The sequence below is a fragment of the Pseudomonas sp. BLCC-B112 genome (assembly GCF_028550695.1).
In the GTDB taxonomy this organism is placed as follows: Bacteria; Pseudomonadota; Gammaproteobacteria; order Pseudomonadales; family Pseudomonadaceae; genus Aquipseudomonas; species Aquipseudomonas danubii.
In genome coordinates, this window is sequence record NZ_JAQQGK010000018.1 from 1 (window position 1) to 56,386 (window position 56,386).

50 protein-coding genes and 1 riboswitch (1 of these 51 cut by a window edge) are annotated in these 56,386 nt (G+C 65.8%); of the genes, 25 read left to right on the forward strand and 25 right to left on the reverse strand.

Going from position 1 to position 56,386, the window contains the following annotated elements:
* Positions 1-277 precede the first annotated feature (277 nt).
* The 10 genes from PQT43_RS30085 to PQT43_RS30130 all read left to right on the forward strand — a co-directional run bounded on the left by PQT43_RS30085 (position 278) and on the right by PQT43_RS30130 (position 11,707).
* The gene (locus PQT43_RS30085) at positions 278-1,132 is read left to right on the forward strand and encodes a MurR/RpiR family transcriptional regulator (RefSeq protein WP_102861851.1); all 855 of its coding nucleotides are present in this window, start codon (positions 278-280) and stop codon (positions 1,130-1,132) included.
* A gap of 2 nt (positions 1,133-1,134) precedes the next feature.
* A complete protein-coding gene (locus tag PQT43_RS30090; RefSeq protein WP_102861852.1) occupies positions 1,135-1,779 on the forward strand; it encodes an isochorismatase family cysteine hydrolase in 645 nt (214 codons plus the stop codon).
* On the forward strand, positions 1,776-3,131 hold the full coding sequence (locus tag PQT43_RS30095; protein WP_272755456.1) for a glutamine synthetase family protein: 1,356 nt from the start codon (positions 1,776-1,778) through the stop codon (positions 3,129-3,131). Before PQT43_RS30090 ends, PQT43_RS30095 begins: the two co-directional genes overlap by 4 nt.
* Entirely contained in the window at positions 3,115-3,867 is a 753-nt protein-coding gene (locus tag PQT43_RS30100; RefSeq protein WP_265074568.1) for an N-formylglutamate amidohydrolase, read from the forward strand. The genes PQT43_RS30095 and PQT43_RS30100 overlap by 17 nt, the downstream gene beginning before the upstream one ends.
* Positions 3,868-4,051: 184 nt before the next feature.
* The gene (locus tag PQT43_RS30105) at positions 4,052-5,401 is read left to right on the forward strand and encodes an APC family permease (RefSeq protein WP_102880344.1); all 1,350 of its coding nucleotides are present in this window, start codon (positions 4,052-4,054) and stop codon (positions 5,399-5,401) included.
* A 175-nt stretch (positions 5,402-5,576) separates the two neighbouring features.
* Positions 5,577-6,593, forward strand: a complete 1,017-nt coding sequence (locus PQT43_RS30110; RefSeq protein ID WP_272755458.1) for an arginine N-succinyltransferase — start codon at positions 5,577-5,579, stop codon at positions 6,591-6,593.
* A 49-nt stretch (positions 6,594-6,642) separates the two neighbouring features.
* Complete coding sequence (locus tag PQT43_RS30115) at positions 6,643-7,716, forward strand: arginine N-succinyltransferase (RefSeq protein WP_272755459.1); 1,074 nt, start codon at positions 6,643-6,645, stop codon at positions 7,714-7,716.
* Positions 7,717-7,749: 33 nt separating this feature from the next.
* Positions 7,750-7,952, forward strand: a riboswitch (cobalamin riboswitch).
* Between the two features lie 98 nt (positions 7,953-8,050).
* Positions 8,051-10,027, forward strand: coding sequence for a TonB-dependent receptor plug domain-containing protein (locus tag PQT43_RS30120; protein WP_267269760.1), 1,977 nt, complete (start codon positions 8,051-8,053; stop codon positions 10,025-10,027).
* 11 nt (positions 10,028-10,038) lie between these two features.
* Positions 10,039-10,791: a (2Fe-2S) ferredoxin domain-containing protein gene (locus PQT43_RS30125; protein ID WP_123392901.1), complete on the forward strand. Its 753-nt coding sequence runs from the start codon at positions 10,039-10,041 to the stop codon at positions 10,789-10,791.
* Positions 10,784-11,707: an ABC transporter substrate-binding protein gene (locus PQT43_RS30130; RefSeq protein WP_267269759.1), complete on the forward strand. Its 924-nt coding sequence runs from the start codon at positions 10,784-10,786 to the stop codon at positions 11,705-11,707. The genes PQT43_RS30125 and PQT43_RS30130 overlap by 8 nt, the downstream gene beginning before the upstream one ends.
* 88 nt (positions 11,708-11,795) lie before the next feature.
* On the opposite strand, the gene PQT43_RS30135 is transcribed toward PQT43_RS30130, so the two are convergent.
* Positions 11,796-12,878 (reverse strand): diguanylate cyclase, encoded by a 1,083-nt coding sequence (locus PQT43_RS30135; RefSeq protein WP_253085786.1) that lies wholly within the window; start codon positions 12,876-12,878, stop codon positions 11,796-11,798.
* A 306-nt stretch (positions 12,879-13,184) separates the two neighbouring features.
* On the opposite strand from PQT43_RS30135, the gene hglS reads away from it, so the two are divergent.
* Both hglS and PQT43_RS30145 read left to right on the forward strand, forming a co-directional pair.
* The gene (gene hglS / locus PQT43_RS30140) at positions 13,185-14,579 is read left to right on the forward strand and encodes a 2-oxoadipate dioxygenase/decarboxylase HglS (protein WP_170004664.1); all 1,395 of its coding nucleotides are present in this window, start codon (positions 13,185-13,187) and stop codon (positions 14,577-14,579) included.
* Between the two features lie 146 nt (positions 14,580-14,725).
* Positions 14,726-16,132, forward strand: a complete 1,407-nt coding sequence (locus PQT43_RS30145) for an FAD-binding oxidoreductase (protein ID WP_272755460.1) — start codon at positions 14,726-14,728, stop codon at positions 16,130-16,132.
* Positions 16,133-16,147: 15 nt separating this feature from the next.
* On the opposite strand, the gene PQT43_RS30150 is transcribed toward PQT43_RS30145, so the two are convergent.
* Positions 16,148-16,504, reverse strand: coding sequence for a hypothetical protein (locus tag PQT43_RS30150; protein WP_272755462.1), 357 nt, complete (start codon positions 16,502-16,504; stop codon positions 16,148-16,150).
* A 202-nt stretch (positions 16,505-16,706) separates the two neighbouring features.
* Here PQT43_RS30150 and PQT43_RS30155 point away from each other — a divergent pair, with 202 nt between their 5' ends.
* Positions 16,707-17,093, forward strand: coding sequence for a hypothetical protein (locus PQT43_RS30155; protein WP_265074562.1), 387 nt, complete (start codon positions 16,707-16,709; stop codon positions 17,091-17,093).
* 358 nt (positions 17,094-17,451) lie between these two features.
* On the opposite strand, the gene PQT43_RS30160 is transcribed toward PQT43_RS30155, so the two are convergent.
* Genes PQT43_RS30160 through PQT43_RS30170 form a run of 3 tightly spaced genes read right to left on the reverse strand, consistent with a single transcriptional unit; the run spans position 17,452 to position 21,668 of the window.
* A complete protein-coding gene (locus PQT43_RS30160) occupies positions 17,452-18,528 on the reverse strand; it encodes a lipocalin-like domain-containing protein (RefSeq protein ID WP_272755463.1) in 1,077 nt (358 codons plus the stop codon).
* A complete protein-coding gene (locus tag PQT43_RS30165) occupies positions 18,518-20,998 on the reverse strand; it encodes an FtsX-like permease family protein (RefSeq protein ID WP_272755464.1) in 2,481 nt (826 codons plus the stop codon). The genes PQT43_RS30160 and PQT43_RS30165 overlap by 11 nt, the downstream gene beginning before the upstream one ends.
* A gap of 1 nt (position 20,999) precedes the next feature.
* Entirely contained in the window at positions 21,000-21,668 is a 669-nt protein-coding gene (locus PQT43_RS30170) for an ABC transporter ATP-binding protein (protein ID WP_102880331.1), read from the reverse strand.
* Between the two features lie 184 nt (positions 21,669-21,852).
* Here PQT43_RS30170 and PQT43_RS30175 point away from each other — a divergent pair, with 184 nt between their 5' ends.
* Positions 21,853-22,401, forward strand: coding sequence for a YniB family protein (locus PQT43_RS30175; protein ID WP_102880330.1), 549 nt, complete (start codon positions 21,853-21,855; stop codon positions 22,399-22,401).
* Here the strand turns inward: PQT43_RS30175 and PQT43_RS30180 are convergent.
* From PQT43_RS30180 to pedF, 11 genes are all read right to left on the reverse strand, one after another.
* Positions 22,375-23,226, reverse strand: a complete 852-nt coding sequence (locus PQT43_RS30180; RefSeq protein ID WP_102880329.1) for a VanW family protein — start codon at positions 23,224-23,226, stop codon at positions 22,375-22,377. The two genes, PQT43_RS30175 and PQT43_RS30180, sit on opposite strands and share 27 nt — an antisense overlap.
* A 151-nt stretch (positions 23,227-23,377) precedes the next feature.
* On the reverse strand, positions 23,378-25,105 hold the full coding sequence (locus PQT43_RS30185; protein WP_265074558.1) for a PAS domain-containing hybrid sensor histidine kinase/response regulator: 1,728 nt from the start codon (positions 25,103-25,105) through the stop codon (positions 23,378-23,380).
* Positions 25,089-26,252, reverse strand: a complete 1,164-nt coding sequence (ercA, locus tag PQT43_RS30190; protein WP_213666042.1) for an alcohol dehydrogenase-like regulatory protein ErcA — start codon at positions 26,250-26,252, stop codon at positions 25,089-25,091. The genes PQT43_RS30185 and ercA overlap by 17 nt, the downstream gene beginning before the upstream one ends.
* A gap of 125 nt (positions 26,253-26,377) precedes the next feature.
* A complete protein-coding gene (gene pqqB, locus PQT43_RS30195; protein ID WP_265074557.1) occupies positions 26,378-27,292 on the reverse strand; it encodes a pyrroloquinoline quinone biosynthesis protein PqqB in 915 nt (304 codons plus the stop codon).
* A gap of 61 nt (positions 27,293-27,353) precedes the next feature.
* The gene (pqqA, locus tag PQT43_RS30200) at positions 27,354-27,425 is read right to left on the reverse strand and encodes a pyrroloquinoline quinone precursor peptide PqqA (RefSeq protein WP_011060521.1); all 72 of its coding nucleotides are present in this window, start codon (positions 27,423-27,425) and stop codon (positions 27,354-27,356) included.
* A 388-nt stretch (positions 27,426-27,813) separates the two neighbouring features.
* Positions 27,814-29,334: an acetaldehyde dehydrogenase ExaC gene (gene exaC, locus PQT43_RS30205; protein WP_272755466.1), complete on the reverse strand. Its 1,521-nt coding sequence runs from the start codon at positions 29,332-29,334 to the stop codon at positions 27,814-27,816.
* A gap of 197 nt (positions 29,335-29,531) precedes the next feature.
* Positions 29,532-31,307: a PQQ-dependent alcohol dehydrogenase PedH gene (gene pedH, locus PQT43_RS30210; protein WP_102880324.1), complete on the reverse strand. Its 1,776-nt coding sequence runs from the start codon at positions 31,305-31,307 to the stop codon at positions 29,532-29,534.
* 227 nt (positions 31,308-31,534) lie between these two features.
* Positions 31,535-32,464: a quinoprotein relay system zinc metallohydrolase 1 gene (locus tag PQT43_RS30215; RefSeq protein WP_272755468.1), complete on the reverse strand. Its 930-nt coding sequence runs from the start codon at positions 32,462-32,464 to the stop codon at positions 31,535-31,537.
* 35 nt (positions 32,465-32,499) lie between these two features.
* On the reverse strand, positions 32,500-33,270 hold the full coding sequence (locus tag PQT43_RS30220; protein ID WP_272755469.1) for a quinoprotein dehydrogenase-associated SoxYZ-like carrier: 771 nt from the start codon (positions 33,268-33,270) through the stop codon (positions 32,500-32,502).
* Between the two features lie 8 nt (positions 33,271-33,278).
* The gene (locus PQT43_RS30225) at positions 33,279-34,154 is read right to left on the reverse strand and encodes a substrate-binding periplasmic protein (RefSeq protein WP_272755470.1); all 876 of its coding nucleotides are present in this window, start codon (positions 34,152-34,154) and stop codon (positions 33,279-33,281) included.
* Positions 34,155-34,159: 5 nt separating this feature from the next.
* On the reverse strand, positions 34,160-34,621 hold the full coding sequence (gene pedF / locus PQT43_RS30230) for a cytochrome c-550 PedF (RefSeq protein ID WP_102861878.1): 462 nt from the start codon (positions 34,619-34,621) through the stop codon (positions 34,160-34,162).
* Between the two features lie 253 nt (positions 34,622-34,874).
* On the opposite strand from pedF, the gene exaA reads away from it, so the two are divergent.
* Together exaA and PQT43_RS30240 are read left to right on the forward strand one after the other, a co-directional pair.
* Complete coding sequence (gene exaA, locus PQT43_RS30235; RefSeq protein WP_253085773.1) at positions 34,875-36,761, forward strand: quinoprotein ethanol dehydrogenase; 1,887 nt, start codon at positions 34,875-34,877, stop codon at positions 36,759-36,761.
* Positions 36,762-36,969: 208 nt separating this feature from the next.
* Positions 36,970-37,629, forward strand: coding sequence for a pentapeptide repeat-containing protein (locus PQT43_RS30240; RefSeq protein WP_110597212.1), 660 nt, complete (start codon positions 36,970-36,972; stop codon positions 37,627-37,629).
* Between the two features lie 81 nt (positions 37,630-37,710).
* On the opposite strand, the gene PQT43_RS30245 is transcribed toward PQT43_RS30240, so the two are convergent.
* The 5 genes from PQT43_RS30245 to PQT43_RS30265 form a co-directional block, all read right to left on the reverse strand.
* A complete protein-coding gene (locus PQT43_RS30245) occupies positions 37,711-38,973 on the reverse strand; it encodes a type II toxin-antitoxin system HipA family toxin (protein ID WP_272755472.1) in 1,263 nt (420 codons plus the stop codon).
* Positions 38,966-39,283, reverse strand: coding sequence for a helix-turn-helix domain-containing protein (locus tag PQT43_RS30250; RefSeq protein ID WP_016967320.1), 318 nt, complete (start codon positions 39,281-39,283; stop codon positions 38,966-38,968). The genes PQT43_RS30245 and PQT43_RS30250 overlap by 8 nt, the downstream gene beginning before the upstream one ends.
* 172 nt (positions 39,284-39,455) lie before the next feature.
* Positions 39,456-40,094: a response regulator gene (locus PQT43_RS30255; RefSeq protein ID WP_060838517.1), complete on the reverse strand. Its 639-nt coding sequence runs from the start codon at positions 40,092-40,094 to the stop codon at positions 39,456-39,458.
* Positions 40,094-41,365 (reverse strand): sensor histidine kinase, encoded by a 1,272-nt coding sequence (locus PQT43_RS30260; protein WP_265074551.1) that lies wholly within the window; start codon positions 41,363-41,365, stop codon positions 40,094-40,096. Before PQT43_RS30260 ends, PQT43_RS30255 begins: the two co-directional genes overlap by 1 nt.
* Before the next feature lie 2 nt (positions 41,366-41,367).
* A complete protein-coding gene (locus PQT43_RS30265; RefSeq protein WP_258010305.1) occupies positions 41,368-41,490 on the reverse strand; it encodes a hypothetical protein in 123 nt (40 codons plus the stop codon).
* 191 nt (positions 41,491-41,681) lie between these two features.
* Between PQT43_RS30265 and PQT43_RS30270 the strand changes: the two genes are divergently transcribed.
* The 6 genes from PQT43_RS30270 to PQT43_RS30295 all read left to right on the forward strand — a co-directional run bounded on the left by PQT43_RS30270 (position 41,682) and on the right by PQT43_RS30295 (position 47,253).
* Positions 41,682-42,866: an ABC transporter substrate-binding protein gene (locus tag PQT43_RS30270; RefSeq protein ID WP_267269745.1), complete on the forward strand. Its 1,185-nt coding sequence runs from the start codon at positions 41,682-41,684 to the stop codon at positions 42,864-42,866.
* A 30-nt stretch (positions 42,867-42,896) separates the two neighbouring features.
* Positions 42,897-43,871, forward strand: coding sequence for a YVTN family beta-propeller repeat protein (locus PQT43_RS30275; protein ID WP_015635007.1), 975 nt, complete (start codon positions 42,897-42,899; stop codon positions 43,869-43,871).
* Positions 43,868-44,626, forward strand: coding sequence for an ABC transporter ATP-binding protein (locus PQT43_RS30280; RefSeq protein ID WP_272755474.1), 759 nt, complete (start codon positions 43,868-43,870; stop codon positions 44,624-44,626). The genes PQT43_RS30275 and PQT43_RS30280 overlap by 4 nt, the downstream gene beginning before the upstream one ends.
* On the forward strand, positions 44,623-45,417 hold the full coding sequence (locus PQT43_RS30285; RefSeq protein ID WP_060838512.1) for an ABC transporter permease: 795 nt from the start codon (positions 44,623-44,625) through the stop codon (positions 45,415-45,417). Before PQT43_RS30280 ends, PQT43_RS30285 begins: the two co-directional genes overlap by 4 nt.
* Before the next feature lie 581 nt (positions 45,418-45,998).
* Entirely contained in the window at positions 45,999-46,541 is a 543-nt protein-coding gene (locus PQT43_RS30290) for a PQQ-dependent catabolism-associated CXXCW motif protein (RefSeq protein ID WP_272755476.1), read from the forward strand.
* Positions 46,542-46,587: 46 nt separating this feature from the next.
* On the forward strand, positions 46,588-47,253 hold the full coding sequence (locus PQT43_RS30295) for a response regulator transcription factor (protein ID WP_102880312.1): 666 nt from the start codon (positions 46,588-46,590) through the stop codon (positions 47,251-47,253).
* A 191-nt stretch (positions 47,254-47,444) separates the two neighbouring features.
* On the opposite strand, the gene nahK is transcribed toward PQT43_RS30295, so the two are convergent.
* The 4 genes from nahK to PQT43_RS30315 form a co-directional block, all read right to left on the reverse strand.
* Positions 47,445-50,081, reverse strand: a complete 2,637-nt coding sequence (nahK, locus tag PQT43_RS30300) for a hybrid sensor histidine kinase/response regulator NahK/ErcS' (RefSeq protein ID WP_267269744.1) — start codon at positions 50,079-50,081, stop codon at positions 47,445-47,447.
* The gene (nosP, locus tag PQT43_RS30305) at positions 50,011-51,174 is read right to left on the reverse strand and encodes a nitric oxide-sensing protein NosP (protein WP_267269743.1); all 1,164 of its coding nucleotides are present in this window, start codon (positions 51,172-51,174) and stop codon (positions 50,011-50,013) included. The genes nahK and nosP overlap by 71 nt, the downstream gene beginning before the upstream one ends.
* Positions 51,175-51,428: 254 nt before the next feature.
* Complete coding sequence (locus PQT43_RS30310) at positions 51,429-52,613, reverse strand: porin (RefSeq protein WP_272755478.1); 1,185 nt, start codon at positions 52,611-52,613, stop codon at positions 51,429-51,431.
* A gap of 208 nt (positions 52,614-52,821) precedes the next feature.
* Entirely contained in the window at positions 52,822-53,868 is a 1,047-nt protein-coding gene (locus tag PQT43_RS30315; RefSeq protein WP_272755479.1) for an Ldh family oxidoreductase, read from the reverse strand.
* A 132-nt stretch (positions 53,869-54,000) separates the two neighbouring features.
* Here PQT43_RS30315 and PQT43_RS30320 point away from each other — a divergent pair, with 132 nt between their 5' ends.
* From PQT43_RS30320 to PQT43_RS30330, 3 genes are all read left to right on the forward strand, one after another.
* A complete protein-coding gene (locus PQT43_RS30320) occupies positions 54,001-54,876 on the forward strand; it encodes a MurR/RpiR family transcriptional regulator (RefSeq protein WP_272755480.1) in 876 nt (291 codons plus the stop codon).
* A gap of 16 nt (positions 54,877-54,892) precedes the next feature.
* Complete coding sequence (locus PQT43_RS30325; protein WP_047285526.1) at positions 54,893-55,645, forward strand: transporter substrate-binding domain-containing protein; 753 nt, start codon at positions 54,893-54,895, stop codon at positions 55,643-55,645.
* Between the two features lie 86 nt (positions 55,646-55,731).
* On the forward strand, positions 55,732-56,386 hold the 5' portion of the coding sequence (locus PQT43_RS30330; protein ID WP_253085764.1) for an ABC transporter permease. Its footprint extends 65 nt past the window's final position; only the first 655 of its 720 coding nucleotides appear in the window; its start codon is at positions 55,732-55,734; the stop codon falls past the right edge of the window.

The window sequence follows — 56,386 nt, forward strand, 5'->3', positions numbered from 1 at the left end:
TGGTCAAAAAATGATCATGCTTTGGGGCTTTTTCCAAAGACCTTGAAAGGGATGGCTGTAAGAGCGAAACCATAAGTAGCCGTTACCGCAGCAACGGATATGTCCCCCCCCCACGCCTCAACTCCACCCCACCCCCGCCCCGCCCCGCCCCGCCCCGCCCCATTTCAGAGCATTTCACCACCCACGCAAATTTCACTAGACATGTAACGTCCATTACATAAATATCATTTAGCCATTTTATGAAACAAAAACGACATTCAGCTTCCAAGGCACCCCGATGCCCTCTCTCCGAGACCTGATCACCGACCCCGCCCTCGACCTGACGCCTTCAGAGCGCAAAGTCGTGCGCGCCCTGCTCGACCACTACCCGCGCAACGGATTGGGGCCGATGTCACGCCTGGCGGAACACGCCGGGGTCAGCGACCCGACCATCGTACGGTTGGTGAAGAAACTCGGCTTCAGCGGCTACGGCGAATTCCAGGAAGCCCTGCTCAGCGACATGGACGACCGCCTGCGCTCCCCCAGCACCCTGCTGCGCCCACGCTCACAAGTGGCCCAGGGCGATACCTGGAGCCGCTACCTGGCGGACAGCCAGCGCGCCCTGCACGACACCCAGTCCCTGACCCAGCCCGAAGACATCCGCGTACTCATGGACTGGCTGCTGGACAGCCGTCATCAGCTGTACTGCTTTGGCGGACGCTTCAGCAGCTTCCTCGCCCACTACCTGCTCAACCACCTGCGGTTGATGCGCCCGGGCTGTTTCTTTCTTGAAGACAACGCGCAACTGCCGGACCGCCTGTTCGATCTGCAGCGCCAGGACGTGGTGCTGCTGTTCGACTACCGCCGCTATCAGTCCCAGGCCCTGCGGGTGGCCAGCGCAGCCAAGGCGCGCAACGCCCGGGTGGTGCTGTTCACCGATATCTATGCCTCGCCGCTGCGGGAGCTGGCGGACCTGATCATCAGTGCCCCGGTGGAGTCCCTGTCGCCATTCGACACCCTGGTGCCGGCGCTGGCCCAGGTCGAGGCGCTGATCGCCTGCCTGACCCCGCGCAGCGCCGATCTTGATCAACGCCTGGAGGGCATCGACGCCCTGCGGGCGCAATTTGATACCCATGTGCTGGAGGAGAAATAAGGATGTTCAGCCTGCCCCACCGTTCGCCCCGGGACTTGCCCTTCGTCGTCGATCACACGGCCCTGCTGCTGGTGGACATGCAGCGCGCCTGGCTCGAACCGCAGTTCGACCCGCACCTGCAAGGCCCCGAGGGCGAGGCCTTTCTCAAGCGTGCCCGGGAGCAGGTGATCCCCAACCAGCAACGCCTGCTGGCCGCAGTGCGCGAAGCACGGCAGAACGTGCTGCACACCATTATCGAAAGCCTGACCGCCGACGGCCGTGACCGCTCCCTGGACCACAAGCTGTCGGACATGCACCTGCCCAAGGGCAGCCCCCAGGCGGCGATCATCGACGAACTGGCACCGGTGGAAAACGAGATCGTCCTGCCCAAGACCTCTTCCGGGGTGTTCAACTCCACCAACATCGACTACGTGCTGCGCAACCTGGAAACCCGGCACCTGATCGTCGCCGGGATCGTCACCGACCAGTGCGTGGACATGGCCGTGCGCGACGCCGCCGACCGCGGCTACCTGGTGACCCTGGTCGAGGACGCCTGCGCCACCTACAGCGATACTCGGCACCAGGCCTGCCTGAATGCGATCAAGGGCTACTGCTGGATCACCGATACCCAGACCGTGCTCGGCCGCCTGCGGGAGATCCGCGGATGAGCCGCGGCCAGGGCATCGAGGCCCTGACGCCACTGGCCATGACCAGCATCGTCACCACCGATTTGATCGGCGTCACCCGGGGCCGCTCCTTTCCCAGCGACGAGCTGGAGCGCTACCGGATCGGCGGCTGCGGCTGGGTGCCGGCCAACAGCGCCCTGACGCCCCAGGACCTGATCGCCGAGGACAACCCCTGGGGCGCCTATGGCGACCTGCGGCTGATACCCGACCTGGACAGCCGGGTCACTGTCGGCGCCGGTCCGGATGCCACGGCCGCGCCCCTGGACTACATTCACGCCGATATCTGCCAGACCGATGGCCAGCCCTGGGCCGCCTGCCCGCGCACCCTGCTGCGCAACGAGGTCGAGCGCTACCGTGAGCTGGGCATCCAGATCACCGCCGCCTTCGAGCACGAGTTCAACCTCGACAGCGGCGCCGCTCAGCGCGAGCACCTGGCCTTCTCCCTGGAGGCCCAGCGCCAGGGCGCGGCCTTCGGTGGCTGGCTGCTGGCGGCATTGCGGGCGGCCGGTGTCGAACCGGAAATGTTCCTCCCCGAATACGGCAAGCAGCAATACGAGATCACCTGCCGCCCGACCCAGGGCCTGGCCGCCGCCGACCGCGCGGTGAACGTGCGCGAGATCACCCGGGAGGTGGCCCGGCAGCTGGGGCAACGGGTCAGCTTCGCCCCCAAGACCGCGGCGGACGCCGTGTGCAACGGGGTGCACCTGCACCTGAGCCTGCAAGACCTGGACGGCACGCCACTGCTCTACGATCCCCTGGCGGTCCGCGGCGACGACCTGTCACGGCTGGGCCAGCACTGGGCCGCCGGGGTGCTCAAGCACCTGCCGGCACTGTGCGCCTTCACCGCGCCGACGCCGCTGTCCTACGAACGCCTGCAACCCCATCACTGGAGCGCCTCCTACGCCTGCCTGGGCCTGCGCAACCGCGAAGCGTCGCTGCGCATCTGCCCCACCGTGGACATCGGCGGCAAGCCCGTGGCGCCGCAGTACAACCTGGAATTCCGCGCCCTGGATGCCACCGCATCGCCACACCTGGCCATGGCCGTGATCCTGATCGCCGGACGCCTGGGCCTTGAACAGAAGCTGCCGCTCAACGCAATGACCGACAAGGTCCCCGATGAGCTGAGCATCGAACAGCGCCTGGCCAGCGGCATCGTGCCCCTGCCCGGCAACCTGACCCAGGCCCTGGACTGCCTGCGCAGCAACACGGAGTTGCTGCAGACCCTGCCGCCGGAGCTGCTGAGCACCTATTTCGCCGTCAAACAAAAGGAAGTGTCCCTGACCGAGCACCTGACCGCTGCCGATCTCTGTGAGCACTATGGACACCTGTACTAAATCAGCCGAGCACGGTTTCTATACCGAGCCGGCCTATCGCCTGTTCCGCGAAGACTCCACGCATCCGCTGATCCTGGTGTGCGAACACGCCAGCCACTACATTCCACCGGCCCTGCACGACCTGGGCCTGGACCCGGTGGCGGCCCGCGAGCATATCGCCTGGGACCCGGGCGCCCTGGAACTGGCCCAGAGCCTGTCCCAGGCCCTGGGCGCGACCCTGATCGCGGCCAACTATTCGCGCCTGCTGATCGACCTGAACCGGCCGCGCCACGCCCCCGACAGCATCCCGCTGCAAAGCGAGATCTATCAGGTGCCGGGCAACCAGCACCTGGACGAGGCCACCCGCGAGTACCGCCGCCAGCAGCTGTTCACGCCGTTCCACCAGCGTCTGCAGCGGATCATCGACCGGCGCCTGGCCGAGGGGCGCGAGGTACGAGTGGTGGGGATTCACAGCTTCACCCCGGTGTACTACAGCCAGCCACGCGCGCTGGAAGTCGGCGTGCTGTATGGCAACGCCACGGCCTACGCGGCGCGGATACTGGAAGGTTTGTGGACCCTGCCGATAAAGGTGGCGGGCAACCAGCCTTATGAAATCGACCCCTTGAGCGACATGACCGTGCCGGTGCACGGTGATGCCCGGGGCCTGGAGTCGGTACTGATCGAGGTGCGCAACGACCTGTTGCGCAGCCCTGAAGCGGTGCAGCACTGGAGCGACTGTCTGGCGCCACTGCTGTAACGGAGGTTGAAAGACGCTTGAACGCAACAAAGGCTGTTTGCAGGACAGGAACAACAACAAGAAAAACCGCTGTGGTGTGTCTTTAACCCTGCCAGGTTCAAACACAGACCGGCGCGCGAGGCGTCAATGACGACCCTCGCCGCCGGATGCGCCCACTTACATTGGCTACAAGGAGAACTGCTTCATGGAGATTGAAGAATTCGGCTACAAACAGGAACTCAAGCGCGGGCTGAGCCTGCGCGACCTGGTGGTCTACGGGATGATTTTCATGATCCCCATCGCCCCGTTCGGGGTCTATGGCTACGTCAACCAGGAAGCCCCGGGCATGGTGCCCCTGGCCTACATCATCGGCATGGTGGCGATGGTCTTCACCGCCCTGAGCTACGGCGCCATGGCCCGCGCCTTCCCCATCGCCGGCTCGGTCTACTCCTATGCCCAGCGCGGCCTCAATCCCCATGTCGGCTTTCTCGCCGGCTGGCTGATGCTCCTGGACTACCTGCTGATCCCACCGCTGCTCTACGTCTACGCGGCCATGGCCCTCAACCACCTGTACCCGGAAGTGCCCAAGGTCGGCTTTATCCTGGCGTTCCTGGTCAGCGCCACCTTCGTCAACCTGCGGGGCATCACCTTCACTGCGCGGATGAACATCCTGTTCCTGCTGGCGCAACTGGTGGTCCTGGGGATCTTCCTGTTCTACGCCTGGAACGCCCTGCACGGCGGCACCGGCAACGGCCAACTGACCCTGGCGCCGCTGTACAGCCCGGAACACTTCCACTTCGGCATGCTGATGCAGGGCGTCTCGATTGCGGTGCTGTCGTTCCTGGGCTTTGACGCCATCTCGACCCTGGCCGAAGAGGTCAAGGGCGACCCGGGCCGCAGCGTCGGTCGCGCCGCCCTGATCACGCTGGTGGTGATGGGGGCGATCTTCGTGGTGCAGACCTGGATCGCCACGGACCTGGCCGCCGGCATGGGCTTCAAGTCCGCCGACACCGCCTTCTACGAGATCGCCGAACTGGCCGCCGGCAGCTGGCTGGCGACCCTCACCGGGGTGGCCACGGCGCTGGCCTGGGGCGTGGCGGTGGCCATCACCTCGCAAGCCGCAGTGTCGCGCCTGCTGTTCGGCATGGCCCGGGACGGCAAGCTGCCCAAGGTGCTGGCCAAGGTCCACCCGAAACACAATACCCCGCACATCAGCATCTACCTGGTGGCGGTGCTGTCGCTGCTGATCTGCTACCTGTTCATCAACTCGGTGGACACCCTGACCTCACTGGTCAACTTCGGCGCCCTGAGCGGCTTCATGCTGCTGCACATCACCGTGATCAATTTCTACTGGCGCCGGCAGAAGTCCGGCCAGGTGATCCGCCACCTGATCTGCCCGGTGATCGGCTTCGTGATCGTCAGCGCCATCATGTACAACATGGGCGTGGATGCGCAGAAGCTCGGCGCCATCTGGATAGCCGCCGGGCTGGTCTACCTGTTCCTGCTGAACAAGCTGGGCAGCGGTGCCGCCCTGCCCGATCCGCTCAAACCCTAAGTGACTTACCTGCGGCGCCGGATGGCGTCGCGCTTCCCCCCCGAGGCAGCCGCCAAGAGCCGCCCGGGGACAGGCCGCCGGATGCCGCGGCCGTGGAACTGCGTGGTAACCGACAGTGATGTCTGGCCCATGTTCGCCCCCCGGGGCGAGCGGCCCTTGATACAGGAGTGCACCCATGCTGGCTTTGCGTCCCGTGGCGTTATTCGATCTGCCCCAACTGCTGCGCCTGGCCCGCGAACGCCTGCTGGGCGTAACGTCCCTGGTGGATGACGAAACCTACCTGCGGGAAAGGATCCTCGATTCCCTGGCGTCCTTTGCCAAGACCGAGGCCAGCCAGGGCCCGGAGAACTACTTTCTGGTGCTCGAGGACCCAGACAGCGGCCTGCTCCACGGCTGTTCCGACATTCTTGCCACGGCGGGCTTTGCCGCGCCGTTCTACAGCCTGCGCAACCGTCCCTTCATCAGCAGCTCCCGGGAGCTGAACATCGAACACGGCGTGCAGACCCTGTCCCTGTGCCAAGACCTCAGCGAGCAGACCCTGCTGCGCAGCTTCCACGTGGACCCGGCGTTGTCGGGCACGCCCCTGGCGCAACTGACGTCCCGGGCGCGGCTGCTGTTCATGGCCGCTCACCCCCAGCGCTTTGCCGAGAGCACCATCAGCGAGATCGTCGGCTACAGCAACGCCGCCGGCGAGTCGCCGTTCTGGGAGGCGGTGGGCCAGCACTTCTTCGACCTGCCCTACATCGAGGCCGAACGCCTGTGCGCCCTTCAGGGCCGGGGCTTTCTGGCCGAACTCATGCCCCAGTACCCGTTGTACATCCCGATGCTGCCGCCGTCGGCCCAGGACTGCATCGGACGGATTCACCCCGATGCGCGGGAGGCCTGCGACATCCTGATCGACGAGGGCTTCGCGCCTACCCAGTATGTGGACCTGTTCGATGCCGGGCCGACCCTGCAGGCCCGCAATAACCAGCTACGCTCGATCGTTCAGAGCCGGGTCGCGACCAGCTACCTCAGCCCCCAGAGTGGCCAGGGTCGCCACTGGTTGCTGAGCAATGACCGACTGCAGGGATTTCGCGCCATTGTCGCGCCCCTGGATGAAGCCCCGGGCGATGTGGTCGGGCTCGACCCTTCGATGCTCCAGGCCCTGCAAGTGACACCGGGCGAACCGGTGCGGGGAATCGCGTTATGAGTGGCCCGCCGCTTCTGCGCTGCCCGGGACTGTTGCAAGGAGTGCACCGATGATCGTCCGTCCGATCCGCGTCACCGATCTGCCCGGCGTGCTGGCTTTGCTGGAGGGCAGCTGTCGCGAGTTGAACAACCTCTCCACCGACCCCGAGCGCCTGGCCCATCGCTTGCGCTGGGCCCAGCGCACCTTCGCCAGCCGGGTGGAACGGGCCGATGCCGACTACCTGTTCGTGCTGGAGGACGACGACCAGCAAATCATCGGCATCTGCGGCCTGAGCGGCGCCATCGGCCTGCGCGAGCCTTGCTACAACTACCGGGTCGGCATCACCCGTGGCAGAGCCCCGGGGCTGGGTATCGACAAAGAGATCCCGACCCTGTTCCTGTGCAACGAGATGACCGGGCAATCCCAGCTGTGTTCGCTGTTCCTGCGCCGCGACCAGCGCCAGGGCTACACCGGCCGCCTGCTGTCCACTGCACGCTTGCTGTTCGTCGCCGAGCACCCGACGCTGTTCGGCGACAAGCTGGTGGCCGAATTGCGTGGCCAGCTCGACAGCCAGGGCTGCTCGCCGTTCTGGGACAGCCTGGGCCGACACTTTTTCAAGATGGACTTCCAGCAGGCCAATCGCCTGTCCAGCCATGGCAGCAAATCCTTCATCGCCGAACTGATGCCGCGCCAGCCGCTGTACACCTGCCTGCTCAGCCCACAGGCCCAGGCGGCCATCGGCCAGGCCCACCAGAGCACCGAGCAGGCGGTGAACATCCTGCGCGACGAAGGCTTCAGCCATCAGGGCTGCATCGATATCTTCGACGGCGGGCCGCTGATCGAGGCCGAAGTGGCGAAGATCCGCAGCGTGCGCGAAAGCCAGACCCTGCCCTTGCTGGTGGGCCGCCCGGACGAACAGGCGCCGGTGTGGCTGATTCACAACCGCCGCCTGGAAAACTGCCGCATCACCGCCGCCCCCGGGCGCCTGGTTTCAGGCTGCCTGCTGGTGGACCGCCTGACCGCCAAGCGCCTGCAACTGCAGCCAGGGGACTCGGTACGCGCCGTGCCACTGTTGGCCTGCCCGGCGCGGCCTCAGGGCCAATCCGGGACCGCCCTCGCGCCGGACGCCGCCCTGCCCCTGTAGCCACGAGATTGACGAACGCCGGGGCGAATGTTCATATGCCGCCCAGTTTCAGGTGCCTCATGCCGCCGTGCATGAGGTGAAACGGGAAACCGGTGCGCCCTTTCAGGGCCAGTCCGGTGCTGCCCCCGCAACGGTAAGCGAGTGCTGCATTCAACACGCCACTGTACCCACGGTATGGGAAGGCGAATGCCGCCAGACTCGCAAGCCCGGAGACCGGCCTGAAACGTCTGTTTGGCAATCCTGCGGTGGGCGGGCATGGGCCGGTATGGTCGCGTGCCTGTGGCCGATACCTTCTCCTGCGTGCTTCCCGAAGTCACTTTCGAGAAGACCAAGAATGACAACAACTGACACCTTCCTTGCATGCGACTGGCGTGCACCTCGGCGCCCCCTGAGCGGTGCCCTGCTCGGCTGCCTGTTCAGCCCCCTGCTGCTGGCGGATGACACTCCCCTGACACTGGAACGACAATGGGTTTCCGCCCCTTCGGTGGAGTCCACCACGGTGGCCGAAATGGCCCGGTACGGCAGCAAGGTGGAGATCATCGACCGCCAGCAGATCGAACGCGCCGGCCCCAGCAGCGACATCACCCGAGTGCTGCAGATGTACGTACCCGGCCTCTACGTCGCGCCGAAAAACGGCCCCTTCGACTACGGCACCTATTCCCTGCTGGGGGGCCGCAACGACGACACCCTGATCCTGCTGGACGGCGTACGCCTGAACAACCGTCTGTACGGCGGCCTGTACCTGGACACCTTGCCGGCCAATGCCATCGAACGCATCGAAGTGCTCAAGGGCGGCCAGAGCCTGCTGTTCGGCACCCAGGCGGTGTCCGGGGTGATCAACATCGTCACCCGCAGCCCCCAGACCCGCGACACCTCCGGCGAGGTCAACCTGGGCCTGGACAGCTTCATGGGGCAAAGCGGCGATGCCCGGGTGGAGCGCATCCTCAGCAATGGCTTGGGCGATCTGGGCCTGCTGGCCTATGTCAGCCACAACGTCTCCGATGGCTACCAGCCCTATCGCAACAGCGCCTACAGCGCCAGCACCCGGGACAAGAAACGCGGCTATGAAGTGACCACCTTCGGCGCCAAGGCGATCCAGGGCTTCGCCGACGATTCGCGCCTGGAACTGTTCTACCAGTACAGCGATGCCAACCTGGATTTCGCCCGCCCGGTGAACAACCAGAAGACCACCAACGACCGCGTCCAGCAGATCGCCACCGCGACCTTCGAGCAGCGCCTGAGCGAGCGTTTCAGCTACTTCGTCAAGGGCCATGTCAACGACTGGGACACGCGCTACACCAAGATCGACAGCCTGAAAGACGGCAGCCTGGTGAGCAAAAACCGCAACGACTACTGGGGCTTCACCGACTGGGGCGTGCAAGCCGAAGGCAAGGCCGAGCTGGACGGCGGCCATGTGCTGGTGTTCGGCACCGACAACCAGTGGTTCAAGGGCCAGGACGATGTGCTCAAGATCGACAATAACCAGGCCCAGGCCAATGCCCTGTACACCCAGTTGCGCCCGGTGTTCGCGGCGCTGCCCGACTGGCACCCGAGCCTGGGCATCCGCCACGAGAAGATGAGCGGCGGCGAGAGCGCCACCGTGGGCATGCTCACCTCCCTGTACGACCTCAATGCCCATTGGCAACTGCGCGGCCAGTACGGCAGCGCCTTCAAGCTGCCCAACGCCGAGCAGTTGTTCGTCAACGAGGACTACGAACAAGGCAACCGCAACCTCAAGCCGGAAAAGAGCCTGAATGCCGAGCTCGGCCTGGACTACAAGGGCAGCCTGCTGGCCGGCGAGTTCAACGCCAGCGTCACGGCCTTCCAGCGCAAGATCGACGACCTGATTGCCCTCGATGGCATCCACTGGGTCAATGGCCAGGGGCGGATCAAGGTGCGCGGCATGGAGGTCGACGGCCGCTGGCAGTTCAGCCCGCGATGGAACCTCTCGGCGGACCTGACCCGCAATCTGCTGGCGTCGCGCAACGGCGTAACCCTGAGCAACATTCCCGGCTTCTTCGCCCGCTCGCGACTGGGCTACGAGTCCGAGGATGGTCAGTGGGGGGTGGGAGGCGCGATCCGCTACATCGGCCAGATCGACAGCGCAAAGAAGGTCGACTACGGCCACTACTCGGTGGTGGACGCCGATGCCTATCGCTACCTCGACAGGGCCCAGCAACATCGCCTGAGCCTGCTGGTGGAGAACCTGTTCGACCGCGACTACACCACCAGCATGACCAGCAGCGCGCCGGCGGTGGACAACCTCGGCCGGCCCTTTACCAGCGAAGTGCGCTACACCTACCGCTTCTGAGGCCCAACGACATGCACAAGGACTATCAACGGGTGCTGTTCGTCGGCCCCGGCCTGCACGGCGGCACCCTGGGCGAAGCCTTTCGCCGCGAGCTCAAGGCGCTGCGCAACGAGGACGCCGGCACCCGGGTGATCGACACCCTGGACGGCTTCGACAGCCTCTGGGCCGCCCTGGAGGAGCCCTTGCCCGAGGACGGCGCGGCGCTGCTGGTGGTGGACCTGGAGCCCAGCTCCGACAGCGCTTACCTGGACTGGCTGCGCGATGAACTGGGACGCCTGGCCCGGGCCCATCCCCAGGCGCCGCAGCTGTGGATCACCGCCCAGGCCCTGGGCCGTCGCGGGCTGGATGCAGCGCTGGCCTGCGCCAGCATCGCCCAGCACGAGCGGCACCTGCCCTGCGATCAGGTCAACGCCGTGGCCAGCGACCCGGACTGGTCGCGGGTGCCACCCCATGCCCGGCAGGTGTTCCTGTGCACCGGCCCGCGCTGCGTGCGCCGCGGTGCCCTGGCGCTGTGGAAGACCCTGCGCCGTGAACTGCTGCGCCTTGAGCACATGGAAACCCCCGGCGGCGTGCTGCTGACCCGCACCGCCTGCCAGTTCCCCTGCAACCTGGGGCCGGTGCTGACCGTGCACCCCGATGGCTGCTGGTACCGGGTCAGCGACGACAGCCAGGTCGTGCGTCTGGTGCAGGGGCATCTGCTGGCAGGTGAGCCGGTGCAGGATCTGCTGATCCCTTCGCCGTATGCGGGGGTGGCGGATGCCTAGGAAGATCCTCGGCCTCCTGCTATGGCTGGCGACCGTCCCGGCCCTGGCGGCCAGCTACGACAACTGCGCCAAGACCTGGACCGTCGAGGACCCTCCCCGGCGCATCGTGGCCCTCAACCAGCACAGCGCCGACCTGCTGCTGGCCCTGGGCGCCGGGCCGTCGATGATCGGCGTCGCCTACCTGGATGACGACAGTCAGGCCCAGGCCCAGGCCCAGGGGCAGTACCACGGCGTGCCGGTGATCGCCCGGCAATACCCGTCGGCGGAGGTGCTCTACAGCCTGAAGCCCGACTTGGTGGTGGGCGGCTTCGCTTCGGCGTTTCCCGATAACTTCAGCTCCCGGGAGCGTCTGGGGCGCATCGGCATCGCCAGCTACCTGCTGGAGTCGGCCTGCGCCGGGCATGATGAGGACTACTTCGGGCATATCCGTCGCGACCTGCGGACCCTGGGCCGGCTGTTGCAGCAGCCAGCCCGGGCCGAGCAACTGATCGCGGCCATGGAGGCTGACCTTGCCGCGGCAGCAGCCTTGTACCGGGGCCGCGACACGCCCGCGGTGTTCTACCTGGACAGCGAGGTCAACGGCCTCGCCAGCCAGGGCCAGCGCGGTTTTGTCGGGGTACTGCTGCAAGCCGCCGGCGCCCGCAACAGCTTCGCCGCCATCGACCGCCCGCGCCTGACGGTCGACAGCGAAACCCTGCTGAGCAACGACCCGGACGTGCTGCTCCTGGCAGACGCCCTGTGGTCACCGGCCACGCGCAAACGCCAGTTGCTGCAGCGTGACCCGGTGCTGTCGCGGTTGCGGGCGGTGCGCGAGGAGCGGCTGATCGACATCCCCTTCGCCCAACTGGTGCCGGGCATCGCCAGCGGCCGCACCGCGCTGGAACTGGCGCGGCGCCTGCACCCTGCTCCCCCGTAGGCGAAGGCTTGCCGGCGAAGCGAGCACCGCCAACCGCCGCGACGCGCCACCCGACGCCTTCACGGGCAAGCCCGACAAGAGGCAGGTACTACAGAGGATTCAACACCCGGCGCGAAGGCCGCTCCGGTGGATGGCAGGTGACGTTGTTGCGACCAGCGGTCTTGGCGGCATACAGGGCCTGATCGGCATCGTTCAACCAATCCATGGCGTCCTCGTGCATGGGGTTGAACGCCGCCAGGCCAATGCTCAGGCTCACCTGCAACGCCGGATTCTGTTCGTAGCCCAGGGCCGCGAAGCGCCCGCGCAGCGCCTCCATCAGATCGGCGGCGTGCTCCAGCGGCACGTCCGGCAGGATCACGCAGAACTCATCACCGCCATAACGCCCGGCCTGATCGCTGGCCCGCAGGTTCTGCCGGAGGAGCTTGCTCAACTGGCGCAGCACCACATCCCCGGCCACATGGCCGTAGGTGTCGTTGATGGCCTTGAAGTGATCGATGTCGATCAGGGCGATGGCGCCACCATGGGCCTGGCGCTGGCAACGCTGGAACTCGATCTCCAACTGGTCCTTCCAGGCCCCGTGGTTGAGCAGCCCGGTCAGGCTGTCGGTGCGACTCAGGGCCAGCAGCTCGCGCTTGTGCCGGCCCAGGGTCGCCGCTTGCTGGTAACAGATGTAGCCCAGCGCCATCGGGTACAGAGTCAGCATCGGCAGGCAGGCATACAACTGCTGCGGCGTGGTCAGGGGAGTGAACGACAGCCCGAACACCCCCAGGCCGACGCCAATGCCCAGAACCTGGGCCCCACAGCCGGCAAGAAAAAAACGCACCCCGCCCAGGGCGATGTTGTTCATCGCCATCATCCCCAGGGTGGTGACCAGCGGCAGCGGATTGAACTGCATGGCCGCGACCCAGAACCCGCCCAGCAAGGAGTCCACCAACAGGTTGCGGTACTCGGCGCGAAACGGCACCTGGGACCATCGGGCCCACTGATAGGCCAGGTGCGGCCAGACAAAGGCGTTGAACAGCATCAAGCCCCAGACCCAGGGCGCCGGTTGCAGCGGCGACATGCCCGTGGCGACGCAGAAAAAGCCCAGGGCCAGGCCCAGGGTGCGCGAGGTGTAGAGCCTCCTGGCCAGTGACAGTCCCTTCCCTCTGGTGTACTGCGCAGGGGCCAAGTCGCCTCCGTCCAGCGATGGAAAAAGTGGATCGAGCGGCTAGCCATCAACCGGTGAACGTCTATCAGCATGAGCTCAACGCGCCATCAGTGTACACGCCCGGCCCGGGCCGGGCGGGCCCGCACGGCGGGAATCTGCGGCGGTCAACCTCCAGGCTTGCGCAAACCGGAGCAAGCCGCACGCCATGCATTCATTTGCAGAATGAAGTTCAGAGGAAACTTCGTTTGTCAGCCCCGGCAGGCCCCAGCAGAATCAGGACGCCCCGCCCTTTTCATGCCTCGATCCACTGCCACGGGAACCTTGTCCATGAGCAACCAGCACTTCGTCAGTCCTGATCTGATCCGCCAGGGATTTTCCCGGGCCATGTCGGATATGTACCGTGAGGAGGTGCCCCTCTACGGCGCCCTGATGGCGCTGGTGGCCCAGGTCAATGCCCAGGTCCTGGAACAGCAGCCGGCCATTGCCCGGCACTTGCAGCACAGCGGCGAACTGCAGCGCCTGGACCTGGAGCGCCACGGCGCCATCCGTGTCGGCAGCGCCGCCGAGCTGGCGACCCTGGCCCGGCTGTTCGCGGTCATGGGCATGCAGCCGGTGGGCTACTACGACCTGACCCCGGCCGGGGTGCCGGTGCACTCCACGGCCTTTCGCGCGGTGCACGAAGAGGCCCTGCACGTCAGCCCGTTCCGGGTCTTCACCTCGTTGCTGCGCCTGGAACTGATCGACAACCCCGAACTGCGGCGCTTTGCCGAACAGGTGCTGGCCCAACGCTCGATCTTCACCCCCAAGGTGCTGGAACTGATCGAACAGGCCCACGCCCAAGGCGGCCTGGATGAGCACGATGCCCAACGCTTCATTCAGGAAGCCCTGGAGACCTTCCGCTGGCACCACCACGCCACGGTGACCGCCGCCCAGTACGCCAGTCTCAGTGCCCAGCACCGGCTGATCGCCGACGTGGTGGCGTTCAAGGGCCCGCACATCAACCACCTGACCCCACGCACCCTGGACATCGATGAAGTGCAACGGCTGATGCCCGAGCACGGCATCACCCCCAAGGCGGTGATCGAGGGCCCGCCACGCCGGGCGTGCCCGATCCTGCTGCGCCAGACCAGCTTCAAGGCCCTGGAGGAACGGGTGGCCTTCACCGATCAGGACCTGCCCCAGGGCAGCCACAGCGCCCGCTTCGGCGAGATCGAGCAACGCGGCGCGGCACTGACACCCAAGGGCCGGGCCCTCTACGACCGCCTGCTGAATGCGGCCCGCGACGCCCTGGGCGACTTCCCCAGCGAGAGCAATGCCCAGCGCTACAACCAGCTGATGCAGGCGCATTTCGACGAGTTCCCCGACAACCACGACGCCATGCGTGAACAGGGCCTGGCCTACTTCCGCTACTTCGTCAGCGACGCCGGGCTGGCGGCGCGCCACCAGCCCCAGCGGCCCACCACCTTGTCAGCGTTGCTGGCCGCCGGGCACCTGCGGGCCGAACCCCTGGTGTATGAGGACTTCCTGCCGGTGAGCGCCGCCGGGATCTTCCAGTCCAACCTGGGGGACGACAGCCAGAGCCACTACGCCGCACACTCCAACCGCCAGGCCTTCGAAACGGCCCTGGGCCGCGCCACCCTGGATGAGTTGCAGCTCTACGCCCAGACCCAGCAGCGCTCCCTGGAGCAATGCGCAGCCAGCCTGGGCCTGCCAGCGCTCTAAGCCCTGTCCGGCATCGGCCTTGCGGGTCGGTGCCGGATTCCCCCCTCGTCGTTTTGCCCCATGGTCATGGCCTGGCCGGAACGCTATTCTGCCGGCACTTGCGCCCGAGCCCGCGGCGCGCCACCACCAAGGATGGACACGGCGACATGAGATTCGCGACCGGCCTGTTTTTATGCTGCGCCCTCGGCGCCACGCTGAGCACCCACGCAGCAGAAACCGTCAACGACATCACCCAGCTCAACCCCATCGTGGTGGATCAGGTGGCCCGGCCCACCACCCTGGAGCAGATCGTCAAACGGGTGGCCGAACACCCCGGCCCCATCGCCATCGGCGGCGGGCGCTACAGCATGGGCGGCCAGACTGCCACCGAGCATGCCTTGCAGATCGATATGCGCGGCTTCGACCGGGTGCTCGGTTTCTCCCGCGAGCACAAGGAAATCACCGTGCAGCCCGGCATCACCTGGCGCGCCCTGCAGAGTTTCATCGACCCCTACGATCTGTCCGTGAGCATCATGCAGAGCTACGCCAATTTCACCGTCGGCGGCGCCCTGAGCGTCAACGCCCATGGCCGCTATGTCGGCTATGGGCCGCTGGTGACCTCGGTCAAATCCATCAAGCTGGTGCTGGCCGACGGCCAAGTGGTCGAGGCCAGCCCGCACAGCAACGCCGACCTGTTCTACGGCGCCATCGGCGGCTACGGCGGCCTCGGGGTGATAGTCGAAGCCACCTTGCGCCTGAGTGACAACGTGCGCCTGCTGCGCAACTTCGAAGAAATGCCCCTGGGCGACTACCGCTCCTACTTCCTCGACCGGATCGAACACAACCCCAAGGTCATCCTGCATAACGCCGTGCTCTACCCCGACCAGTACCAGACCCTGCGCGCAGTGTCCTACAGCCAGACCGACCTGCCGCTAACGGTCAAGGAACGCCTCACGCCCCTGGACCAAAACTACTGGAAAGAACAGAAAGCCCTGAAAGTGGTGAGCCAATGGCCCGGGGGCAAGGCCCTGCGCCAGGAGGTGATCGACCCCCTAGTGCTGAAGAAACCCCAAGTCTCCTGGCGCAACCACGAGGCCAGCCTCGACGTGCGCGAACTGGAGCCCGACTCCCGGAGCAAGCGCACCTACGTGCTGCAGGAATACTTCGTGCCCACCGACCAGCTGGAGAGTTTCGTCCAGGAGATGGGCGCGACCCTGCGGGCGCACAGGGTCAACGTGATCAACCTGTCCATCCGCCACGCCAAGGCCGACCCCGGCACCTTACTGGCCTGGGCCAAGACTGACGTGTTCGCCCTGGTGCTGTATTACCAGCAGAGCACGGCAGTGGCGGAACGGGACGAAGTGCGGGAATGGACCCGGGCCCTGGTGGACAGCGCGATCAAGCGCGGCGGCAGCTATTACCTGCCGTATCAGATCCACGCCACCGCGCAGCAGTTTCGGGCGGCCTATCCGCGGGCCGGGGAATTTCTCGCACTCAAGGCGCGGGTCGATCCACACAACAAGTTTCGCAACAAGCTGTGGGACGCCTACGGCAGCGACAACCAGGGCAAATAGGTCACGCCCCGGGGCTCAACGGGCCCCGGACTTGTCGCCGGCCAGCACCTTGCGTTGCTGAAGGAAAATCACCCCGTCGCCGTCAAAGGCGATCACGTCGGCGGCGCTGAACGGAGCACCGTCGCCGTGCTCATGCCGCAGCCAGCCCTCGGACCACAAGCCGCCGCTTTCATAACGGACCTGGACGAAGTAGTAAGGCGCTTCGCTGCGGGTGACTTCAACGTAGTGCCCACCATCGACGCCGCCCTGCCACTGGGCCCGGGGATGTTCCGGCAATGTGTGCACGGCTTCTTTGAAAAGGCTCGTCCAGGCAATCCCGAGGGCAACCAGTATCAGCGTCAGTGCGCCGATCGACATGAGAAAACGCTTCAACCAGATCAATCCAGGATCTCCACTTCCATCCACCTCCGCGAGCGGTCCCGCGGAGCAGTCGGCCATTTTGTTGAAGGCCCCGCGACTGCGCAATGAAAAACCGCAGGCACTTGCCAGACGCCGGCAGAGCCTTCAGCCTTGCCCGGCGCGGCAACCGTGCAAGCGGCTTGGCGCCACTTCAACTCTATCGAGACACCCTGGCATGCGTATCACCCTGACGGACATCCGCCTCACTGCGGCGCAAGACCTCTGCGTCGGCTTCTGCTGTGCCTTCGGCGAGGGCCGCGGCCAATGGCTGGGCCCCTCGCCGAGGGTCGGGCACGACTACGAAGTGGAACTGAGCCTGGAGGACGAGTTCAGCTGGAATGACAACCTGGAGCCCTGTGCCCAGGGCCCGTTCCGCCTGCATTGGGACCAGGGTGCCTTGCAGGTCAACGGGCGCCTGGTTCAGGTCGATGAGGATGGCGTCGCAGCCCTGGCAGTAGGCCCCTCGATCATCCTCCTGTCCCTGCGGGGTGGCCCCGAGCGCCTGCCGCAGTGGGTCAGCCTGCGCGCCCGCCAGATCAACCTGCAGCCCATCGCGCTTTGAGCGCCCACGACGAACCACGGTGCAGCGCGGGAAACCCGCAGGGGGGTGTTTGAAGGGGTGGCTGAGCGCCTTTCAAGGGCTCGAACGTCGCCGGACGCGACAGTTACACAACCTGGCGTTCGCAGGACATTACTCCGGGAGGGTGTTCGCCCAGTGCTCTGGCCTTGGCAATCCATGCACCGGTAAAGAGCCCTTGCACCGGGCGAACGATTGGCATTCTAGTGCAACTGAAGGGGAAAATCCGTGGGTGGATTCTGAATAAAACTGGACACCAGGGTGATCCGTCACCCTCGCCGCCGGCTCGCCCCTCAGTTCAGCCCCATCGACCCTGGCCCGCGGGGCTGTCCTGCAGCCCCCCTCAATACCCGGTCATCTCCAGATAACCGCTGCCGGTGTGGCTGCCCTCCAGGGTGATCGGCCCCTCCCAATAGGGAATGCTCAGTTTCATCCACGACTGGGGATTCAAGGCCCGGGTTCTGATGTCCAGTTTCTTATCGGGGATTTTCAGTTGCCAGGCGATCGGCAGGCGCCGCCCCTCGACCTGGGCCTCCTCCAGCGCCGTCATCTGGATCTGCTCGCGCCCCAGGCTCTGGGTGCTGCCATCGAGATTGATCCAGGTGCCGGTGATGTAAGGCGCGCGATGGTTCTCCCGCACCCGGAACAGCATCAACCGCTCACCGCTGTCCAGGTGCAGGGAGAACCAGTCCCAACCAGTCTGATCGGCGGCCAGGGGTTGGCTGCTCCACTCCCGATCGAGCCAGGCCGGGCCGCTGACCTCATAGCGTTGGCCGTCGATCTGCAACTGCCCCGACGCCTGGAAGAACGGCTGGCTGTAGTAATAGGACGCCTGCCCCTGGTCCGACTTGCGGCTGTAACCGCCCGCGCCCTGCAGCACCAGCGGCTGGCTGCTGGACAGTTGCAACTGATAGGCGAACCCCGGCCCGCTGGCCTGCACCTGCATCCGTGCCAGGGGATTGTCCCCGCTGGACAGGCTGGTGAAGCGCCAGTCATCGATCCAGGCCTGGAACGGCTGCGCCGTGACCCCGGCCTGCCCCACCCCGCCCCGGGCATAACGCTCGGCGGCATGGTGACGGCTGGCCGAAGTGACCGCCGCGTGCCCCAGCCAGACCAGCGGTGCGCCCCAGCCGGGCTGCTCGGGCGCGGCCCGCAACGCACTGCGAAACAGCGTCCATTGCACACCGAATTGCCGACCTTGAGCGTCCTTCAGGTTGGCCGTCAGGTACCACCACTCGATGCGAAAACCGTCGTGTGGGCCATGATCGGCAGGAAAGCTGAAGGTGCGCCCCGGCACCACCGGGGCAAAGGCCGAGGCCTCGTTGCCCAGCCCGGCAAAACCCTGGGGCGCCGCGGCGTCCTGGTCGCAGCCGGCCAGGAGCAGAAACAGCAGCGACAGCCACCGGCAATCAATCTTCATGGGCAAAGGTCCTCAGCAAATCCGCCGGTTGTGCACGGTACAGCTTCAACAGCGGCCAGGCCGAGGCCGCCAGGGTGGCCAGCATGGCCAAGCCCAGCAGTTGCAGGATCTGCCCTGGAAACACCCGCAATGGCAGGCTCCAGCCAAAGGCCTGGACATTGATCACGCTGTTCAGGCACCCGGCCAGGACAATCCCCAGGGGCAACGCCAGTATCAGGGTGAGCACCGCCAGCAGCCAGGTCTGCCCGAGGTTCAGCAGCATCAACTGGCGTCGGCCCACCCCCAGGGCCCAGAGCGGCGCCAACTGGCCCAGGCGGCTCTGGCTCTGGGTCAGCAGGCTGATGAACAGTGCCACCCCGGACACCCCTAGGGTCAGGCTATTGAGGGCGGCGGTGGCGGCGAAGGTGCGCTCGAAGACCTGCAGCGACCACCCCTTGAGCCGGGCCTGATCGATGATCCGGCTGTCATCCAGCTGAAACTGCTGTTGCAAGGCGCCGATCAGCGGCGCAACCGCCTCCGGCGCAAGCCGCAGGTTGAAACGGTTCGGCGCCAACTGCGGCCAATGCGCCAGCAGGTGCTGCACATTCACCAGCAAGTGCCCCTTGGGATTGCCGTAGTCGGCATAGATCCCCACCACCTGGGGCGCCCAGTGCCCTGCCGGCACCGGCAGTTCCAGGCGATCCCCCAGGCGCACCTTGAGCCGACGGGCCAACTGTTCGCTGAGCATCACGCTGTCGTGCGCCGCCAACTGCGCCCAGGGATCGGCCCCCTGGGCCTCCAGCAACGGCCAATGCTGGCGATAGCTGGGATGGTCGATCACCCCGTACAGGTCCGCCGGCCAGCCCTGAACCTGCAACGCCACCTGCCAGCTGGGCAGCACCGCCGCCACCTGGGGCTGGCGCGGCAGCCAGTCCAGCAGTTGCCCGGCCTGTTTGGGGCTTTGCGGGTTGAGGTAGAGCTCGGCGCTCAGGCGCTGCTCCAGCCAGTCGTTGAAGGTCTGGCGAAAACCGGCAGTCATGCTGCCGGCGCCAATGTTCGCCGCCAGGGCCAGCAGCAGGGCCATCAAGGCCAGGCTCAGGGCCGGCAACTGCTGCCGACTATCGGCGAGAAACCATTGCCCCAGCACCCCGCGACTGTGCCCCAGCAAGCGGCCCAGCACGGCATTGAGCAGCACCGGCAAGCCCAGGGCTGCCGCCAGCAGCAAAGACGCCAGCAGCACGAAACCGCTGGCCAGGCTGTCGCCCCAGCGCCACGCCGCCAGGGCCACCAAAAGCGCCAGGCAAGCCATCCAGCCCTGGCGCCGCAACCAGTGGGCATGGGCCTGATGCCAGGCCTGGGGATTGGCCAGGGCCAGCAACGGCAGGCGCGCCGCCCGCAACAGACTGGCGCCACCGGCCAGCAAGGCCCCCAGCAGACTGAGGCCGATGCCGCTCAACCACCACCAGGGACTCAGGCTCAACTGCCCCGCCACTTGCGCGCCATACAAGCCCCGCAAGCTGGCGGCCACGTCCGGCAGCAACACCCCGGCCAGCAGGTAGCCGCTGACCACGCCAGCCACACCGCCCAACAGCGCCAGCCCTCCCAGCTCGACGATCAGGCAGGCAATCAGCAGCCGCGCGCTGACCCCACAGGCCCGCAGGGTGCGCAGCAAGCCGCGGCGCTGCTCCAGGGCCAGGCCAATGGCGGCGTGCACGATAAACAGCCCCACCACAAAGGACAGGAACCCCAAGGCATCCAGGTTCAGGTGAAAGCTTTCGGTCAGGCGCGCCAGATCGCCCTCTGCTTCCCCCTGGCGCAGCACCAGTTGCCCCGCCAGTTGCGCCGGCAGTGGCGGTGCCTGGGCGGCAAAGTCCCTGGGCAGCAACAAGCGGCTCAACTGCCCGGGCTGGCCGAGCACCTGCTGGGCAAAACCGATGTCCATCAACAGCAGCCCCGGGGCCATGTCCGCCTGCACCCGCAGCGGCGGCAAGCGCTGGCCATTGACTGCCTGGGGTTGCTCGCCCTCTTGCAAGCCCAGGCTGGCCAGGGTCTGCGGTGCAACCCAGGTGGTGCCCGGCGCACTGAAGAACTCGACCATCTGTTGCAGCGCCAGGGCCTGCCCGGCCACCGCGGAACCGGCGGGCAGCGATAACGGCTCGATGCCCATCACTTGCAGGGGCTGGTCGGGGTGATCCTTGAGCTGCACCCGCCCCTGGAGCACCGGCGACACCGGCCAGCCGGCACGGCGCAGCTCGACGAACCCCTGCTGGGAAAAACTCGCACCACTGGCGCTGCCCAGGCTGGCCTGGGGCTCGCCGCCGATCAACTGGCTGGCCCGGGCATAACTGTCCCGAGCCTGACTGTTGAGGGCCAGGACCCCAGTCAACAAGCTGGTGGCCAGCCAGAGTCCGGTGAGCACACTGAAAAACTGCACCGGATGCCGGCGCCAGTGGCTCAGCAGCGCCTGCATCGCTGTGACAAAGACCCCCATCTCAAGCCCCGACCGGGTCGGCCAGACGACCGCGTTGCAGCACCACCGTCTGTTGCAGGCGGCTGGCCACCCGCTGGCTATGGGTGACCATCAACAAGCTGGTGGGGCTGTCCGCCAGTAGCTCCAGCAACAGCTGCAACACCTCGTCGCTGGTGGCCTCGTCGAGGCTGCCGGTGGGTTCGTCCGCCAGCAGCAATCCGGGTTTCGCAGCCAGGGCCCGGCCCAGGGCGACCCGTTGCTGCTGACCGCCGGAGAGCTGCTCCGGGTAACGCCGCAGCAAATCCCCCAGGCCCAGGCGCTCCACCAGTTGCGCCTGCCACAGCGGATCGAAGCGCCCGGCCAGGCGCGCCTGAAAGCCCAGGTTGTCTTCTACCCGCAGGCTGCTGATCAGGTTGAACTGCTGGAACACCAGGCCCACTTCAGTGCGCCGCCAGTTGGCCAGCTGGTGTTCGTTCATCTGCTCCAGGCCGTACTCGCCAATGCGGATGCTGCCGCGATCGACCTTGTCCAGCCCCGCCACCAAATGCAGCAGGGTGCTCTTGCCGCTGCCCGACTCGCCCATCAGCGCCAGGCTGCTGCCCTGCCCCAGGTGCAGATCCACACCCTGCAGCACCGCCAGCGGGCCCTGGGGCGTGGGGTAGCTCTTGAACACTCCTTGTACTTGCAGCATGGGCTGATTCGTCCGACCTGAGAGGGGAACCAAGGATAACCCGTGCGCCCCGGGACCTGCGCAAAGCTTCACCGCTCTCCAGGCCGTCAGGCGCTCTGCGACCGCTGGGCGAGCACTGGCCCCTATCGTCCAGCCGTCACGAAATATAGTATTGCGCCCCTTTTGTTCATTGCAGGAAGCACCCATGACCTACACCAGGGCCCAATTGCAGTACCGGCTGTACATCGCCGCAGGCGCACTGTTGTTTACCGGTGCCTTGATCTCGACCTTTTTCTCGACCCTGAAAATGCTCTATTGGCGCCTGGACAGCTACACCGCCATGGCCTCGACCATCAATCGCCCGATCAAGTACTTCGTGTACCAGGTCAACGCCAATACCCAGCCGCTGAACTGGTTCTGGGACAACAGCCCGACGCCCAGCTTCATCGACCTGAGCTACTCCTCCCACTGGAAGTTCCTGGTGATCTACCTGCTGATCTTCGTCGGCGCGGCGCTGTTCGCCACAGGCCGGGGGATGATGCGCAAGGTCGAAGAGGTCGAGCCGCTGATCGAAGCCCAGCTCAAGGCCCCGGCCGAAGAAGGCGTGCCCGCCAAGACCCTGCAGGAGCTGGAGGACTCGACCCTGGTGGGCAAAGCGCCGTCGTTCTTCAGCCAGACCCGCCTGCTGGTGGCCTGGCCCCTGGGCGCTGCGGCGGTCTACCTGGGCCTACTGTGGATGCTGGGCATCATCTGAGCCCGGCGCCGGCGGATCGAGCAGCGCGTCTGCCACCGGGTACTTGACCACCACCCGGTTGCGATACAGGCATTCCTGGCGCAGCAGTTCGGCGTCCTGGCCTTTGGTGCGGATGTCGCGCCAGATCTGGTTCTCCCGGTACACCCGGGCGCCCTCGCGCACAAAGCGGTGGGCCCGCTGGTAAACGTGATAGCGATACTCGCGCGGCTGCTCGCAAAGCAGCTCGCCCTCCAGCTGTTGCGCGCCGACCTGCAGCTTGAGCTGCAAGGTCTGCGGCCCGGGGTTGTACAGCACCAGATCGATGTAGTTGTAAAAGATCGCCGCCCCGGAACCGAAGGGCAGCACCCGCCCCTCGTCGGGAAACGGGTCGAAACTGTGGTTGGCCCGTTCCACCACCTCCAGCGGCGAGTGCATGGCCATCCAGTGAATCAGGTTGCTCAGCTGGCAGATGCCACCGCCGATGCCGCTGCGGGCCTCGCCGAACGACAGCTCCATGCCCTCGACAAAACCGCGTTCGCGACTGGGCCGGCCCACCAGTTTGCAGAAAGAAAAATACTCCCCAGGGGCGATGCGCACGCCATCGATGCAGGCTACCGCCAGTTTGAGGTTGATCACCTTGTTGTGCTGCAGCGCCAGGTCGCAGTCGCCCAGGGTGCGGATCAGTTTCGAGGTGTGCTTGATCAGGCGATGGGGCAAGCGCGGGCTGCCGGGCTCGGGCCGGGCGTAACGGCGCCCGGAAAAGCGCCAGGCCAGATGACGCATCAGGCGCTTCTGGCGTACTCGCAGCCAGTACAGCAGCGGGTGATACGAGGACAAGGGTTTCATCGATGGTTAAACGGCGGCCCGGCGCGACGACGCAGGAGCCGGCTTCGTCCTTGAAAAAAAGAGCGGCATCTTAGCGGCAAGCCTGCGCCCATGCCAGAAGCCCTGCACCCGAGCGCCCCGTACTGGAATACACCGTAGAACAGGCCCAGCCCTAGCCCAGCAACTGGCTGAGCACGGCCCGCAGCTTGCCCGGTTTCACCGGTTTGTTGAGCAGCGGCGCCCCCAGTTGCTGCAAGGCCCGGCGACACTGGTCGCTGCGGTCGGCGGTGATGATCACCGCCGGCAGCGGCTGCTGGAAATGCTCGCGCAGTTGCTGCACGACCTCGCAGCCGGTGACCCCGTGATCCAGGTGAAAATCCGCCAGGATCAGTTCCGGCGCTCGGCCCTGAAGCACCGCCAGGGCCGCCGCCTGATCGGTGGCGGTGAGCACTTCACACCCCCACTGCCCGAGCAGCGCGGCCATGCTCTCAAGAATGCTCAACTCGTTGTCCAGCACCAGCAGGCGCCGCCCCGGCAGCGGATTGCCGGTGCCCGGCTGCGGTGCCTGCAAGCTGATGGGCAACGGCACCCGGGCCGCCAGGGGCACCTGGATGCTGAACCGCGAGCCGCGTCCCGGCCGCGACTCCACCTGCACCCGGTAGCCGAGGATCTTGGCGATGCGCTCGACAATCGCCAGCCCCAGGCCCACGCCTTTGCGGTCGGCGGCGCGGCCCACGTCCAGCTGATTGAATTCGAGGAAGATCGACTCCAGGCGGTCAGCGGCAATGCCGCGCCCGGTGTCCCACACCTCCAGCCGCAGTTGATCGCCGCGGCGCCGCGCCGCCAGCAAAATGCTGCCGCGCTCGGTGTAGCGGCAGGCATTGCTGAGAAAGTTGCGCAAAATGCGGGTCATCAGCCGCAGGTCGGTGAACAGGGCAAAGTCGCCGAAGCGCACCCGCAGCTCCAGACCGGCCGCCTCGGCCACCGACTGGAACTCCGACACCAGCGGCGCGAGCATTTCATCCAGGCGATACACCGCCAGGTCCGGCTTGACCGCCGCCTGGTCGAGCTTGGAGATGTCCAGCAGATCGGTGAGCAAATCCTCGGCGCCTTCCAGGGCCTGGTGGGTGCGTTCCACCAACAGTTGCTCGGCGGCCGGCAGGCGCCGCTCGCGCAAGGTGGAGATCAACAGCCGCGCGGCATTCAGCGGTTGCAGCAGGTCGTGGCTGGCGGCGGCCAGGTACTTGTCCTTGCTGCGGTTGGCCGCCTCGGCGGCGTCCCGGGCATCCCGCAGATCACACTCGATGCGTTCGCGCCGGGCGATCTGCTGCTGCAGGTTGCGGTTGGCTTCCAGCAGTTCATCGGTGCGCGCGGCGACCCGCTGCTCCAACTGGTCGTTGAGCTGTTCCAGATGCTGCTGGGCCAGCTTGCGTTCGGTGATGTCAGCGACAAACCCTTCCACCAGCCCATCCTGGTCGGGCTTGAGCAGCAGGTTCATCAGCACATCGATGCTGCTGCCGTCCTTGCGCCGCAGCTGGGTTTCATAGCCCAGCAGGCTGCGCTGGCTCTGCAACTGCTCGCCGATGGCCGCCAGTTCCGCGGCGCCGCCGACGAACAGATTGCCGGCCAGATCGGCCAGGGAGAACAGCACTTCCTGGGGGTCCTGATACCCCAGCATGCGCGCCAGGGCCGGGTTGGCCGCGCGCATGCCGGCCTGCAGGCTGGCCTGGAAGATGCCGTGCACCGCGTGCTCGAACAGCCACTTGTAGCGGTTGCGCTCGGTTTCCAGGTCTTCCAGGCGCGCCGCCAGTTCCGGGTAGTGGCTCTTGCGCGCCGAGTGGTTACCCAGCCCCAAGAGCCCGGCCAGGGCCCGTTGCTGTTCGTCAGAGGGCCTCGCCATACACCACCTCGACGTCACGCTGGCTGGATTCGCGCGGGTTGGTGAGGATGCACGGATCGTCCATCGCATGCTGGGACAGGAACGGAATATCGCTGCTGCTGACCCCATGCAGGCCCAGGGTTTCGTGGAAGCCGATGGCGCGCTTGAGGGCGATCAGGTGCTCCACCAGCCGCCCGCAGATCTGCCGCTGGTTGAGCCCGCGACAGTCGATGCCGAAGGTCTCGGCAATCACCTTGAAGCGCTCCGGTGCCGAGCTGTAGTTGAAGGCCACCACATGCTCCACCAGCACCGCGTTGCACAACCCGTGGGGCAGGTCGAGAAAGCCCCCCAGGCTGTGGGACATGGCATGCACCGCACCAAGAATCGCGTTGGAGAACGCCAGCCCGGCCTGCATGCTGCCGAGCATGATCTGCTCGCGCAGGGCGATGTCCGCCGGGTTGGCGATCATCTGCACCAGGTTGCCGTTGATCAGGCGCATGGCTTCCAGGGCATGGGGGTCGGTGAGCGGGCCGTGGCCGGTGGAAACAAAGGCCTCGATGGCATGCACCAGGGCGTCGATGCCGGTGCAGGCGGAGAGGAACGGGTCCATGCCCAGGGTGGTTTCCGGGTCGATCAGCGACACATCCGGGACCACCGCCTTGCTGACGATGGAGAACTTCATCCGCTCCTGCTGGTTGGAGATGATGACGAACTGCGAGACGTCCGCCGAGGTGCCGGCGGTGGTGGGAATCATGATCAAGGGCGGGCTCGGCACGCGGATCATGTCCACCCCTTCGAACTCAAGGATGCTGCGCCCGTGGGCCACCACAATGCCGATGCCCTTGCCGCAATCCATCGGGCTGCCACCGCCGACGGCGACGATCACATCGCAGGCATTTTCGCGGTAGACCTCGGCGCCCTGCATCACCTCCTCCACCCGCGGGTTGGGCGACACCTGGCTGTACAGGCAATAGTCCACGCCCTGGGCCTGGAGACTGGCCTCGACGTCGGCGACCCAACCGGCGGCGATCACCCCGGGGTCGCTGACCACCAGGACCTTGCGCGCGCCGAAGGTCTTCGCATAGTTGCCGACGTTATGCCGGCAACCGGCGCCAAAGATGATTTCCGGAGACACGAACTTGCGCAGCAGACTGAGATTCTGGCTCATGGGGGAAGCCTGTTTTCTTATTGTTCTGGAAGGAGAACGCCAGCCTAAAGCATCCGTTGCTGAAAGCAATCCGACCATCGGCGGACTTCGCAGCCTGCGGCAGCGGCTACAGGGACCGGGTGGCGTCAGAGATGGATGTCCATGCCGTCATGCGCCACTTCGATGCCGCGGCGGGTCAGTTCGGCGCGCTCGGCGGAGTCTTCGTCGAGGATCGGGTTGGTGTTGTTGATGTGGATCAGAACCTTGCGCGCCCGGGGAAAGCGCTCCAGCACATCAAGCATGCCGCCGGGGCCGCTTTGCGCCAGGTGGCCCATTTCGCTGCCCAGTTTGTCGCCGACGCCACAGACGCGCATTTCGTCGTCGCGCCACAAGGTGCCGTCCACCAGCAGGCAGTCGGCGCGGTCCATCCATTCCAGCAGGGCCTCATCCACCTGCCCCAGGCCCGGGGCGTAGAACAGGCTGGCGCCGCTGCGCCGATCCGCGATGAACAGGCCGATATTGTCCCCCGGGTGCGGGTTGCCGCGATGGGGCGAATATGGCGGCGCGCTGCTGCGCAGGGCAATGGCCCGCAAGGCGATGTCCGGGCAGGCCGGTAGGCTGAACTCGCGGCCATCGAGGTGGATAGGCTGCCACTGCAAGCCGCCGTTCCAGTGGCTGAGCATGTTGAACAGGGGGAAGCCGCTGCACAGGTCCTGATGGACCATCTCGGTGCACCAGACCTGATGCGGGCAGCCTTCGCGCAGGCTGAGCAGGCCGGTGCAGTGGTCGATCTGGCTGTCCAGCAGGATCACTCCGGCCAGGGCGGTGTCGCGCAGCTGTCGGGCCGGTTGCAGGGTCGGGAAGGATTCCAGCTGCTGGCGAATATCCGGCGAGGCGTTGCACAAGATCCACTCGCTGCCGTGGTCGCTCAGGGCGATGGACGATTGGGTACGGCGCTGGGCGCGCAGGCTGCCGTCGCGCACTCCGGCGCAGTTGCGGCAGTTGCAGTTCCACTGGGGAAAACCGCCACCCGCCGCGGAACCGAGAATGCGGATATGCATAGTGTGCTCCAAAGGGGCAGAAGACTCCGGCCGCCACCCGGGCCGGCCGGAGCGGGACGGCTCAGCGGTTGGCGAAGTACATGGTCACTTCAAAGCCGATACGCAGGTCGGTGTACGCGGGTTTATGCCACATGGGGTCAATCCTCTTGTTGTGCCGGGGATTCCGGTAGAGGCATTAATGCACGAGGGGCGCGGCGCCCGAATGCTACTTTGGGACGAGCCGGCGGGGTGCGTTGGTAGGGGCTTGGCGCGTGTGTAGCCGCTGCCGCAGGCTGCGCACGGCTTGGGCGGCATGCCGACGCAGGAGACACAGGGGGCATGAGAACCAGGCGGTTGACGGGAAACCGCCAAGCAAGGCCCTGCGGGCCTTTGCGCAGCCTCGCACGCTCGGCAGCGGCTACAGCAGCTGGAGGTTTGGCGGGCGGTCCCCAGGCAAAAAAACGGCGCGACGTCCACCCAAGACGTCGCGCCGTTGCCACACAAAGCGGGGCAGCACCCAACTACCCCGCTCTTTCTTGCCCTTAGAAGAAGCCCAGGGGGTTGATGTCGTAGCTCACCAGCAGGTTCTTGGTCTGCTGGTAGTGGTCGAGCATCATCTTGTGGGTCTCGCGGCCCACGCCGGACTTCTTGTAGCCACCAAACGCGGCGTGGGCCGGGTACAGGTGGTAGCAGTTGGTCCACACGCGCCCGGCCTGGATCGCCCGGCCCATGCGGTAGGCGCGGTTGATGTCGCGGGTCCACAGCCCGGCGCCCAGGCCGAACTCGCTGTCGTTGGCAATCGCCAGGGCTTCGGCTTCGTCCTTGAAGGTGGTCACGCCCACCACCGGGCCGAAGATCTCTTCCTGGAACACGCGCATCTTGTTGTGGCCCTTGAGCAGGGTCGGCTGGATGTAATAGCCGCTGGACAGGTCGCCCTCCAACAGTTCGGCGGCGCCACCGGTGAGCAGCTCGGCGCCCTCCTCCTGGGCGATCTGCAGGTAGGAGAGGATCTTTTCGTACTGCTGCTGGGATGCCTGGGCGCCGACCATGGTCTCGGTGTCCAGCGGGTTGCCGCGCTTGATCTTGACGATCTTCTTCATCACCTCGGCCATGAACGGCTCGTAGATCGACTCCTGCACCAGGGCCCGGGATGGGCAGGTGCAGACTTCACCCTGGTTGAAGAACGCCAGCACCAGGCCCTCGGCGGCCTTTTCGATGAACTTGGGCTCGGCCTGCATGATGTCTTCGAAGAAGATGTTCGGCGACTTGCCGCCCAGTTCCACGGTGGACGGAATGATGTTCTCGGCGGCGCATTTCATGATGTGCGAGCCCACCGGGGTCGAGCCGGTGAAGGCGATCTTGGCGATGCGCTTGCTGGTGGCCAGGGCCTCGCCGGCTTCGCGGCCAAAGCCCTGGACGATGTTCAGCACCCCGGCCGGCAGCAGGTCGGCGATCAACTCGGCGAAGATCATGATCGACAGCGGGGTCTGCTCGGCGGGCTTGAGCACCACGCAGTTGCCGGCGGCCAGGGCCGGGGCCAGCTTCCAGGCGGCCATCAGCAGCGGGAAGTTCCACGGGATAATCTGCCCGACCACGCCCAGGGGTTCGTGGAAATGGTAGGCGGTGGTCAGTTCGTTGATCTCCGCGGCGCCGCCTTCCTGGGCGCGGATGCAACCGGCGAAGTAGCGGAAGTGGTCAGCGGCCAGGGGCACGTCGGCGTTGAGGGTTTCGCGCACCGCCTTGCCGTTGTCCCAGGTCTCGCTGACCGCGAGGATCTCCAGGTTCTGCTCGATGCGGTCGGCGATCTTCAACAGCACCCGCGAGCGGTCCTGGACCGAGGTCTTGCCCCAGGCCTCGGCGGCGGCATGGGCGGCGTCCAGGGCCAGGTCGATATCGGCGGCGCTGGAACGGGGGAATTCGGCGATCACTTCACCGTTGACCGGCGAGGTGTTGGTGAAGTACTGGCCAGCCACCGGCGGCACGAACTGGCCGCCGATGAAATTGCCGTAGCGTGGCTTGAAGGACACGACGGCGCCTGGGGTTCCGGGTTGTGCGTAGATCATGCTGAGCCTCTGCTGGTCGAGGCCTGTCCGACGACAGGCGATGAACCGATGGTAGAGAGCCCCGCCTGCCGGACGAATGCATCGTTGGCAGGGGGGGCTCTCGTCATTTGGTCGTAGGTTGATTGCCCTGTGCGGGAGCCGGCTTGCCGATGAAGACGCTCTTGCGGGCCTCTTCGCCAGCAAGCTGGCTCCTACGATTAGCGTTTGCTCACCAGGTCCTTGGGCAGCTTGAAGGTCCAGAGCATGCCGCCCTGGTTGAAGTCCTTGACCCGCTTGGCCACTTCGCCGCCCCACAGCGGCACCGCGCCGCCCCAGCCGGAGAGCACCGAAACGTACTGCTCGCCGTCCATTTCCCAGGTCACGGGCGAGCCCAGCACCCCGGAGCCGGTCTGGAATTCCCAGACCTTCTCGCCGGTCTTGGCGTTGAAGGCCTGGAGGAAGCCCTCAGGCGTGCCGGTGAACACCAGGTTGCCCTTGGTGGTCAGTACCCCGCCCCACAGCGGCGCGAAGTTCTTGTGACGCCAGACTTCCTTGCCGCTGATGGGGTCGATGGCCCGCAGCACGCCGATGTAGTCCTCGTTCAGCGGCTTGATGGTGAAGCCCGCGCCAAGGAACGCCGCGCCCTTCTTGTAGGCGATGCCTTCGTTCCAGATGTCCATGCCCCATTCGTTGGACGGCACGTAGAACAGCCCGGTGTCGCGGTTGTAGGCCATGGGCATCCAGTTCTTGGCGCCGAGGAAGGCCGGGGCGACGAACACCGAGCTGCCCTTGGCCTCGCTGCCCGGGGCGCCAGGACGGCTGGCCTCGTTGTAGATCGGCCGGCCGTTCTTATCCAGGCCGGTGGCCCAGGTGATCTTGTCGACAAAGGGGAAGCCGCGGATGAACTTGCCGTTGGTGCGATCGAGCACGTAGAAGAAGCCGTTGCGGTCGGCGGTGGCGGCAGCCTTGATCTCCTTGCCGCCCTCCTTGTAGTTGAAGGAGATCAGCTCGTTGACGCCGTCGAAGTCCCAACCGTCGTGAGGGGTGCTCTGGAAGTGCCACTTGATGGTGCCGTCGTCCGGGTTCAGGGCCAGACGCGACGAGGAATACAGGTTGTCGCCAGGGCGCAGGTGGGAGTTCCACGGCGCCGGGTTGCCGGTGCCGAACAGCAGCAGGTTGGTTTCCGGGTCGTAGTAGCCGCCGAGCCACGGCGCGGCGCCGCCGGTCTTCCACAGGTCGCCCGGCCAGGTCTTGCCCGCCTCGCCACCGGAAATGCCATTCTCGATGGCCTTGCCGTCCTTGTACACGTAGCCCATGTGGCCTTCCACGGTGGGACGCATCCACAGCAACTCGCCGTTTTTCGGGTCGTAGGCCTGGATCTTGCCCACCACGCCGAACTCACCGCCGGCCACCCCGGTGATCAACTTGCCGTTGACCATCATCGGCGCGGCGCTGATGGAATAACCCTCTTTGTGGTCGGCGACCTTCTTGCTCCACACCACCTTGCCGGTGTCCTTGTTCAGGGCCACCAGCTTGGCGTCCAGGGTGCCGAAGAACACCAGATCGCCGTACAGCGCCACGCCGCGGTTGATCACGTCGCAGCACGGGCGGATGTCGTCCGGCAGGCGAGCGTCGTACTGCCAGAGCTTCTTGCCGGTGCGCGCATCCACCGCGAACACCCGGGAATAGGAACCGGTCATGTACATCACCCCGTCCTTGATCAGCGGCTGGGCCTGCTGGCCGCGCTGCTTCTCGCCGCCGAAGGAGAAGGCCCAGACCGGCCGCAGCTCCTTGACGTTATCGACGTTGAGCATATCCAGCGGGCTGTAGCGCTGGCCCTGGACACCCAGGCCGTTGGTGACGATCTGCTCAGGGTTCTTCGGGTCCTGGAGGATCTCTTCATCGGTGACGGCGGCCAGGGCCGCGCTGGACAGCAGCATGGCGCTGAGCACCAGGCTCACGGCGAAACAGGGGCGACGTGGGGGTTGGGTCATGACGGCTACCTCGGCGGTTATTGTTGTTCCCGGGAAATTTTCCCGGTCTGCCGGGAATTCTTGGTCCCGGCCTGCTTGCCAACAATTGCCCGCAGTGCGGAGTTTTCTAGTTCCTTGGTACAGGAGGGGCAGTGGCAAGCTTCAAGCAGGCGCCATGCCCCCGCACTGTAGGAGCTGGCTTGCCAGCGAAGGGGTCCGCAAGATCGCCTTCGCCGTCCAGCCGGCGCCTACAGGCCGTCGATACGCTGCAGGCGCTGGCGCTCGTAACGCGGGTACAGGTGGCTGACGCTGCGGATCAGCTCGTAGCGGGTCAGGCTGATGCCGGCAAAACGCTCGGGGATCGGGCGGCGGATCATCTCCGCCATGTCATCGCCCCGGGCTGCGCCGTCGCGCATCAGCCCATCGAGCCAACTCAGGTAGTCGCGCATCTGGGCAAAAGGCGCCGCATCGCTGGCAACCGGCCCGTGCCCGGGAACGATCAGCTTCCACGGCAGCGCCTGCAAGGTGTCCAGATCCTTGAGCCATACCTCCAGCCCCGGGCTGTTGGGGGTGGTCAGCGCGCGCTCGTAGAACACCAGGTCACCGGCAAACAGCACCCCGCTGTTCTCGTCGAGAATCGCCAGATCAGCGCCGGTGTGCCCACTCAGACTCAGCAGGCGCAAGCGATGCCCGCCCACCTCAAGAAGGCCGGGCTTCAGTTCCTGGGTCGGCAACACCACCTCGGTGCCGCGCATCCAGTCACCGACCATGCGGTACATGTTCTCGGCCATGGCCTCGCCCTGCTGGCGCAGCAGGTCGGCGGTGCCGGCCAGGGCGCCGATGGGCACATCGCCAAAGGCCTGGTTGCCCAGCACATGGTCGGGGTGATGGTGAGTCAGCAACAGCTGGATCACCGGCTTGTCGGTGGTGGCGGCAATGGCCCGGCGCAAGGCTTCGCCGTAGCGTTTCGACGGTCCGCTGTCGATCACCACCACCCCGTTGTCGGTGACGATGAAACCGGTGTTGACGATATTGCCGCCATTGGCCTTGGCGAAATTGTCGGTGCTGCCTTCCAGCAGCCAGATGCCCTCAGCGATCTGCCGGGGCTTGAGTTGATAGTCCAGGTCGGCTCGGGCCGGCAGACCCAGGCACAGCAGCAACAGCAGAATCCAACGCATGGCGCGCCTCGGCTCGGGTGGGTCAAAGGATGCGGTCAGGGCAGCTTGGCCTCGAACTGATTGCCGCTGTTGTCGCGCAACAGCAAGCGGGTCTGCCCCGGCCCCTGGATATCGAACCCCAGGTTGGGGTTTTCGCTGACCGCCGGGAACAGTTCGAGGCTGGCCAGGCGCTGGTCGTTCTGGTCGCGCAGTTCGGCGTGGTTGAGGAAGAACTCGGGGATGCCGCTGACCAGGCCGTTGTCCATCGGGTGGGAGACTTGCAGGCGCAGGCGGCTGGCATCACCCCGGGGATAGCGCCCGCCCAGCACCTCACCGATATGCTCTTCCCAACCCGGCTGGGTGCGCACCACGCTGGGGGCAGTGCAACCGCCACCGGCGGCATCGATCAGGGTCGAGCCCACGTGCCACAGGCCATCGCGGGTCAGCACCGCGGCGCGCAGCGGCGTGGCCTGCTCGATGCGGATGCGGATCGACAGCCAGGGCAGCACCCGCTCCCCCGGCTCGAAATCGACGATGCGCGGCAAGGGATTGAGCTCGGCCCAGGCGAGGATGCGCACCACCTCGCCGGTGAAGGCCCGGGCGTCGATCTCCAGCGGCACCTGCCGCGCATCCTCGGCAAAGGGCGGTGCCAGCAGCTTGACCCGGTCATCGAAGACGAACGCGGCATCGCCCAGCAGTTGCTTGTGGTAGAAGGCCCACATCACCGAGGGCACCGGGTCCACGCCCGGGCCTTGCGGATCGGTGGCCAGCGCCGGGGTCGCCAAGGGCAGCCAGCACGCCAGCAGACAGGTCGCTCGCCAGTTCATCGCAGCTCCTATTGATACATCTGTGGGACCTCGTAACGCAGGCCATAACGGGCATACAGCGCCTGCAGGCGACCGTCGCGGATCAGCCCTTCCAGAGCCTCCTCCACGGCATAGGCCAACTGGCGGTTGCTTTCATGCACCGCCATGCCGATCTCCCACACCTGCTTGCCCATGTTCGGGTAGGCGTTTTCCGCCAGGGCCAACTGCGGATCAGCGGCCTTATGCAACTGCCAGTCGATCTCGCCGCGCATGGCCATCACCGCGTCCACCTGCCCGGCCCTCAGGGCGCTGAAGGCCTGCTGCACGCTGGGGTAATGATGGGTCTTGGCACTGAGCATGCCGTTGAACACCGAGGTCAGGTAGAACGACGGCACGCTGTCCACTTCGACGCCAATGGGGTGCTGCTGGAACACCGCGACACTGGCCACCGCATCCAGCCGGCGGCGGTCGAATGCGACCTGCCAGCGCTCCTCCTGATAGGGGCCGAACATCACCACGTGGTCGTTGGTCAGCTCGCCCAGTTCGTTGCGCTTTTGCGCAAAGTCGTGGTCGTAGGGCACGCGCATCATCAGGTCGGCCAACTGCTGGTGGCGCAGCGGACTGCCGCGCCAGATGTAGTCCCGCAGGTCGTCGTCGAGCTTCTCCCCGGGGGGCGCCCAGATCAGTTGCAGGCTCACCCCCAGGGCCTCGGCCAGGGCTTGCGCCAGCTCCACATCGACACCCCGCGGCTGGCCCTGATCCTCGAAGCTGTAGGGGGCAAAATCCTGGTACACCGCCACCTTCAGTTCACCGGAGGCGATCATCGTGTCGTAGTTGCGCACCTCGGCCTGGGCCGTGGCGCAACACAGCAGCAGGCCACTGAGGAACACGCCGAGGCGGCCCATGGCGATCACTCCTCGACGCGCACGCTGTCCAGGTAGGTGCGCACCGCCCACAGGGCTTCCTGACTCAGGTAGTCGGCCATCTTCGGCATGTACACCCGGCCATCGCGCACCGCGCCGTGGCGCACCCGTTCGACGAACCATTCATCCCCGGCTTCGCCGGCATCGAGCATGCGCAGGTCCGGGGCGATACCGCCGGACTTGGCTTCCAGGCCATGGCAAGCGGCGCAGTTCTGGTTGTAGGCCGAAGCACCGATTTCCACTGCCTTGTCGCGCTCGGGCGAGGTGCGATAAGGGTTGACTGCGGCCCAGCCGTCGCCATCGAGGCTCACTCCAGCGTCCTTGATCGGCGTCAGGCCCTGGGTTTCCACCGCCTGGGGCACCACGTTGCCATGGGCCCATACAGCGCCGGTGGCCAAGGCACCGGTCAGCAGCCCTACCGCGAGCAAGGCGTTGCGTTTTGTTGTCATTGTTATGCCCTCAAGATTGCACGCAAGACCTCGCTACAGAGGCCATGGCGCCATCTTAGAAACAGCCGGCGGGCGGCCGTATGCTGCTTTGGTGGTCGCGTCCTACTCCCTTGGTAGTAGGGCTTGTGGCGCGGGCCTAAATCAGGTGCCGCCCGGGAACTTTTCCCGGCAAAGGCGGGACTTTTTCCGTATCTCAAAGCGCGTCCCGCGGCAGACCCTAGTCAGGCCAAAACCTCCACTGGGAACTGCAACCATGACAATAAGATCGCTACCCGCCCTTTCCCCCCTGAGCCTGGCCGTGCTGCTGGCCGCCAGCCTGTCCTTGAGCACGGCGGCCACAGCGGCCACCGCCCCGGCGACACCTGCCAGCAAGAACGTCACCTGGGAAGACATCGCCAACGACCACCTGACCACCAAGGACGTGCTGCAGTACGGCATGGGCACCAACGCCCAGCGCTGGAGCCCCCTGGCCCAGGTCAACGACAAGAACGTGTTCAAGCTGACCCCGGCCTGGTCCTACTCCTTCGGCGACGAGAAGCAGCGCGGCCAGGAATCCCAGGCCATCGTCCGCGACGGCGTGGTCTACGTCACCGGCTCCTACTCGCGGGTGTTCGCCCTGGACGCCAAGACCGGCAAACGCCTGTGGACCTACAACCACCGCCTGCCGGACAACATTCGCCCGTGCTGCGATGTGGTCAACCGCGGCGCGGCGATCTACGGCGACAAGATCTACTTCGGCACCCTCGACGCCCGGGTCATCGCCCTGGACAAGAACACCGGCAAGGTGGTGTGGAACAAGAAATTCGGCGACCACAGCGCCGGCTACACCATGACCGGCGCCCCGGTGCTGATCAAGGACAAGACCAGCGGTAAGGTGCTGCTGATCCACGGCAGCTCCGGCGACGAATTCGGCGTGGTCGGCCAGTTGTTCGCCCGCGACCCGGACACCGGCGAAGAGGTGTGGATGCGGCCCTTCGTCGAAGGCCACATGGGCCGCCTCAACGGCAAGGACAGCACCCCCACCGGCGACGTCAAGGCACCGTCCTGGCCCGACGACAAGACCACCGAAACCGGCAAGGTCGAAGCCTGGAGCCATGGCGGCGGTGCCCCTTGGCAGAGCGCCAGCTTCGATGCCGAAACCAACACCATCATCGTCGGCGCCGGCAACCCCGGCCCGTGGAACACCTGGGCACGGACCTCGAAAGACGGCAACCCCCACGACTACGACAGCCTCTACACCTCGGGCCAGGTCGGCGTCGACCCGAGCACCGGCGAAGTGAAATGGTTCTACCAGCACACGCCGAACGATGCCTGGGATTTCTCCGGCAACAACGAACTGGTGCTGTTCGACTACAAGGGCAAGGACGGCAAAGTGGTCAAGGCCACCGGCCACGCCGACCGCAACGGCTTCTTCTACGTGGTGGACCGCAACAACGGCAAATTGCAGAACGCCTTCCCCTTCGTCGACAACATCACCTGGGCCAGCCACATCGACCTCAAGACCGGCCGCCCCGTGGAAAACGAAGGCCAGCGTCCGGCCAAACCGCTGCCGGGTGAAACCAAGGGCAAACCGGTGGAAGTCTCACCGCCGTTCCTGGGTGGCAAGAACTGGAACCCCATGGCCTACAGCCAAGACACCGGGCTGTTCTACATCCCCGGCAACCAGTGGAAGGAGGAGTACTGGACCGAGGAAGTGAACTACAAGAAAGGCTCGGCCTACCTGGGGATGGGCTTCCGCATCAAGCGCATGTACGACGACCACGTCGGCACCCTGCGGGCCATGGACCCCACCACCGGCAAACTGGTGTGGGAACACAAGGAGCAGCTGCCACTGTGGGCCGGCGTCTTGGCGACCAAGGGCAACCTGGTGTTCACCGGCACCGGCGACGGCTTCTTCAAGGCCTTCGACGCCAAGACCGGCAAGGAACTGTGGAAATTCCAGACCGGAAGCGGCATCGTCTCGCCGCCCATCACCTGGGAACAGGATGGCGAGCAGTACATCGGCGTGACCGTGGGCTACGGCGGCGCGGTGCCGCTGTGGGGTGGCGACATGGCCGAGCTGACCAAGCCGGTGGCCCAAGGCGGTTCGTTCTGGGTGTTCAAGATCCCGAGTTGGGATAATAAGACCGCCCAGCGCTGACCTTCACCGCCCTATCTGTAGCGAGGGAGCTTGCTCCTGCTGGGCCGCGCTGGCGCATCAGCGCACAGCGGCCCCGAAACCCGCCCCGGGATGTGCCAGACACACCCCGGGGGCCGGGTTCTGGACGGCTACGACCCCAGGGCGCCGGTCGACCGGGAGCCCGCCTTCTCGCCACACCCGTCTTCACTCCCGCCTGGAGCACCGCACCATGAACTACCTGCCCCTTGTCCTGCTGTTGAGCCTGTCCCCCGCCTTCGCGGTGAACATCGACGACGACGGCAACGACGTCCCGCTGACCATCAACGGCTGCGTGATTGCCGAAGCCAGCCAATGCCCCGGCGCCAACCTGCGCGGCGCTAACCTGGCCAACCAGGACCTGCGCAAGATGAACCTGGCCGGCGCCGACCTGCGTGACGCCGACCTGCGCCATGCCCAGCTGGACCTGGCCAATTTGGAAAAAGCCCGCCTGCAAGGCGCCAACCTGACCCGTGCCAGCCTGCAACAGAGCAACCTGCGGCTGGCGGACTTTACCGACGCCAAGCTGATGGCCATTCAGGGTTGGGGCCTGTTTGCCCAGGGCGCGCAATTCGAGAACGCCAACCTCAGCGCGGCCTACTTGCAATTTGCCCGGCTGTCCGGGGCCAAGCTGCACCAGGCCAACCTGCAGGCCGCGGATTTGGAGATGGCCTGGTTGAGCAAGGCGGATCTGCAAGGGGCCAATCTGACGGATGCCAATCTGCAGGAGGCCAAGTTGGGTGAGAGCAATCTGGAACGCGCCGATTTGCGCGGGGCGCGGCAGCATTATGGGAATTTTCAGGATGCCAATATGGAGGGGTGCCAGGGGTGTCCGGGGACTTGGGATAAATAGGCCGTTGCCCCAGGCATGACCAAGCGCCTCACTGTACCTGCTATTGGAGCAATCATCGGTTCAATAGCAGCTACAGCCCCGCTAGCCCAGTCGCGCTAGGTTTTCGTCGATACGCGCCTGAATCATGCTCAAGGTGTCCGCGCTGATGCCACCCGGGAACCGGGACCGGGCACAGCAGGTAAAGCCGCTGGCAACCTGGCAGATGCGTTCGATGATGTCGCTGGCATCCCTGGCCGAAAGCTCCGCCTCCTGAGCCGCGAGCCTGAGCAAGTGCTTGCGAGTGATGTGCAACGCCTCGCCCAATACGTCCATCTGGTGATAGCCGCCCGGCCCCTCGCAGAAGGTCACGTCGTAAGCCGGCGCCAGCTTCCACTGGCCGCTCGACGACATAAGGTAGGCAAAATTCTTCGGGTGGTCGTCGCGGTTGTTGAACGCCACGTTGAACACAATCCGGGCAAAGGCCAGCGCCTTTTCCCGCACATCATTGCAGCAGTACTGGGTTGCCCGCAGGAAATTGCTGTAGTCCAGCGCCCCGGCTGCTCGGTAGTCCGCACCGGTAAAGGCGGCTAGGCTTTGCATGGGCACGCGCATGTCTTTGTGCCGGTCGAATCTTCGGGTGGCGAAGGCCGCCTGCCCATTGGGTAGCTCGAAGTGTTCACTGTCCGACGTTTCGATGGCGCATTCGCGCAAGCATTGCACGTAGACAGCTTCGATAGCACAGACCTCGGGGTGTTCACCCGCTCCCGGGAACTTGATCAACCAGGCTTCCAGGCCAGATGCCGCGGCCGTGCTGAAGCGCCCTCCCGCAGGGTCGCGATAGAGCAAGGCCTTGGGTCGAGCGCCCTGCGGCGAGCCGCCCATCCGCAGCAGTCGCTGCAGAAACTCCCCGCCCTGACCATGGAGCACCTCCTGAACTTCGGCGGCCAGTCGCTCAAGGGGAACCTCTTCAGGCGCCATGAACAGCTCCGGCGCCACAGGCTCGAACGACATCGCGCCCATGGCTTGGGTGCCGATATAGGTCAGTCGCTCCAAAGGACCAATCTGCGCGGGGTTGAGACCGCGACGTTTGAACAAGCGATCCATCAGCAACATGCCCCAACCGTCAGGCAGCGAGTCATAGACCGGCCCCGGCAGCCACAGTTGATGATCGGGAAAGTCCCGACGCAGCCTCGGGCCCTTGAGCGGCAAGCGCAAGGCCGACAGTTCCAGGCCGCGATCCTGTGCCTCCTCGCTGTACTCGAAGGCAATCAAGGGGCGGCCGGTCAGCGCCGTCGTGGATACCAGCGAACCCCAGCGCCAGTGCTCCCCCCAACCGTCGTAGTAGACATCGACTTGCTTAAGCATCGGCGGACTTCCTTTTGACGCGCTGCCGCTGGGCGCCCTGTTCATAACGGAGGATGTCGTCGAGGCTGTCCAGCTGCGGCAGGAACAATTGCTCCAGCTCGCGAAGACGCCCCAGCACCATCGCCACGCGAACCACGCTGTCGAATGCGACACTACGCCCGGCCTCCAGATTGGACAGGGTGCCAACCCCGATGCCAGCACGGGCGGCGACTTCGGCCTGAGTCATCTGCTGGGACAGGCGTTCCTGGCGCAGGCGGGTGCAAAGCAGCTTGAGCACCTCATCCGGCCTGGCAAGCGTTAAATTCAGCATATCGAGTGTTAAATCCTTAAATCTCACATAACACTCAAAATTATAGAGTTATCCGAGAGATTCTGGAGAACCAAATAACTTCATAAATCTGATTCTTATCCCTCGAATCAGTCAGATAACAAGCGAAATACTGGATTTATCTTGCCACTTGCAGCTAGCCGCTGCCCCCCCCTCACCCCGCCACCCGCACCACCCCCATATCAATCCCCAAATGCACCAACTCCGCATGGGAGCTGACCTGCAACTTGCTCTTGAGCAAGGTCAAATGGTTCGACACAGTCTTGGCGCTGATGCACAGCTGCTCGGCAATCACCCGCGCCGGGGTGCCCTTGGCCAGCATCACGAAGATCTCCAGCTCGCGCTGGGTCATGCTCTGCAAACGCGGGTCGCTGGCATTCTGCGCCGGGGTGCAGGCCAGTTGGGTGGCCAGGGGCTGTTCGATGTAGGCGTGCCCGGCCAGCACGCGGTGCACCGCTTCGATCAGCACCTGGGGCGCGGAGTTCTTGGTCAGGTAGCCCGAGGCACCCGCCTCCAGGGCCTGGCGCACCAGGGGCAGTTCGTCGTGCATGCTGAAAAACAGCACCCGCAGCTGCGGCAGGCGCTGGCGCAGGCGGCGGGTGGTCTCCAGGCCGCTGATGCCCGGCAGGCCGAAATCCATGATCACCAGGTTCGGCACTTCTTCGGCCACTCGGGTCAGGGCCTCTTCGCCGCTGGCCGCTTCGCGCACCTGCATCGCCGGCAATACCGCGCGCAGCAGGCTGGCGTAACCCTGGCGGACCACGGCGTGGTCATCCACCAACAAGATGTTCATCAGGCCTCCATGGGCATGTTCAGGGGCATGTTCAAGGCCAGCGCCCAACCGGCGCCGGGACGGCTGAGGATGTGCAGTTCGCCGCCCAGGCTGCGGGCCCGTTCGGCCATCGAGTGCAGGCCGACGCCGGGGCGCTGGGGCTGGCGCGCGCCGCAACCGTTGTCGCGCACCAGCAGGCGCAGGCCCCGGGCGCTGCGTTGCAGGCGCACCCGTACCTGGCTGGCGTCGGCGTGCCGGGCGACATTGGTCAGCGCTTCTTGCAGCAGGCGGTAGAGGTGGGTCTTGCTGGCGTCGGGCAACGCTGGCAGGTCGGCGCCGACCCGCAATTGGCAGTCGATGCCCTGGCTGTCCTGCCATTGGCTCACCAGCAGGCCGAAAGCTTCGGCCAGTGGCAGGTGCTGCAGCACCACCGGGTACAGGTCCTGCACCAGGGCGCGAAAGCCTTGCTGCAAGCGCTCGCAGTTGAGCTCCAGGGCCTGGGCCGTGTGCTCCACCACCGTGGGCTGGTTGCTGACCATGCGTAGCAGGCAGGCCTGGGCGCGGATGCCCGCCAGGTATTGCCCGAGGTCGTCGTGCAGGGTCTGCGCCAGGTAGGTGCGCTCGCGCTCTTGCACCGCCAGCAGGGCCTGGGTCAGTTGGGTGTTGTCGGCGCGGGTCTGTTCCAGGGTCGCGGTCATGCGGTTGAAGTGTCCGGCCAGTTGTCGCGCTTCCGGCAGGCCGGCTTCGCGCAGGCGCACCGCCAGTTGCCCGCCGGATACTTGCTGCAAGGCCCGCAGCAAATCATCCAGCAAGCCCATGCCACGGCGTACTGCCCAGCGGATGGTCAGCAGGCTCAGGAGCAAGGCCAGGCCGCACAGGCTCAGCAGCTGTTGCAGGGAATCCCAGACTTCGTCGATCTCATCCCGCGCGTCCACGGCGATCAGCACCCGGCGCCCGTCGCCCAGGTCCAGTTCGCGGGCGCTGTAGAGACGGTCGCTGAACAGCTGGCGGCCGAGCCAGGCGTCCAGCCCTGCCTCTTCCGGCATGCGTGCCGCCTCGTCAGGCGCCAGCCAGTGCACCCGCACATGACGCAGGCTCTGGGTCAGGTGCGGCTGCAGGCCCGCCGGGTTGCGCTCGGCGCTGTCGCTCAAGTACTCCACCACCGCTGCGGCGGACTGCAGTTCACGTTCGACATCGGCCACCGCCTGATGCAGCAGCAAGCCGGCGCAGGCCAGGGTCACCACGGCAAAGAACGCCGTGACCCACAGGTTGATCCGCCACAGCGCCGACATGCCTAGCGCCCCGGAACCAAGGGCACCGCCAGGGGCAGGACCGGACGCGGGCCGTGCAGACGATCGACGCCGATCAGGCTGAGGATCAGCAGCAAGGGCAGGAGCAGCACTTTGATGATGCGCATGAGCATCTCTCTCAAGGTTCGGGCTCAGGGCTCGGGGCGGGTTCAGGCCGGGGTCGGGGCCGCTGGGACCATGCTAAGACCGCCGCCCCCGCGCCGGGCTACTACCTTGGTACTGCCCGAGCGCTACTTTCTGCATATTTCCCCGCCCCGACGCTGTTCCTATGCTGGCGCCACCTGCCGTGGAGTGCCTTATGCACCAGCCTGCCCCGCTTATCCTGACCTGCCTGCTGGCCCTGACCTCGGTCCTGTTGCCCCTGGCCGCGAGCCAGGCCAGCGAGGACACCTTGCAGGTGCGCATCGGCTACCTGGGCTATCGCCCCGATCCCGGCCCGCTGCTGTCCAATATCATCCCCGAGCCCGCCGACAGCGGGCTGCAAGGCGCGCAGCTGGCGATTGTCGACAGCAACAGCACCGGGCGCTTTCTCAAGCAGCAGTTCCAGCTCGACAGCGTCAGCGTCGACAGCCCCGAGGCACTGCTGCAAGCCGCCAAGGCCCAGCATGACCAGGGCCTGCGGCTGTTCGTGGTGAATGCCCCGGCGGCCAGCCTGCGGGAACTGTCCGCCGCCCTGCCCGACAGCCTCTTGTTCAACGCCGGCAGCCCCGACGACCGCCTGCGCAGCAGCCAGTGCCTGGGCAACGTGCTGCACAGTCTGCCCGGCCGGGCGATGCTGGCCGACGCCCTGGTGCAGTTCATGGTGCTGCGTAAATGGCAGCGGGCCTTGCTCATCGTCGGCCAGACCGAAGACGACCGGGCCTACGCCGACGCCCTGCGCCGGGCCACCCAGCGCTTCGGCGTGAAGCTGGTCGCCGAGAAAGACTGGAGCTTCGACAACGACCAGCGCCGCAGCGCCCAGGCCGACATGCCGCTGTTCACCCAGACCGCCGAATACGACGTGGTGCTGGTGGCCGACGAGCGCGGCGACTTCGGCGAATACCTGCCCTACCAGACCTGGTTCCCGCGCCCGGTGGCCGGCACCCAGGGCCTGACCCCCACCGGCTGGCACAAGAGCGTCGAGACCTTCGGCGCCGCGCAGTTGCAAAAACGCTTCGAAGCCCAGGCCGGACGCTGGATGAACGACCGCGACTTCGCTGCCTGGATGGCCGTGCGCAGCGTCGCCAGCGCGGTGAGCAAACTGCGTCAGGCCGACCCTCGGGCCCTGCAGACGCTGCTGCTCAGCGACCAGTTGCCCCTGGACGGGTTCAAGGGCCGCAAGCTCAGCTACCGGCCGTGGAACGGCGAACTGCGTCAACCCATTCCCCTGGTGCAACCCCGAGCCCTGGTCAGCACCTCGCCCCAGGACGGTTTCCTGCACCCCTTCAACGAAATGGACAGCCTGGGCTACGACCGCCCCGAAGTGACCTGCCGCTACCCCTGATCCCATAACCACAACAACAAGGAATCCGCCATGCGCCGCCCTCTTCTCTGCCGCTCCGCCCTCTGCGCGGGCCTGCTGCTCGCCGCCGGGCACGCCATGGCCGCCACGGCCTGGGTCTCCAACGAAAAGGACAACAGCCTGAGCCTGATCGACCTGCAGACCCTGGAAGTCACCGAGACCCTGCCGGTAGGTCAGCGCCCGCGGGGGTTGCTGCTGTCCCATGACAATAAGCTGCTGTACATCTGCGCCAGCGATTCGGACCGGGTCCAGGTGATGGACGTAGCGACCCGCAAGATCATCAAGGAGCTGCCGTCCGGCAAGGACCCCGAGCAGTTCGCCCTACACCCCAACAACCGCTGGCTGTACGTGTCCAACGAGGACGATGCGCTGGTCACCGTAATCGACACCGAGACCGCCAAGGTCCTCGGCCAGATTAACGTCGGGGTCGAACCCGAAGGCATGGCGGTGAGCCCCGACGGCAAGTGGGCGGTCAACACCAGCGAAACCACCAACATGCTGCACTGGATCGACACCAGCACCCAGACCCTGGCCGACAGCACCCTGGTGGACCAGCGCCCGCGCTTCGTCGAGTTCAACCAGGACGGCTCAAGGCTCTGGGCCTCGGCGGAAATCGGCGGCACCGTGACCATCCTCGACGTGGCCACGCGCCAGGTGCTCAAGACCCTGAACTTCAAGATCAAGGGCGTGCACCCGGACAAGGTGCAGCCGGTGGGCATCAAGCTCAGCGCCGACGGCAAGTACGCCTTCGTCGCCCTGGGCCCGGCCAACCATGTGGCGGTGATCGACGCCAAGACCTACGAGATCCTCGACTACCTGCTGGTGGGGCGGCGGGTCTGGCAGCTGGCATTCACCCCGGACCAGAGCCAGTTGCTGGCCACCAACGGGGTCAGCGGCGATGTTTCGGTGATCGATGTGAACAGCCTCAAGGTGCTCAAGTCGGTGAAGGTCGGGCGCTATCCCTGGGGCGTGGTGGTGACCCCATGAACGCCCTGGAGGTCAGCCAGCTGAGCTTCGCCTACGGCCCGCGCCAGGCCCTCGATCAGGTCAGCCTGAGCCTGGCTCCCGGACGCTTTGCCGCCCTGCTGGGGCCCAACGGCGCCGGCAAGTCGACCCTGATCGCCCTGCTCACAAGGCTCTACGACCTGCAGCAGGGCGACATCCGCGTCGGCGGCTGCTCGCTGCGCAACGCTGCCCGCGCCGCCCTGCGCCAGCTCGGCGTGGTGTTCCAGCAAAGCACCCTGGACCTGGACCTGAGCGTCGAGCAGAACCTGCACTACCACGCCGCGCTGCACGGTTTGTCGCGGCGCCAGGGGCAGGCGCGAATCGACGCCGAACTGGCGCGCCAGGGCCTGAGCGAGCGGCGCCGGGAAAGCGTCCGCGCCCTCAATGGCGGCCACCGCCGACGGGTGGAAATCGCCCGCGCCCTGCTGCACGAACCGCGCCTGCTGCTGCTCGATGAGGCCAGCGCCGGCCTCGATCCGGCCAGCCGCCTGGCCCTCAACCGGCACATTCGCCAGCTGTGCCAGGAACAGCGCCTGAGCGTGCTCTGGACCACCCACCTGCTGGATGAAGTGCAGGCCGACGACCAGTTGCTGATCCTGCATCAGGGGCGCCTGGTGGCCAGTGGCGTGGCCAGCACCATCAGCCAGGAACAGGGCGGCGACCTGGGCACCGCCTTCGCCCGCCTGACCCAGAATCCCCAGCCACGCCCGGCCCCGATCGGAGAACCGCTCGCATGAACGCCTACTGGCAATGCCTGCGCGGCATCGTGCTGCGCGAATGGCTGCGCTTCGTGCTGCAACGCACGCGCTTTCTCAGCGCCCTGGTGCGGCCGCTGCTGTGGCTGCTGGTGTTCGCCGCCGGCTTTCGCGCGGCCCTGGGCATCGCCATCATCGAGCCCTACAGCACCTACATTCCCTACGAGGTCTACATCGTCCCGGGGCTGGCCTGCATGATCCTGCTGTTCAACGGCATGCAGGGCTCGCTGTCGATGGTCTACGACCGGGAAATGGGCAGCATGCGCGTGCTGCTCACCAGCCCCCTGCCCCGGGCCTTCCTGCTCGCCAGCAAGCTGTTGGCCACCTCATTGATCTCGCTGCTGCAGGTCTACGCCTTCCTCGCCGTGGCCTGGCTGTATGGCGTGCAACCGCCGGCCATGGGCCTGCTGGCCGCGCTGCCGGCCTTGCTGCTGGTGGCCCTGATGCTCAGCGCCCTGGGATTGCTGCTGTCCAACGCCATCCGCCAGCTGGAGAACTTTGCCGGGGTGATGAACTTCGTGATCTTCCCGCTGTTCTTCCTGTCCTCGGCGCTGTACCCGCTGTGGAAGATGCTCGAAGCCAGCCCCTGGCTGTACTGGTTGTGCGCCCTCAACCCCTTCACCCACGCCGTGGAGCTGGTGCGCTTCGCCCTGTATCAACGCCTCAACCTCCTGGCCCTGGCCGTGTGCCTGGGGCTGACCCTGGTGTTCTCCCTGCTGGCAGTGCTGACCTTCAACCCGCAGCACGCCGCCCTGCGCAAAAGCACCGCCTAGGTATCTCCAGATAAAGAGCCACTGTAGCCGCTGCCGAGCCTTGGGCGAGGCTGCGACAAGGGTCGAAGGCCCTTCCAGCGATGCGAAGGCCCGCGCATTCATCACAACCAACACTATGGCGGTGCACCGACGCCCGTGGATTGTCCTGATGGACCGCGCCGGCAGGTTTAGCGTCTCCTCCGGAGCCGTTCGCAGCCTGCGGCAGCGGCTACACGAAGCCCTGCAATCCCTGCAATCTCTGCAACGCCTGTAGCCGCTGCCGAGCCTTGGGCGAGGCTGCGACAAGGGCCGCAGGACCTTCCAGCGATCCGAAGCCCCACGCGTTCATCGCGACCAACCCCAGGGCGGTGAATCGAGCCACGCGGGTTGTTCTGATAGACCGCATTGCCAGGTTTGGCGTCTCCTGCGTCGGAATGCCGCCCAAGCCGTTCGCAGCCTGCGGCAGCGGCTACAGACAAGCGCGAGAGCCTCGCCCAGCCAAAACCTACGACTTTGGTACTGCTTTTGCTGTCGATGGTCGCATTCACAAATGCACCCGCGCTGGCATGTAATGGGCCCATAACAAGAAGGACAACCCCCTTATGCCCCGTGCCCTGCAGACCCTGGCCCTGCTCTCGCTGAGCCTGACCCTGGGAATGGCCCAAGCCGAGACTCCACTGTTTTCCGCCGACGGCTATCGCACCCGCCTCTACCGCAGCCCGACACCCACCCAGGTAGAGGCTGCACAGATCATCGACACCCAAGGCTTGCAGGTCCTGCTCCAGCAGCAGCCCAAACCGCTGCTGATCGACGTCTATCGCCGGCAATGGCTGCAAGGCCGCTTCATCGACAGCGAGCCCCACGCCAACCTGCCCGGCAGCCACTGGCTGGCCAATACCGGCGACGGCGAGCTGAGCCCAGAGTGGCAGCAGTACTTCAGCCGCTACCTGCAACAGCTCAGCGCCGGTAATCGGCAACGACCGCTGGTCTTTTATTGCCGCGCCGATTGCTGGCTGAGCTGGAACGCGGTAAAACGCGCCGCAGCCCTGGGCTATACCTCCCTCTACTGGTATCGCGACGGCCTGGACGCCTGGGAGGCCGCCGGGCTGCCGGTGGTGGCGGCCCAGCCGGAAGCCTTTCCCTGAAGCCGCAAAAGCCCCCTGCACAATCACAATAACGAGGTGAAAGGCCATGTATAAAATTCTGATAGCCGACGATCACCCACTGTTTCGCGAAGCCATCCACAACGTCATCAGCGACGGATTTCCCGGCAGCGAGGTGATGGAAACCGCCGACCTGGACAGCGCCCTGGCCCTGACCCAGGAGCACGACGACCTGGACCTGATCCTGCTCGACCTGAACATGCCCGGCATGCACGGCCTCAACGGCCTGATCACCCTGCGCAACGAAGCGCCGACCATTCCGGTGGTGATCGTCTCCGCCGAGCAGGACAAGCAGATCGTGCTCCAGGCCATCACCTACGGCGCCGTCGGCTTCATCACCAAATCCTCGGCGCGCTCGCAGATGACCGACGCCATCGAACAGATCCTCAATGGCAACGTGTACCTGCCGCCGGACATCATCCGCACCCAGAAAAGCCAGCCGGGGCGGCGCAACAGCGAGACCCCAAGCTTTCCCCCGGAACTGCTGCAAGCCCTGACCCGCAAACAGCTCCTGGTACTGGAACGCATGACCAAGGGCGAGTCCAACAAACAGATCGCCTACACCCTGGACATTGCCGAAACCACAGTGAAGGCCCACGTCTCGGCGATTCTGCGCAAGCTCAACGTGCACAACCGGGTGCAAGCGATCCTCAGCGCCGGTGATATCGATTTCGGCGCCTACCTGCGCCGCTAACCCTCTGTAGCCGCTGCCGAGCCTTCGGCGAGGCTGCGACAAGGGCCGAAGGCCCTTCCAGCGATCTGAAGACCGGCGCATTCATTGCGACCAACGCCATGGCGGTGAATCGGGGCACGCGGGTTGTTCTGGTAGACCGCGTTGCCAGGGTTGGCGTCTCCTGCGGAGCCGGGCGCAGCCTGCGGCAGCGGCTACACAGGGGGCGTCAGCAGGTGGCTGATGGCGGTCTTGAGTTTCATCGGCCGCACCGGTTTGTGCATCAGGGTGTGGCCCAACTGCCGCAGTTGCTGTTTGAGCTCGTTGCTGTAGTTGGCGGTGATCATCATCGCCGGGATCGCCAGGGCGCGCCGGGCGTTGATTCGTGCCACGGCGTCGATGCCGTTCTGTTGCTGGTCCAGGTGATAGTCGGCGATCAATAGATCGGCCTCGGCGCGGTAGTCGTCCACCTGGCGCGCCAGGTCTTCTTCGGACAAGGCGGTGATCACCTGGCAGCCCCAGCCTTCGAGCAAGGTGCGCATGCCGGCGCAGATCGCCGCGTCGTTATCCAGCACCCAAATCCGCGCGCCGTGCAAACGCTCCAGCAGGACTTCCCCCAGTTCCGGGCGCGGCGCTGGCAAGGGCGCGCTGGCGCTGATGGGCACCTGCACGCTGAACACCGAACCGCGCCCCGGCCAGGAGCGCACGCCGATGCGGTGCCCGAGAATCCCGGCAATCTTTTCCACGATGGCCAGCCCGAGGCCCAGGCCGCGATCCTGGTCGGGGCGCTGTTCTTCGCCGCGCTTGAACTCCTGGAAGATTTCCTCCAGGCGTTCGGCGGCAATGCCCATACCGCTGTCCCAGACTTCGATCGACAGCCAGCGCCCCTGGCGCCGACAGCCCAGCACCACGCGACCCTGGCGGGTGTAGCGGATGGCGTTGCTCAACAGGTTGCGCAGAATCCGCGCCAGCAGCTGGATGTCGCTGCGCACCAGCGCCGAGCAGGCCACGAAGTGCAGTTCCAGGCCCTCGCTGCGGGCCACCTGGACGTACTCGGCGGCGAGGTTTTCCAGCAGTTCGCTCAAGGCAAAGGGCGCGATATCGGCCTTGATCACCCCGGCATCGAGCTTGGAAATGTCCACCAGGGTGCCCAGCAGGTTTTCCACATCCTCCAGGGAGTTGCTGACATTGCGCACCAGGGCGCTGCTGGCCTGGGGATCGCGCCGCTCCAGCAAGGCGCTGGTAAACAGCCGCGCGGCGTTCAGGGGTTGCAGCAGGTCATGGCTGACCGCGGCGAGGAACTTGGTCTTCGACAGGTTGGCCCGTTCGGCCTCGGCCTTGGCCTCGCGCAGCCGGGATTCGACCCGGCTGCGCTCTTCGATCTCGCGCAGCAGCTGCTGGTTGAGGGTGGTCAGTTCGGCGGTGCGTTCGCGCACCCGCAGCTCCAGGTTCTGGTAGGCCTGATGCAAGGCCTCGGCGGTGCGCCGGCGCTCGGTGATGTCGCGGATCAGCACGAAAATCCCCACCACTTCACCATTGGCCAGGCGGTTGGGCACGTAGGAGCGCAGCATGTAGCGCTCCTGGTTGTTGATGTTGGTTTCGGCGAATTCGAAGGTCACGCTCTCCCCGGCCAGGGCCCGTTCCACATAGCTTTCCAGGCGCTGGTAGTGCTGTTCGCTGTGCACCTCGCGCAGGCTCTGGCCAAGCATCACGCCGCGCGGCCAGCAGTACCATTCCTCGTAGACCTTGTTGGTGAACTCATACACCAGATCGGCATTCAGGTAGGCGATCAGCGCCGGTACATGGTCGGTGATCAGGCGAATCCAGCGCTCGCTTTCACTCAGGGCCTCAGCGTGCTGGTAACGCTCGGTGATGTCGGTGAAGGTGTTGACGAAGCCGCCGGTGGGCAGCGGATGGGTGCGAATCTCCAGCACCCGGCCATCGCTCAAACGCTGCTCGCATTCATGGATCACCCGGCCATTGCCGTCGCGGCTGGCGGGGGTCAGCAGGCTCAACTCGCTGTCGCCGATGACCTCGGCAAACAAGCGGTGCGCGGCCACCGGGGCCAACCCGCTAAGTTCAAGGAAGCGCCGGTTCCACAGTTCGAGGATGCCCTCGGCGTTGACCATGGCCACGCCCTGGGACAGGTTGTCCACCGCCCGTTGCAGCAGGTGGGATTTCTGCGCCACCGCCTGTTCCCGGCGCAGGGTTTCGCTGTGCTTGACCTCGGTGATGTCGGTGAACAGGATCACCCGCCCGCCTTCCCGGGTCGGCCGCTCGCTGACCTGCAACCAGCGGCCGTTTTGCAGGCGATACAGCAGTTGTTCGTCGCCGGCGCTGCGCGGTTCTTCGCTGAACAGCCCGGTGCTGGTCATCAGCCGGCGCACTTCCGAGAGGCGCATGCCGGCCATGATTCGTACCCGGCTGTGGCTCCAGAAGGCGCGGAAGCGGCTGTTGAACAGGACGATGCGCTGCTCCTGGTCGAACAGCACGAAGGCGTCGGAAATGCTCTCGATGGCGTCGATCAGGTGCTGGTGGGCCGTCTCGGCCCGCAGCCGCGCTTCGCTGAGCAAATGGTTGCCGGCCTTGAGCTCGGCCATGGCCTGGTTCAGGGCGTCGGTGCGTTCGCGCACCTGCTCGGCCAGCACCACCGAATGCTGGAACGCCGCGTAAGGGTCGTTGCCGCGGGTGATGCCCGATTCGACCCGTTCGATCAGCGCCTCGTTGATGCGCCGCAGCTTGCGGTTCTCGCGCTGCAGGTCATCGAGCTGCGCTTGCAGCTCAGCGGCGGGCCGGAGTTCGACTGCGGGCAATGGCGACCCCGGTGAAGGTCTGGTTGATGTGCATGCCATTGAACTGTTCTCCGTAGGTGTTGAAACCCATCACCCGCTGTTCCCGCAAAAAGGCCCCGATCTCATCCAGGCTGCCGCGATCCTCCAGCTCCAGGCGGCGCAAAAAGCAGTCGCAGCCAATGGTCAGCAACAGCCCGCCGAGGCGCTGCTGCAAGCCGTCGAACAGCTGTTGCAGGTTGGGCAGCAAGGGGCCGGGGGTCATGGCGGTGAGGACGATGCCGTTCTCCACCGCGCAGTAGAAACTCAGGCTCAGATCCGGGTGCACCTGCTGCACCGCGCGCACGTAGTAGTGCTGGTTGATGCGCACCGCCAGCGGGTGGGCGGCAAACACCCGGTGGTCGAGCTGCGCCAGGGGCACGCCGATCAGCCGCGCGTACTCCTCGGCGGCGGGCTCGGCGTTCAGTTCATAGACCCGGCGCGAGGCGCTGTCGGCCCCGGTGACCACCAGTTTTTCTTCCCGGGGCAGGATGTGGTGGGTGGTGAACACCTCGAAATCCAGCCAGGTGTTGACCAGCACCACCACCGCCGCGCCGCTGTGGAACTCGCCGCCGAAATACACGTGGGTGTGGGTCAGGTAGTTGTCATCGCCGGCCGAACCGCCGAAATGCGGAATGTCCCCCAGGGCCGCGCTGAGGGCGGCCAGGACCATTTCCTCACGGCTCGACAGGCCGTCCAGCAGGGTCAGGGCGAAGCTGTTGCCCTTGATCGGCGCCAGGGTGTTGCTGCGGCAGCGGCCCACCAGGCGTTCGACCATCTGCTGGGCGTCGATCAGGCTGAAGTGCTCCATCTGATCGATCAGCTCGGCGGCGATGGAAAAGTGTCGGTGATCGAAGCCGATGGCGGTCACGCAATTGCGCCCGTAGCCCAGGGGGGTGATCTCCCCGGCGCTGGTGCAACCCACCAGGGGGATGCCGCCAAAGCTCTGCTGCAGGGCCGGGCCGAGGGTCTGCAGGGGGTATTCGGCGGAACAGAAGAACAGCACGAAGCCCAGGTGCGGATGCAGCAACTGGCTGGCCAGGTCCTGGGCCACCTGCTGCGGATCGACGGCCTGGGACATGGCGCTGACCACGCCCTCGCTCTGGGCTTGCTGCATCGTCGCCTCCGGCGCGGGTTGTCTGAGCAATGAGTGTACGAAGCCGGCCCCGGGGGACGAATGCTACTTGGGTAGCGGGTAGCCGGTTCCATGGGCGTAGGGGCTGGCTTGCCAGCGAAGGCGTCGGCCGGTTTGGTGCAAGGCTGGCGGGCCACTTCGCCGGCATGCCGGCTCCTACGGGACATGCGGGAGATATGGGGAATGGAGGGGGCGCCGGCCCGGGCGCGATGCGCACGCCAGGGCCGGCGCTGGGGTTACCAGGTCAGTACGGCACCCACGGCGAAGGTGTCGGTGTTTTCGTTCTGCGCGGTGGTGTGGTGGCCGTCGATCTCGAACTGGTTGTACTCGGCCACCAGCTTGAGGTTGTCGTTGATGTCGTGGAACAGCGCCACGCCCCGGGTCTGGTAATCGGCGCCGCTGCCGACTACGCCGTTGCCGTCGTCCTTTGTCTTGCCGTAGGACAGCGCCAGGCGGTTCTTGCCCAGTTTGTACGAGCCCTGCAGCAGGTAGCCCTTGCTGTCGACATTGCGCAAGGTGGCCTCGCCGGCATTGTTGGTGAAGAACGGGTTGATGCCCTTGGCCTGGAACCCGGAACCGGTCAGGGACAACCCGCCCATCTTCGCCTGCAGGCCATAACCCAGGCCCTTGGAAGTCACTGACTGCACGCTGGGGTCGGTGTTGTCGGAGGTCTGGTAGCTGCCGTTGAGCCAGCTGTAGAACTTGGCCCCGCCCAGGTCGAACTGGTAGGTGATCTCGCTCTCGGTGCGCGGGTTCTTCTGGTAGGCCTTGCCCAGGGCGCTGCTGTCGTTGGTGTCCACCGGGTCGAGGATGCCCACCGCCACCCGCAGGCCGTCCATCACCGGGCTGCGGTAAGTGATCTGCGACGACGGAAAGGGATAGGGGTAACCGCTGCCGATGTTGCCGAACGACACCCCGCCGCCGTCCACCAGCCCCAGGCTGTCGCTGACCTGGCCGTACCCGGCAAGCATTTCATCGAGCAGGATGTTGGAACGGGCGAACAGGCCGAAGTCCTTGCCGATCAGCACCTCGCCCCACTCCGGGTTGGCCACGGTGCCGTAGAACTGGCGCACGTCGATGGCGGTGTCGGTGCCGTTGGTTTCGCTGTCGTTGATGGTCACCCAGAACGAGGCCCGGGCGCCGAGCTTGAGGTCGTCCACCTGCTTGCCCATGTTGAAGCCCAGGTAGTTGGGCAGAAAGCCCATCTTCACCCGCGCCTGGCGGCGGTCGTACTGCTCGCCGGCGCGGTCGACCTTGCTGTTGACGTAGAAGGCGTTGACGTAGCCGTCGGTGGAAAAGGTGGTCTGGTCCTTGTCGTACAGCATGATTTCGGCTTCGGCGACAGTGCCCAGGCCAAGGGTCGACAGGCCGACGAGCAGGGCCGGAATCAGAGGGTACTGGCAGTTCTTATTGTTATGCATGGCGCGCTCCGCAAACGGGGGACGAAATGTCGGAGGCGATTATCGAAACGCGCCAAGGCCGCCCATAGGCTGCCTTGGGGGCAAGTTCACGGTGCTTTGGAGGGGCTGGCAGGGAGCGGCAAATCCGATCCACGACCGGACCGCTACCGGCCCCCCTACCGGGAGTAGCACCAAGGGTCTATCGACCCCGGTGCCAAGGGATAAGGCCTTAAGCCTCGGCCGCCAACGCGCGCAGTCGCGCCAGCTCGGCGGCGGCCAGGGGAATGCCCTCTTGCAGGGATTTGGCCCGGGTGCGGTAGCGTCGGTCGCCGGGCATGCGCTCCAGGCCCACGGCCTGCATCTGCCGCACCAGCTCGCCGCTGCGCTGGGCAAAATGCCCGCCGCCCAGGTGGCTGGGGTCGATGACGATCAGCAGTTGCCCGGTCCAGGGTGTTTGCGCCCCCGGGTGTTGTGACCAGTCGAACTCGAAGGAGAAATTGCCGCCGGTCAGCGCCGCCGCCAACAGCTCAACCATCATCGACAACGCCGAGCCCTTGTGCCCGCCAAAGGGCAGCAAGGCGCCGCCGTCGAGAATCGCTGCCGGGTCGCAAGTGGGCTGGCCGTCGCGGTCCACCCCCATGCCCGGCGGCAACTGCTGGCCCTGGCGCTTGGCGATCTGCACATCGCCGTGGGCGATGGCGCTGGTGGCCAGGTCGAAGACGATGGGCTCGGCGCCCTCGCGGGGGGCGGCGAAGGCAATCGGGTTGGTGCCGAACAGCGGCCGCTGGGCGCCGTGGGGCACCACGCAGGTCATGCTGTTGACCAGGCTCAGGGCCACCAGGCCTTCTTCGGCGAAGGGCTCGACATCCGGCCACAGGGCGGCGAAGTGATGGGAATTACGAATCGCCAGCACCGCGATCCCGGCGCTGCGGGCCTTGCTCAACAGCAGCTCGCGGGCCGCCGCCAGGGCCGGCTGGGCAAAGCCGCCTGCGGCGTCCACCGCCACCACGCCGGGGGCCACATCCTCCACTTGCGGCACGGCCTGACCGTTGACCCAACCGCTGGCCAGGGACGACAGGTAACCGGGAATGCGGAACACCCCGTGGCTGTGGGAACCGTCGCGCTCGGCGCGGGCGCAGTTGTCGGCCAGCACCCAGGCCACCTCGGCAGAGGTGCCGTGGCGAAGAAAAATGCGTTGCAGCAAGTCGGTCAAGGCCGGCAGGTCGAGGTATTCGACATCAGCCTGCGCCGGGGTCGCGTGGTTCGCGTCGGTCATTGCAGCTCCATTGGAATTGTTATTGGAAGGTGCCTGACTATCGCGTCACGCCAGTTAACTGTCAAATGTTGACTTCATGACAGAAAACATTCATTTTCCGTTTCCAGCGGTCAATAAAAACCAGGAGCGGCCATGAGCCAGCCCATCAAACAACGCCTTGAAAGCAGCTTGTCCAGCGCCACCGCGTCGGGCCGGGCGATTGCCAGCTACATGCTGGCCAACCTCTACGAACTGCCCTTCCAGACCGCCGCCGACATCGCCGAAAAACTCGGTGTCAGCGAATCCAGCGTCGGCCGTTTCTGCCGCGCCATCGGCTACAGCCATTTCAAGGACCTGAAAAACGACCTGAAGAACGACCTCGGCGAAGGCCCGTGGCTGGTGGGCGACCGCCTGCAGGAATTTCGCCAGCAGCCCAACCCGGTGGCCCAGGGCCTGCCGCGCAGCTTCGAGCTGGAAGTCGGCGCGCTGGTCAAGGTCTACGAATACAGCCTGACCCCGGCCTGGCAGACCGTGGTCCAGCGCCTGGCCAGCCGGCGCCGGGTGTACGTGGCGGGGTTCCAGACCGAGCGCGGCATCGCCGCCTCCATGGTCCACCTGCTGCAATACCTGCGCGACGGCGTGCACCTGGTGGACGGCGCCGCCGGGCATTTCGCCGACGTGCTGCTCAGCCCCGCCGAAGACTGCGCCCTGGTGGTGTTCGAGGCCCGGCGCTACTCGCGCCACGCCCTGACCCTGTGCCACAAGGCCCGCGAGGCGGGGATTCCGGTGACCCTGGTCACCGACACCTTCTGCGACTGGGCCGAGCAGAACGCCGACGAGGTGTTCCGCGTGCCCACTGAATTCAACCTGTTCTGGGAGTCCACCGCGGCCATGCTGTCGCTGGTGCACCTGCTGGTCAACGAGGTGTGCAAGCACCTGGGACCCGAGGTGGAAAAACGCCTGGAAGCCACCGCTGCCCTGCATAACGAGTTTGTTGGTTACACATCGTCCGCCCGACCAAAACAATAAATAACCGAGGTGCTCCATGAACAACGTCCTTCGCTTCGCCGGCGCTTGCGCCCTGGTCATCGCCGCTTCCACGGCCCAGGCCGAAACCCTGAAGATCGCCACCGAAGGCGCCTACCCGCCCTTCAACTACGTGGACTCCAACAACCAGCTGCACGGCTTTGACGTGGACATCGCCAACGCCCTGTGCAAGCAGATGCAGGTCGAGTGCCAGATCGTCGCCCAGGACTGGGAAGGCATCATCCCGGCGCTGCTGGCGAAGAAATACGACGCCGTGGTGGCCTCGATGATCGCCACCGACGAGCGCAAGAAGAAGATCGCCTTCAGCAACCACTACTACCGCACCCCGCTGTCGGTGGCCGTGGCCAAGGACTCGGACATCACCGACGCCCAGACCAACTTCAAGGGCCGCACCGTGGGCGCCCAGGCCTCCTCAACCCAGGCCATCTACGCCGAGGACCACTACGGCCCGGCCGGCGCCGACGTGAAGTTCTACCCGACCCTGGACGAAGCCAACAGCGACCTGGCCGCCGGACGCGTGGACGGGGTGATTGCCGACAAATTCCCGCTGCTGGCCTGGGCTGAAAGCGCCGGCAAGGACTGCTGCAAGATCATCGGCGACGTCAACGGCACCACCGCCGACGCTTCCATCGCCGTGCGCAAAGAAGACAACGCCCTGCGCGAACGCCTGAACAAGGCCCTGGACGAGATCGTCGCCAACGGCACCTACAAGCAGATCTCCAGCCGCTACTTCGCCTTCGACATCTACTGACCGCCCGCCTTTGCCGCTGCCCTTGCCCCGCGCTCCCTTGAGCGCGGCGGCGCCCTGCACGGTTCAATTTTCCTGAGGGTTCGCGCATGTTCGAACAGCTGTCACTCCTGTCCTTTGCCAGCGGCGGCTGGGGCTCGGCCTTGCTCGCCGGGGCCCTGGTGACCATCGCCCTGGCGCTGGCCTGCGTGCCCATCGGCCTGCCCCTGGGCTTGCTGGTAGCCCTGGCCGCGCGCTCGAAAAACCGCTGGGCGCGGGCCTGGGCCACGACCTTTTCCACGGTGTTTCGCGGCCTGCCGGAGCTGTTGACCCTGCTGATCATCTACTACGGCTGCCAGATTGCCGCGCAGAAGATCCTCGGCGCCCTGGGCTACCCCGGTGAAGTGGCGATCAACACCTTCGTCGCCGCGATGATCGCCTTCAGCCTGGTGTTCGCCGCCTTCTCCAGCGAGATCTGGCTGGCCGCGTTCAAGACCCTGCCCAAGGGCCAGTACGAAGCCGCCCGCGCCCTGAGCCTGTCGCGCCGCACCACCTTCACCCGGGTGCTGCTGCCGCAACTGACGCGCATCGCCCTGCCGGGGCTTTCCAATAACTGGCTGTCGCTGCTCAAGGACACCTCCCTGGTGTCGACCATTTCCCTGGTGGACCTGATGCGCCAGACCAACCTCGCGGTCAGCGTGACCAAGGAACCCATGCTGTTCTACAGCGTGGCCTGCTTGGGCTACCTGTTCTTCTCGGCGCTGT

Excerpts from the sequence above, each read along its gene's own strand:
- PQT43_RS30085 (WP_102861851.1), top strand. The coding sequence starts at position 278 with ATGCCCTCTCTCCGAGACCTGATCACCGACCCCGCCCTCGACCTGACG.
- PQT43_RS30090 (WP_102861852.1), top strand. The coding sequence starts at position 1,135 with ATGTTCAGCCTGCCCCACCGTTCGCCCCGGGACTTGCCCTTCGTCGTC.
- PQT43_RS30095 (WP_272755456.1), top strand. The coding sequence starts at position 1,776 with ATGAGCCGCGGCCAGGGCATCGAGGCCCTGACGCCACTGGCCATGACC.
- PQT43_RS30100 (WP_265074568.1), top strand. The coding sequence starts at position 3,115 with ATGGACACCTGTACTAAATCAGCCGAGCACGGTTTCTATACCGAGCCG.
- PQT43_RS30105 (WP_102880344.1), top strand. The coding sequence starts at position 4,052 with ATGGAGATTGAAGAATTCGGCTACAAACAGGAACTCAAGCGCGGGCTG.
- PQT43_RS30110 (WP_272755458.1), top strand. The coding sequence starts at position 5,577 with ATGCTGGCTTTGCGTCCCGTGGCGTTATTCGATCTGCCCCAACTGCTG.
- PQT43_RS30115 (WP_272755459.1), top strand. The coding sequence starts at position 6,643 with ATGATCGTCCGTCCGATCCGCGTCACCGATCTGCCCGGCGTGCTGGCT.
- PQT43_RS30120 (WP_267269760.1), top strand. The coding sequence starts at position 8,051 with ATGACAACAACTGACACCTTCCTTGCATGCGACTGGCGTGCACCTCGG.
- PQT43_RS30125 (WP_123392901.1), top strand. The coding sequence starts at position 10,039 with ATGCACAAGGACTATCAACGGGTGCTGTTCGTCGGCCCCGGCCTGCAC.
- PQT43_RS30130 (WP_267269759.1), top strand. The coding sequence starts at position 10,784 with ATGCCTAGGAAGATCCTCGGCCTCCTGCTATGGCTGGCGACCGTCCCG.
- hglS (WP_170004664.1), top strand. The coding sequence starts at position 13,185 with ATGAGCAACCAGCACTTCGTCAGTCCTGATCTGATCCGCCAGGGATTT.
- PQT43_RS30145 (WP_272755460.1), top strand. The coding sequence starts at position 14,726 with ATGAGATTCGCGACCGGCCTGTTTTTATGCTGCGCCCTCGGCGCCACG.
- PQT43_RS30155 (WP_265074562.1), top strand. The coding sequence starts at position 16,707 with ATGCGTATCACCCTGACGGACATCCGCCTCACTGCGGCGCAAGACCTC.
- PQT43_RS30160 (WP_272755463.1), bottom strand. The coding sequence starts at position 18,528 with ATGAAGATTGATTGCCGGTGGCTGTCGCTGCTGTTTCTGCTCCTGGCC.
- PQT43_RS30165 (WP_272755464.1), bottom strand. The coding sequence starts at position 20,998 with ATGGGGGTCTTTGTCACAGCGATGCAGGCGCTGCTGAGCCACTGGCGC.
- PQT43_RS30170 (WP_102880331.1), bottom strand. The coding sequence starts at position 21,668 with ATGCTGCAAGTACAAGGAGTGTTCAAGAGCTACCCCACGCCCCAGGGC.
- PQT43_RS30175 (WP_102880330.1), top strand. The coding sequence starts at position 21,853 with ATGACCTACACCAGGGCCCAATTGCAGTACCGGCTGTACATCGCCGCA.
- PQT43_RS30180 (WP_102880329.1), bottom strand. The coding sequence starts at position 23,226 with ATGAAACCCTTGTCCTCGTATCACCCGCTGCTGTACTGGCTGCGAGTA.
- PQT43_RS30185 (WP_265074558.1), bottom strand. The coding sequence starts at position 25,105 with ATGGCGAGGCCCTCTGACGAACAGCAACGGGCCCTGGCCGGGCTCTTG.
- ercA (WP_213666042.1), bottom strand. The coding sequence starts at position 26,252 with ATGAGCCAGAATCTCAGTCTGCTGCGCAAGTTCGTGTCTCCGGAAATC.
- pqqB (WP_265074557.1), bottom strand. The coding sequence starts at position 27,292 with ATGCATATCCGCATTCTCGGTTCCGCGGCGGGTGGCGGTTTTCCCCAG.
- exaC (WP_272755466.1), bottom strand. The coding sequence starts at position 29,334 with ATGATCTACGCACAACCCGGAACCCCAGGCGCCGTCGTGTCCTTCAAG.
- pedH (WP_102880324.1), bottom strand. The coding sequence starts at position 31,307 with ATGACCCAACCCCCACGTCGCCCCTGTTTCGCCGTGAGCCTGGTGCTC.
- PQT43_RS30215 (WP_272755468.1), bottom strand. The coding sequence starts at position 32,464 with ATGCGTTGGATTCTGCTGTTGCTGCTGTGCCTGGGTCTGCCGGCCCGA.
- PQT43_RS30220 (WP_272755469.1), bottom strand. The coding sequence starts at position 33,270 with ATGAACTGGCGAGCGACCTGTCTGCTGGCGTGCTGGCTGCCCTTGGCG.
- PQT43_RS30225 (WP_272755470.1), bottom strand. The coding sequence starts at position 34,154 with ATGGGCCGCCTCGGCGTGTTCCTCAGTGGCCTGCTGCTGTGTTGCGCC.
- pedF (WP_102861878.1), bottom strand. The coding sequence starts at position 34,621 with ATGACAACAAAACGCAACGCCTTGCTCGCGGTAGGGCTGCTGACCGGT.
- exaA (WP_253085773.1), top strand. The coding sequence starts at position 34,875 with ATGACAATAAGATCGCTACCCGCCCTTTCCCCCCTGAGCCTGGCCGTG.
- PQT43_RS30240 (WP_110597212.1), top strand. The coding sequence starts at position 36,970 with ATGAACTACCTGCCCCTTGTCCTGCTGTTGAGCCTGTCCCCCGCCTTC.
- PQT43_RS30245 (WP_272755472.1), bottom strand. The coding sequence starts at position 38,973 with ATGCTTAAGCAAGTCGATGTCTACTACGACGGTTGGGGGGAGCACTGG.
- PQT43_RS30250 (WP_016967320.1), bottom strand. The coding sequence starts at position 39,283 with ATGCTGAATTTAACGCTTGCCAGGCCGGATGAGGTGCTCAAGCTGCTT.
- PQT43_RS30255 (WP_060838517.1), bottom strand. The coding sequence starts at position 40,094 with ATGAACATCTTGTTGGTGGATGACCACGCCGTGGTCCGCCAGGGTTAC.
- PQT43_RS30260 (WP_265074551.1), bottom strand. The coding sequence starts at position 41,365 with ATGTCGGCGCTGTGGCGGATCAACCTGTGGGTCACGGCGTTCTTTGCC.
- PQT43_RS30265 (WP_258010305.1), bottom strand. The coding sequence starts at position 41,490 with ATGCGCATCATCAAAGTGCTGCTCCTGCCCTTGCTGCTGATCCTCAGC.
- PQT43_RS30270 (WP_267269745.1), top strand. The coding sequence starts at position 41,682 with ATGCACCAGCCTGCCCCGCTTATCCTGACCTGCCTGCTGGCCCTGACC.
- PQT43_RS30275 (WP_015635007.1), top strand. The coding sequence starts at position 42,897 with ATGCGCCGCCCTCTTCTCTGCCGCTCCGCCCTCTGCGCGGGCCTGCTG.
- PQT43_RS30280 (WP_272755474.1), top strand. The coding sequence starts at position 43,868 with ATGAACGCCCTGGAGGTCAGCCAGCTGAGCTTCGCCTACGGCCCGCGC.
- PQT43_RS30285 (WP_060838512.1), top strand. The coding sequence starts at position 44,623 with ATGAACGCCTACTGGCAATGCCTGCGCGGCATCGTGCTGCGCGAATGG.
- PQT43_RS30290 (WP_272755476.1), top strand. The coding sequence starts at position 45,999 with ATGCCCCGTGCCCTGCAGACCCTGGCCCTGCTCTCGCTGAGCCTGACC.
- PQT43_RS30295 (WP_102880312.1), top strand. The coding sequence starts at position 46,588 with ATGTATAAAATTCTGATAGCCGACGATCACCCACTGTTTCGCGAAGCC.
- nahK (WP_267269744.1), bottom strand. The coding sequence starts at position 50,081 with ATGGCATGCACATCAACCAGACCTTCACCGGGGTCGCCATTGCCCGCA.
- nosP (WP_267269743.1), bottom strand. The coding sequence starts at position 51,174 with ATGCAGCAAGCCCAGAGCGAGGGCGTGGTCAGCGCCATGTCCCAGGCC.
- PQT43_RS30310 (WP_272755478.1), bottom strand. The coding sequence starts at position 52,613 with ATGCATAACAATAAGAACTGCCAGTACCCTCTGATTCCGGCCCTGCTC.
- PQT43_RS30315 (WP_272755479.1), bottom strand. The coding sequence starts at position 53,868 with ATGACCGACGCGAACCACGCGACCCCGGCGCAGGCTGATGTCGAATAC.
- PQT43_RS30320 (WP_272755480.1), top strand. The coding sequence starts at position 54,001 with ATGAGCCAGCCCATCAAACAACGCCTTGAAAGCAGCTTGTCCAGCGCC.
- PQT43_RS30325 (WP_047285526.1), top strand. The coding sequence starts at position 54,893 with ATGAACAACGTCCTTCGCTTCGCCGGCGCTTGCGCCCTGGTCATCGCC.